This is a genomic window from uncultured Nostoc sp. (genome assembly GCF_964247315.1).
GTDB lineage: Bacteria > Cyanobacteriota > Cyanobacteriia > Cyanobacteriales > Nostocaceae > Nostoc.
The window spans coordinates 1-54,990 of the sequence record NZ_CAXTTT010000027.1 but is presented as its reverse complement, the minus strand read 5'-3'; the positions used below and the strand labels follow the sequence as shown (position 1 = coordinate 54,990).

The window sequence follows — 54,990 nt, the reverse complement described above, 5'->3', positions numbered from 1 at the left end:
GTATAGCTGCACTCAACTTGAGTAATCTTAAACTTCCCGACGGATTTAGTTTGGTTGGAACTCTTCCAACAAGTGTGGCTGTTAATGCTTCCACCACCATATCGGTGGCACTCAATCCCACTGCACCCGGCATCTATAGTGGCAGCCTCAGTTTAAACAACAACGACATTAATGAAAACCCCTTTGACTTTGCCATTAGTGGCACAGTTTATACCCCGGAAATTCAAGTTCTCAATGGCATTGTTAACATTACAGATGGTGACACCACCGCCATTAACTTTGGTGAAACGACTGTTGGTGATACATTGACCAAAACGTTTACTATCAAGAACATCGGTACAGGTGCACTCAAGCTGAGTAATCTTAAACTTCCCGACGGATTTAGTTTGGTCGGAACTCTTCCAACGAGCGTGGCTGTTAATGCTTCTACTACCATATCGGTGGCACTCAACCCCACTACATCCGGTACTTATAGTGGCAACTTCAGTTTAAAAAACAACGATATTGATGAAAGCTCCTTTGACTTTGCCATTAGTGGCACAGTCAGACCCGCTCCTGCCCCGGGAATTCAAGTTCTCAATGGCACTAACTCCAATGACACCTTTATTATCCGACGAGGCGATGGCAATTACAGTATTACCGACTTTGGTGGTGTAGGTACTAGTTCAAACCCTTCGGCTGCGGTAATTGCCAAAGTAGATACCTTGCAATTTATTGGGACTGAATTGACTGCAAGAAATCTGCAATTAACTCAAAATGGCAACAATTTAGAAGTCACCTTTGGAAATGTGGCTAATACCAAAGTCACTCTGCAAAACCTTAAGTTAGAAAACCTAGAGAACCTAGCCGCATCGACAACAAGACCTGCCATTGGCAATATCATCTTTGATGGAGAAACCAGTGTTACCAAAAGCTTTGATGTGATTAGTGCCAACTCCACTCAAACGTATATTTCTACAGCAAACACTGTCACTTTCCTTAATGACTTGAACAATAACATTAGCGGTTTTTACAGTTCCAACGATGTGATTAATGGTCAAGGGGGTAATGATACCATCGATGGTAGCGGTGGTGACGACCTGTTGCGGGGTGGTACTGGCAACGATCTTCTGATTGGTGGACAGGGCAACGATACTCTTGTGGGTGGTACAGGTGCTGACTCTTTCCTTTACAACACTAATTCTATTTTTAATACTGCTGTTGTGGGTATTGATACGATCGCTGACTTCAATCACTCTCAAGGTGATAAGATTATCCTCGATAAGACTACCTTTAGTGCTATTACTTCTGATGTGGGAACGGGTTTTAGTAACGCCAGTGATTTTCAAATCACTAATTTAGGGGCACTTAGCAATGCTGTAATTGTTTACGACCGTATGACTGGGCAGTTATTTTACAATCAAAATGGTAGCGCTGCTGGTTTCGGCAGTGGTGGTCAATTTGCACAACTTACTGGTGCGCCCTCTCTTACTGCCTCTGATTTCATCATTCAAGCATAGCTGGGTCGGGTTAACTGAATGCAAGTCTAATCCAAACATGAATCGAGTTTTAAGGCGGCTTTCAATTAAATAGACCACACCCAAAGGGGCACAACATCTGGTGAAAAAGAATGTAGAGATGTAGCACGACTACATCTCTACAAGAGTTTTGGATAACGTATATTTAATTTATAGAGATGTTGAATAAATGGTAGTCAAGTAAAAGCCATTCCAAAAAACATCTTTCTAATAAAAACGTCGTTGCCCATGAATAATATCACTACTAGCGATCTAACTTTTTGACCAGAAATAGCCGTCATATTTGTAACTTATAGTTTTAATATAACTACTGCTGTGGTTGCGATCGCAAGTCTTGTAATAGCCCCTGCAAAAACTTACCCCATTCTGCTGCCAAAGGGACTTCTGTAAACGGAACCCGCACTGAGTTAGTAGATTCATAAAATAGAAATTCTAATTCTATAGAACGACCTCTTTCAGGTAGATTGTTTACATCTACTGATTTTTCATCTACTAAAACCTGGATTTGTTTGATATCAAGCAAGGAGAATGTTTCTAGTTTAATCGGGCCTTGAGGTGTGGGTTTTCCCCAAGTGATATTGTTGTCTTTTTGACCTAATACAGCATAAATATCATACTTGGCCCGTTCAAATTGCTCTGCCCAAGTGCGATAGGCTTCGACTTTTTGATACTCCTTCGAGCCTTGCCAAGCTAACCAGAAAAACATTACTAACAGAGGCAACCACAAAAGACCACGTTCCATCGTTAAAAAAATCCTGATTCCTGAATAAAACTTGTAACTAAAAGTGCAAAATCTACCAATAAGTGATGTAAATAAGTTATGGTAGTGAGCAAACTGGCAAAAAGCGGTGATGAGTTAATATGAGAAAACTTATATTATTGTGCTTGTTTGTCATTGGGCTGGGAGCTGCCATATTTAGTTTCTTGAATTTTCAGGGATTGGCAGCTAAAGGAGAGTTTGAGACGATTTTGCTTGATTTTCGGGAAGATATTCCATCACTTGTGGTGGAACAAAACCTGCAAGCGATCGCCAAACAATACAACGTTACACCCCAATTAGACAACAAGTTTTCCAAAAAAGATAATGTGTATATTATCAAGGGCGATCGCCAACGGCTCCAAGAACTGAAAAAATCTCAGTTTGCCCAAGCGACAGAATTCATTGAACCAAACTATATCTACAGTAAGATTCCACAACCAGGTAAAGCAGCTTGGCTAGGAGAATTTTTGCGACCCCAAGAAGATGAAGAAGCAAGCCCTTCATTAACTGGCCCCAATGACCAATATTACAGCAAGCAGTGGAACTTGCACAAAATCGGTGTTGAAGGCGCATGGAGTCAAACCAAAGGCAGTGGCATTACAGTCGCAGTGATTGACACTGGAATTACCAAGGTTCGCGACTTGTATGAGACAAAATTCGTCAAAGGCTATGATTTTGTTAACGACCGAGAAGAAGCCACAGACGATAACGGTCACGGAACCCATGTTGCTGGAACTATTGCTCAAGCCACAAATAACAAATATGGCGTCGCTGGAATTGCCTACGAAGCCAATCTGATGCCGCTGAAGGTACTCAGTTCATTTGGTGGCGGTACAGTTGCCGATATTGCTGAAGCGATTAAATTTGCTGCTGATAAAGGCGCAGATGTGATTAATATGAGCTTGGGTGGTGGCGGTGAAAGCAAGTTGATGAAAGATGCGATCGAGTATGCCCATAGAAAAGGTGTAGTTATTGTTGCCGCAGCCGGAAATGAAAACACCAATGGAGCAAGCTATCCAGCCCGCTATCCCTATGTCATCGGCGTTTCGGCAATTGGTCCAGATGGCGAAAGAGCGCCCTATTCTAACTTTGGTGCAGGGGTAGATATATCTGCTCCTGGTGGTAGTGAAGCTGGTAAGATTCTCCAAGAAACTATTGATGAAAATGGCGAAGGCATATTTTTGGGTTTCCAGGGTACAAGTATGGCTTCTCCCCACGTTGCTGGTGTTGTAGCATTAATTAAAGCTGCTGGCATCAAAGAACCAGATGAAGTTTTAAAAGTTCTCAAGCAGTCCGCACGAGTTATTCATGATGATGGTTTGAATTATTATGGCGCTGGACAACTCAATGCAGAAGCAGCAGTCAAACTAGCCTTTAGCGGACAAATCAGTTTTCCAGATTTCTTTCGGTGGTTACGGGATAGCGGCTATCTTAATCCCGGCTTTTGGATTGATGGTGGTGCGATCGCACTATTACCCAAAATTTTAATGGTAGTTGGTTCCTATCTGCTAGCTTGGTTTTTACGCGTTTACTTCCCTTTCGCTTGGAGTTGGTCTTTATCCAGTGGATTAATTGCCGGCAGTTCTGGGTTATTTTTCCTCAAGGGAATCTATATTTTTGATCTTCCTCAATGGCCTTTCCGAGTTTTGGGCAGTTCAATTCCCGAACTAGGCAATACCCTCCAGGGAACTGATACGTTGAATCCCCTGTTTGCTAGCGTACTGATTCCGATTGTGTTAATGGCATTGCTGCTGGGACATCCTAGTTGGAAATGGTTTGCCATTGGTTCAACTTTAGGTGTAGCAGCCTGCTTAACTACAAGTGCGTTTTTCGAGCCGGCAGTTTGGGGATTGGGAAGTGGTAACTTAGCACGTCTCTTCCTCATTGCTAATGCCTTAGTCTGTTATGGACTTGTTCGTTTAGCATTAAAAAACGAAGAGAAAATTGCGTAGACGGGGAGTGGGGAGTGGGAAAGAATTCTTAATAACTCCTTACTCCTAACAGACGCGATTAATCGCGTCTCTACTCCTAACTTCTAACTCCCCCACTCAGCACTCAACACTCAGAACTGTTATGAGCATTACACTTACAGGTACAGTCGAACGTCGTGATATTGGTACAGGCGCATGGGCGCTAGTTACTGAAGAGGGCGTTACTTACGAAATCCTCAAAGGGGCTGACAAAGACTTACTCAAAGCCGGACAAAAGGCAAAAGTTAAAGGACAGGTACGCGAAGATGTCATGACTATTGCCATGATTGGCCCTGTCCTAGAGGTGAAATCTTTTGAGGTAATTAGTTCTGATTAGCTGTGGAATTCAAAACTTCTTGCAGACGGCTTCTAAACTCTCCTTTGGGATGACCTCCTTTTACTTCACCAACAATCTGAAATTCTCCCTCTGGAGAATTGCAGATAATGTAAGTAGGCCATCCCATTTCTGATTTATCGGGATATTGAGTCAATAAAATCTTGCGATACTTGCGGTAAGCAGTCGTATCTTGCATCTTTACATCGATAAACTCTAAACCCAGTTCTTCAGCCACCTTTTTGTCATAAAAAGACATTTTGTGGCAGATGCCGCACTCTTCTGAAGAGAACTTAATTACAGCTAAACTCATGGGTTGGCTACTCTTTGATTCTAAACAAAGTTTTTTAGCATAATGCCATGAAATATTACCATATAGCTGGTCATTAGTGTCAATCTAAGGCTGAAACCCCGATCTAGTATTCTTATCCTTTTTCCTTAATAGTAGTCGTCAAGTTTAAATTAATGGGTTCATCGGTGACAAACCAGTGCGATGTCTACGACGGGCTACGCCTACCCCAAAATATCAAGTAGGATGTGAAGATCAGTCCAAATCTATTCACTGTCTGGATTTAGACTTGTATTTTACAATACCCAAATCTCGATTTGTGAAAAAATAAGGTGCGTTAGCTGTCTTTGTAACGCACCATCTATTAGCAATTGCAGATTAATAAATCCACATTCCTTATTCTTCTGGCTCTAAATCTACTTCTTCCTCTTCATCTTCGTCACTGGCTTTAGCTACAGAGTTAGCAGAAACAACAGCGCCTTTATCTAGCTTTTCACGCACTAATTTCTTAATTTCTTCAGCAAATTCAGGCTTTTCTTCTAGATACTTAATGGCGTTATCTCGTCCTTGAGAGATATTATCGCCATTGTAACTATACCAAGCTCCTTTGCGGACAATAATGCCAGTTTCTTCTGCTAAGTCAACAACACAACCCAAGGTAGAAATACCTTTACCAAAAATAATGTCAAATTCCGCTATTCTGAAAGGCGGCGCTACTTTATTTTTGGCAACTTTAACTTTAACGCGATTACCAAATTCTTCTGTACCTTTTTTCAAGGTTTGAATCCGGCGAATATCCAAGCGCACCGAAGCGTAAAATTTCAATGCGTTACCGCCAGTAGTAGTTTCTGGGCTACCGTAAGTAACACCGATTTTTTGCCGCAACTGGTTGATGAAAATTACTGTACAACCGGATTTACCAATATTGCCAGTAATTTTACGTAGAGCTTGGCTCATTAACCGCGCTTGCAGACCAACGTGAGCATCACCCATATCGCCTTCAATTTCAGCACGGGGAACTAACGCTGCTACTGAGTCTATAACTACAATATCAACCGCAGCAGAACGCACAAGCTGATCGACAATTTCCAAAGCTGATTCGCCTGTGTCAGGTTGGGAAATCAGCAGATTGTCAATATCTACACCCAATGCCGCAGCATAAGTAGGATCGAGGGCGTGTTCAGCATCAACAAAGGCAGCAATACCGCCATTTCTTTGCACTTCGGCGAGCGCGTGTAGCGCTACTGTAGTCTTACCGGAACTTTCCGGGCCATAAATTTCAATTACCCGCCCCTTGGGTAAACCACCACCCAATGCTAAATCTAGGGTGAGCGCTCCACTGGAAATAGTCTCCACCCGCATCCGGGTAGCATCGCCTAGGCGCATGATTGCTCCTTTACCAAAGCTGCGCTCAATCTGGTTGAGCACCATAGTCAGCGCTTTTTGCTTGCCTGAAGTATCGGTGTTGATAGCCATTCCTGCCTCTAATGCCTCTAAATATATGGTTTTTAGGAGTGTTGGTTTTGGAGTTTGAGTAGAACAGATATACTATTTTAACCAGAAAATTCTGGAATAGGACTTCTCAAATCAAAAAAAGGGTGTGACAAGATCGTAACTCGATCGCTACCAAATTAGGGTAGCTCTGCACAATGATACCAACTTGCATTCAGAGATAGCTTCTTTTTGGCTGGGTAAGCAAGGGTTTTCAAAGAAAATTATCTAAACAACTGTCCTTACGCAGTGTATATAGTTAGACTGCTTTATTTTGGAAAGATAAAAGCCTAGTACAACGCGGTGCAATCATTGAACCGTTGAATTTTGCTCACTCACAACATAAACAGCAGTAGTCTCCGGCATCGATAAGTCCGGTATGGATAACTTTAGTAAAGTTAGCGTTCTTGTTAAATCTGGCTATTGGCATGGAGATAATATACTGATAAAATTGTGATATAAATTACATAAATATCTTAGGCAAACGTGAATAAGTCACAGGCTATTAAGCTACTTGAAAGTGAGGCATGGACAAAAGCAGATGCTATGCGTGCTTTGGAAGCAATTGACTTTAATACCAATCCTGATGAAATTACTATTCGCAGAGCTATTTCGCCTTTTGCTGGTTCTGAACTAATTAAGCGTCAACGCCTTCAAGCTGCTCAGAAACGGATGATAACGATGAAAACAAGAGAGCTTGAGTCGAAAGAGCAGGAATATGCTGCAAAAATTGACCAATTTAAGAAATATCCAAAACAGGAAAGAGAAAAATACGAAGTTGAAATTCAAACTTTGTCTCAGAAAAATAACATTTTAGAAGTTGAAATTAAGACAATATATTCTCAAAATAAAAACTTAACAGAAGTAAATGAGCACCTAAAAAAAGACAATAAAGCTCTGAAAAATTTAGTTGATCAAATTAGGCTTCGGCTAGCTATGAATACTAAAAAAATTCTCCAATATGAAGATAGTGAGATTCGCAAAGCAGTAATTACTTTTTTTCAATGGACGCTAGGCTAAAGGACTGACTCTATGACTGACAAAAAGGGGAAAAAAAGAAATTTTAAAGGAATGAGTTATCGTGATGTTCAACGTATTAACTCAAAGAATCGAACTAAGCTTCATAAAGAAGATCAATTTTTATTAAAAGAAAACCATTATAAAAATATTGGATGGAATAATGTTATTAATCTTTATCAAAAAGTAGAGGAAATTTTAAACAGATATCATATTGAGGATTTAACGCTTGAGGAATTATTTTTAGAGGTTGATCGTATTGGAAATAAATACCTCACGATTCAAGAAATAGAAAATTTTAATCAAAACTTATCTAGAGAAGTCAATGAGATTTCAGACGAAATAGATAAGCAGTTTCCTGATACAGAAATAGAATTTATTGATTTCAGTAAACAGACTAGCAAAAGATATCAGAAGAAATCTAATCAAAAGTCATATAAAACTGTCAAATTTTAGTGAGAAAGACAGTGAGCCTTAAAGATAAAGAACTTAAAGAATTATTTGAGCTTGCGGATAAAATTGGTAGCAAGCGATATCACAGACTAACTAATCTAGATTTTGAAAATTATAGAAAATTCGATTACTGGCGGTATGTTAATGGAGATTTTGAGTGTGGAACAACTCAAGAAAGTAAAGATTGGGTGAGAGAAAATTCCAACTGGTACTGTCCAATTTGTGCATCTCACTACTCTGACAAAGGTGGCAAGACAATAGATCACAAGCTACCTCGGTCACAGTATCCTTGGTTATCAATGGAATTAAAGAATTTATGGGTCATTTGCCAGGTTTGCAACAAAGAAAAGGGTGAAATGCATTGGTACAAGTATGAACACTATATATTTGTTAATTATCCGGATCTTTATCTTGCTGTGAAGATGGCACGTCCTACTCAGTTACTCCAGTCTCTAAAGGATTAAACCAAATAGTCTAATCATCTATTGCTTTAACATGTGCTGGAAAATCTAACATTCAATAATGAACACTGTATAGTCTTGAACCAGAATTGAGATAAGAAAAGTTATCTGCTAAGATATAGTCAAAATGTCTAAAATAGTCAAAATTGCTATGCAGACCTATACTCTCACAGATGCTCGTAACAAACACGGTGAGGTTTTTGATAAGGCTGCTACTGAGCCAGTTCTACTAACTAAGCAATCACGGCCTAGCCACGTGATTATCTCAGCAGAGAGCTACCAAAAATTAATTAATCGGCTGGAAGAATTAGAGGATATGGTTTTCGGTCAAGCCGCTGAGGTTGCGCTGAGTCAGTCCAAAATGATTGGTACAGAGGCTTTTACATCTGCACTAGAGCATTTAGCTAATGGCGAAGCTTGATGGTTTAGCAACTGTTCTTGATTTTCTGAACGGTTTACAGCCTAAAATAGCAGCACAGATTGCAAAAAAGGTTTTGGCTTTGAATGTTGAGCCTTTACCTGCTGATAGCGAGCAGCTATCTGGTTATCAGGGTTTATATCGAGTTGATAGTGGTGAATATCGAATTATTTATAGGTATTTTTCTGATCAAGATTTAGTAGAAGTGATTTTAGTTGGTAAGCGCAATGATGATGATGTCTACAAAAGATTGAAGCGTTTACTGGGTTAACCTTTGGTTTTCATTAAAATGCTAGAATCGCTCCAGCACAAATGCTTTCAGGCATCTTTGATGACTCTCGACCTTTCCGACTCTCTGATTCTCGATACAGCGCTTTCAGTATCTGGATTAACTGACTATATCCGCTTGCTGTTAGAGCAAGATAAACAATTACGGCAAGTTTGGGTAACTGGCGAAGTTTCCAGTGCTAACCACCATCGCAGTGGGTTATTTTTCACGCTACAAGATCCCGATCGCACCGCCGGAATTAAGTGTGTAGTATGGAATAGCCAATTGCCAAAACTCACCCAGATACCTGTTCCAGGTGAGCAGATAATTATTTTGGGCAGTATTCGCCTGTATCCGCAACGGGGAGAGTATCAGTTATCAGTTTGGCAGACTCTACCTGCTGGTGTTGGTTTACAGGCTCTGCGCTATCAACAACTCAAAAATCGCTTGCTGGCTGAAGGTTTGTTCGACGCGCAAAGAAAGCGATCGCTTCCCACTCATCCCCAAACGATCGCTGTCGTCACTTCACCAACGGCTGCTGCTTGGGGTGATATTCAAAAAACCCTGAAGCAAAGGTATCCAGGTTTACACGTTTTATTTTCTCCGGCTACAGTACAGGGTGAGCAAGCACCTGAATCTATCGTCAAAGCAATTGAGCGGGTAGAAAACGATGGACGCGCCGAAGTGCTAATTTTATCGCGGGGTGGTGGCGCAGTGGAAGAGTTGGCTTGCTTTAATGATGAACGAGTGGTGCGATCGCTGGCTAGTTGTTCTATTCCTGTAATTACTGGTATCGGCCATCAACGAGATGAATCTTTAGCAGATTTAGTTGCAGATGCTTGTGTGCATACACCCACTGCGGCAGCAGAAATGGTTGTACCAGCACTTTCGGAGTTGTATACTGAGCATCGGCAGCGAGTTGTCGCTTTACATGAGGCGGTACATGACTTTAGAGAAAATGCTGAGGATCAATTGCAAGTATTGCGGAATCGTTTGCGACGTTTGCGGTTAGATCGGCAAGTGCAGCAGGAGGTGGAAAAGCTTGCTTGGAAGCGTCAGCATTTAGTACAAATTACGACGGGGCGATCGCAGCAAGCAACGCAGCATTTAGAATTATTGCGGCAAAAGTTGGCTAGTCTTGACCCGAAAGCGGTGTTACAGCGTGGTTATGCGGTGGTGAGGCAGGAAGATGGGGCGATCGCTCGTTCGGCAACGGAGTTGGCTGTGGGGCAAGAGTTAATGATTCAATTGGGGCAGGGTGGGGTTAAAGTGAAGGTTATGGAAGTGAACGAACCGCCAAGACGCCAAGGACGCCAAGAGTTGAATGGTTAAACGTAAGAGTGCTTCTAGTTCTGAGGAAGGTTGGAATTATGAGGCGAAGGTTGCTGAGATAGAAGGAATTATTACTCGCATTGAGGCGGGTGAGTTGGAATTGGAAGCTGTGTTTGACCAATTTGCAACTGCTGTGGAGTATTTGCGTCAGTGCGAAGGTTTTTTGCAGCAGCGACAACAGCAGGTAGATTTGTTGATTGAAACATTAAATCAAGAATAGAAGCTAGAGCCGCAAGGCGGAAGTTAAAAGTCAAAAGTCAAAAGTCAAAATGAATACAGCATAAGCGTAAGCGTTTTATTGATTTGGAATGGGTAGTTTATTTACGCCGTGTTGTACTAGAGCCTGCCATTAAGGCTGAAATAGTCAAATTTCAACCCGCAGATTCCCGAATTATTGGAAAAATCAGGGGCTTGTTGCTCACGAATTGATTTAGGATTGCTATAGTTAAAGTATCTATTTAAAATCTGTATTTTTTAGAGAAAATTTTATTAGTTAGTTCAATATAATTAACAAGCTAAACAGCTAAAAAGAAATAATTTGACTTAGTAAATCTCTGTTTTCACTACATATTCAACATTTCTGATTTCTGCCAAAGTTCTAATGAGGAGTTTGAGAAACTGAGAATGACTGATGAGATCATTGATTTGACAAACTGCGATCGCGAACCAATCCACATTCCCAATCTGATCCAGCCGCACGGGGTTTTACTGGTTTTGCAAGATCCCACTCTGGAAATCCTTCAGGTGAGCAGCAACACCCAAGAAGTTGTTGGCCGTCAACCTGAAGAGTTATTGGGCAACTCGCTGTCAGATTTACTCGACGCCAAGCAGATTAAGCTGATTCAACAATGTCTGGCAGAGGATTGTGAAAGCGTTAATCCCCTCAACCTATCGATTAAATATCTGAATAAATCAATTTACTTTGATGGCATTATACATCGTTTAAATAATATCATTATTCTGGAATTAGAACCGAAAAAAGCAAAGGGGAAAACAAACTTTTTTGACTTTTCTCAACAAGTAAGAGGAACCATTACCCGCATTCAGAAAGCACCTACACTGCTGGAAATGTGCCAGATTGTGGTTACAGAAGTCCGGCGAATCACTGGTTTTGAACGCGTCATGGTCTATCGATTCGATCGGGAAGGAGCAGGCAAGGTAATCGCTGAAGACACTAATCACGAAACACCCTATTTGGATTTACACTATCCGCCCTCTGACATTCCCAAGCGAGCCAGACACCTATACACCCTCAACTGGCTGCGGCTGATTCCAGATGCCAGCTACCATCCTGTTACCTTAATTCCAGCAAACAATCCCTTGACAAATCAACCGCTCGATTTGAGTTTATCGGTATTACGCAGTGTTTCTCCGTTACATCTAGAATATCTGAAAAATATGGACGTGACTGCCTCCATGTCTATTTCACTGATACAGGATCAAAAGCTTTGGGGATTGATTGCCTGTCATCATTCCTCGCCTAAATATGTTCCTTACAATATCCGCACAATCTGCGAGTTCATTGGACAGGTGATGTCTGTGGAACTGGGAAATAAAGAAGCGAGTGAAGATATTGATTATAAAAGGCAATTGAAATCACTGCAAACTCAATTTGTGGAAGGATTGTCTCAGGCTGAGTATTTCCTAGATGGGATGGTACAACTGAAATCTCAATTACTCAATCTGACCAGCGCCACGGGAGCGGTGATATGCAGTGGCAACCAGTGTATTAGACTGGGTAAAACGCCATCAGAGGAGGAGGTTCACGCCTTACTTGATTGGATTAAACCTCAACTGCATGATAACTTGTTTCAGACGCGATCGCTCACTAAAGATTACCCTGCTGCCGAGTCATATAAAGCGATCGCCAGTGGCGTTTTAGCCCTAGAAATTTCTAGAGTTCATCACAATTACATTCTCTGGTTTCGTCCAGAGGTAATTCAAACTGTGAATTGGGGCGGCAACCCCAACAAGCCTGTGGAAGTTTTGTCAGATGGCAGTTTAAAAATGTCTCCTCGCAAATCCTTTAAATTATGGCAAGAAACGGTGCAAGGATCTGCCTTACCCTGGAAACCCTGTGAAGTTGAAACGGTTATTGAACTGCGAAGCCTGGTTGTGGGCGTGGTGTTGCGGCAAGCGGACAAACTGGCATCAATGAATTTTGAATTACAACGGAGTAACGAAGAACTCGATTCTTTCGCCTATGTTGCCTCTCATGACTTGAAAGAACCGCTCCGGGGCATTCATAACTACGCTAACTTCTTAATGGAGGACTATGCAGAGGTACTGGATAACGATGGAATTGCCAAACTCCAAACCCTGGTGCGGCTGACCCAACGAATGGAAGACCTGATCAATTCCCTCCTCCATTTCTCCCGGTTAGGACGCGCCGAACTGATCCGGCAACTAGTGAATCTGAATGAGTTAGTCCCGCAGGTAATCACCACATTGACCATTGCCCGACCGCAGAGCAAAGTTGAGTTTCGCATTCCTCAAGCTTTTCAGAGCATTCAATGCGATCGCGCTCAGATTAATGAACTCTTCACCAACCTGATTAGCAACGCCATTAAGTACAATGATAAACCTGAGAAGTGGGTCGAAATTGGTTTTATTGAAGGAAATGGAGAAAGAAAAGTTGCTTCTACTTCTGTGACTTTCTATGTTCGTGATAACGGCATTGGCATCCCCCAAGAGCATCTCGACAAAATCTTTCAAATCTTCCGCCGCTTACATGGACGGGATGACTTTGGCGGTGGGACTGGGGTCGGGTTAACCATTGCCCGCAAAATTGTCGAACGTCACGGTGGTAGAATTTGGGTGGAATCTACCCCCACTGAAGGCAGTACCTTTTACTTCACCCTGTCGGCGGAGGCAAATACATGACTCAGATTTCAGCCTCCCACATCCAGGAAATGCCACTACTTTTAATTGTGGAGGATAGCAACGAAGATTTTGAGACACTGCAACGATTTCTAGGACGCTCTGCCATTGCGTTCGCCATTCAGCGATGTGTGAATGGTGAACAAGCCTTGGCATTTCTTTATCGGACTGGCAGTTATGTGGAACCCGAAAGTGCGCCCCGACCCGGCTTGATTGTGCTTGACTTGAACCTGCCCGGAACCGATGGACGAGAAGTATTACGCCGGATTAAACAGGATGACAACTTGAAGATGATTCCGGTGGTAGTGTTTACTACCTCTAACAATCCCAAAGATATTGAAGTATGTTATCAATATGGTGTCAACAGCTACATCGTTAAACCAATTAACTTTGCTCAACTCAAACGAGATATTCAGATGCTCGTAGAATATTGGTTTCAAGTGACGACGCTGCCTGATTATCCAAAGGATTAGTCATGAGTCAGAGATCGCGCAATTGCCTCATCGTTTTTCAGTTAGATATTGAAAACTGAGTTTTTGTCAACAAGGAAATTCGCTGAACTTAGTGGATTGACCGCTTTCGTAGATATATAAAAAAAGCTAATATTTTTTAACCATATCTAACAACGTATTAAGTATTTATTTCTTTTTTCGAGTTTTCTGTATTGATAGCAAAAATACTAAAAATCATGTTATCTATCGTGCGTGTTTATTAATTCTATAGAACTCAATCTTGCTCGGTTAAAAATATTCATAGGTTAGGTTGAGGAATGAAAATCAACCTAGACATTTTTATTTTCTAGCCTTAACTAAGCACTATTGCTATAGGACTAGTATTTTATTTTTTAAATCCACGTAGGGTGTGTTAGTAATAGCGTAACGCACCAAAAGCTTGGAATCTGCCATTAGTCTAATCTCAACTTTATCTAAATTAAGAACTCGGTTTTCTATATCCAGCAAAAACCCTGAATTTTTAGCAAATACTTTTTCCACGTCACAGATTATCAATGAAGTTCAAAAAGTAAAATTAGCTGACCACAGTAATTTTAGCTTATATATTTGCCTAAGGTGTAGCTAATATCATGTTTGGAAAAAGTTATTATTCAGATTGCAAGGTTCAAGAAGCAGAGAGAAAAAGGGTTTTAAGATGTTTAGATAAAGTTAATATATTAATAAATAATAAAGCAAATCTACTCTTAATAAATAATTTGTATTAGTGGATGAATATTTATAACCTGTTCTCTGGCTAAAGTGATATAAGTCTTATAAGTAGGTTAAAAGCAAAATATACATCAAAATGAACGAATTAATGCAAAGCTGATGGAAAGAGCAACCAAATAAAGTCTATCAAGTATGTTAAAATCCTGGCATCAGAAGAGTTTTAGCATTTGTTGAAAAATATCAATTTTTCTCTCCCAACCTGCAAAATGTGGGTTAACTCATACTCGATTAATTAATTCACGATGTCTCAGCAACAGCGCACTCTCTTAATTGTCGATGATTCGCCAGAAGATCGAGAACTCTATCGGCGATATTTGCTGCGCGATCGCGAATATTCCTATACATTTTTAGAAGCAACGCTGGGGCAGCAAGGACTAGAACTTTGGCAGCAACACCAGCCCGATGCTGTGTTGGTTGATTATCGGCTACCTGACTTAGACGGACTGGAATTTTTAGCACAATTGCAACCCTCAATGCAACAACCTTGCCTACCTGTGATTGTTGTCACCGGGCAGGGTAACGAAGCGATTGCAGTTAAGGCAATCAAAGCGGGCGCACAAGATTATCTTGTTAAAGAGGAAATTACCCCAGAAGGACTGCAAATAGCGGTCAATGGGGCAATTGAAACAGTGCGGCTACACACCCAATTACAACAGCGTATTGAACGAGAGCGCGTAGTTTCACATATTACCCAGAAAATTCACCAATCGCTAAATCTGGATGAAATTCTTCAGACAACTGTAACCGAAGTGCGAGAATTTCTGCACACTGATCGCGTCTTGGTTTTTCAGTTAAAACCTAACGGAGATGGGACTGTAGTAGCAGAATCGGTTTGGGCACAGTGGCGATCGCTCCTTTACTCCACTATGTACGATCCCTGCCTCGCAAAGAATTACCTTGCATCGAATCCACAGGAAATTGTCAGCAACGATCCCGCCTTTGTCGAAAATTATATCCAACGCTATCGTCAGGGTTACGTAACAGCAATATTTGATATTCAAGATAGCAGCATTGACCCATGCCACGTTGAATTGTTGGCTCAGTATCAAGTAAAAGCTAATTTGGTTGTGCCGATTATTTACGATAACCACTTCTGGGGATTGCTAATTGCTCACAACTGTGCTATGCCAAAAAGATGGCAACCCTTAGAGATTGACTTGCTTAAAGAACTGGCGATTCAAGTTGGCATTGCAATTCGACAGGCGGAACTCTATCAGCAGGCACACAATGAACTGACCGATCGCAGACGGGTAGAAGCAGAATTGCGGCAGAGTGACGAACGGCTGCGATTCGCACTATCAGCTTCTCGCATGGGAACATGGAACTGGAACATCCAGACGGGAACAATTTCCTGGTCGGATAACCTGGAAGCCTTATTTGGATTAGAGCCAGGAGAGTTTGACGGCTCATTCGAGATGTTTGCCGCGCGGTTGCACCCTGATGATCGCGATCGCGTGTTAGCTGCCGTCGAGCGTGCTGTCGCCACCGGAGAAGACTATGACATTGAATTTCGAGTGGTATATGGCAACGGTAAGATTCGCTGGGCACTGAGCCAGGGCAAGGTATTTTACGACCAACACGGGCAACCGATTCAGATGGCTGGTATCGATTTAGATATCACCGAACGCAAAGGATCGGCTCAAAGTCTGCGGGATAGTGAAGAACGTTTCCGCCAACTCGCAGAAAATATTGATGCGGTGTTCTGGATCAGAGAAGTGCCAGAAAATCGAGTCAGCTATGTCAGTCCTGCATATCAAAAACTGTGGGGATTGAACCCGCAAGAATTGTATCAAGGACAACAAGCATGGCTCGATCGGATTCACCCAGAGGATCGAGAATCGACCCAGAGAGCGTTTCATGAAAAAGCTGTCGCAGGTAAATTTGATCAGGAATATCGGATTATCTTACCCAATGGTAGTATTCGCTGGGTTCACGATCGCTGCTTTCCACTTCGAGATGAAATAGGAGAGATTTATCGGTTTGCAGGTATTGCCGAAGACATCAGCGCTCGCAAGCAGGCAGAGCAAGCGCTGCGAGACAGTGAAGAACGCTTCCGCACCTCGGTTGAAAATATGCTGGACTGCTTTGGGGTATACCGTGCTATACGGAATGAGCAGGGACAGATTGTCAATTTTGTGACTGAATATGTCAATGATGCGGTTTGTCTCAACAATCAAATGACTTATGAGCAGCAGATTGGACGAGGGTTGTGTGAATTACTACCAGGGCATCGTGACAGTGGATTGTTTGATGAATACTGCGAGGTAGTAGAAACAGGAAAGCCGCTCATTAAAGACAGCCTAGTTTATGAAGATGAGTACGGACAACAACGCTTAGTTAGAGCCTTTGATATCCGCGTGGCTAAATTTGGAGATGGATTTGTTGCCACTTGGCGAGATATCACCACTCGCCAACAAACTGAAGAAGCCCTACGCCAGAGTGAAGAATTTAAAAACCGTATTTTAGACAGCAGTTCTGACTCCATCAAGGTATTAAGCCTCGATGGACGGTTGCTGTACATGAATACAGGTGGCCTGTGTTTGATGGAAATTGACGACTTCAATCCTTATCTGAATATTGAATGGCTGTGTTTCTGGAAAGGCAGCAATCGGCAACAGGCAGAGCAGGCACTCGCTGCCACTAAAACAGGCGAAGTCAGTATTTTTCGCGGATACTGCCCAACTGTAAAAGGCACTCCTAAATGGTGGGAAGTGGTCGCTAGCCCGATTTTGGATGCCTCCGGGCAGATGGAACGAATCTTGTTGATTTCGCGAGACATCACCGATCGCAAACAAGCTGAAATCGAACGCGATCGCCTATTGCAACTAGAACAAGCAGCAAGAGCAGAAGCCGAACGCGCTAATCGGATCAAAGATGAGTTTCTAGCCATTCTCTCCCATGAATTGCGATCGCCTCTCAACCCCATTCTCGGCTGGACAAAACTGCTACAAACCCGCAAATTTAGTGAAACTAAAACAGCTGAAGCTTTAGCCACCATTGAACGCAACGCCAAACTGCAAACTCAACTGATTGATGACTTACTCGACGTAGCCAAGATTCTGCGTGGCAAACTCAGTATAGATGCGGCTCCTGTGAATTTGGCATTTGTGATTGAATCTGCGATCGACACGGTAAATACAGCAGCCCTTTCCAAATCAATTGTGTTGCATTCAGTACTGCCGAATATTGGGCAAGTCTCTGGAGATTCCAACCGCCTGCAACAGATCGTTTGGAATTTACTTTCTAACGCGATCAAGTTTACCCCCAAGGGAGGACGGGTAGAAACCAGACTAGAGCGAGTTGACGATCGGGCACAGATTATCGTCAGTGACACTGGCAAAGGCATTAACCCAGACTTTCTCCCATATATTTTTGAATCATTCCGTCAGGAAGATGTCTCAATTACTCGCAAGTATGGGGGGTTAGGATTGGGGTTGGCGATCGTCCGGCAGTTAGTTGAGGCGCACGGCGGCACGATCAAGGCTGATAGTCCTGGTGAAGACTTGGGAGCTACCTTTACAGTCCAGTTGCCACTGCTGAATGTGGAACCGGAAATCAACCAGCCAGATGAGTTGCCACAACAAGCACTCGAACTTACGGGGATTCGAGTTCTCACAGTCGATGACGATCCCGATGCTCGTGAGCTATTAACAGTATTGCTTGCGGAATACGGAGCAAAAGTGCTGACTGTTGCCTCTGCGACAGAAGTATTGGCAAACTTGGAGTCTTTTCAACCCGATGTTTTAATCAGTGATATTGGGATGCCCGAAATTGATGGCTATTCTCTGATCAAACAGATCCGCACTTTAACGCCCGAAAAAGGGGGAGAGATTCCCGCCATCGCTTTGACTGCTTATGCCAGAGTTGAGGATTCCCAGCGAGCGATAAGCAGTGGCTATCAACGGCACGTTACCAAGCCCCTCGATCCAGAAGAGTTAGTTCAAGCTGTGGTGGCACTTACACACGATAAACTAAACCATCCTATTCCTCAAAATGATTATATTTAACCTTCAATTAACACCTGTGTTTGGATTGACCTTCAAAAGTACTTCTCGAATAATGGCGGAGGACTCTTTGGCAGAGTGTGCCTCCTCTTTGAATCTTTGTGCCACCAAGGTTTGATTGCGAGCCTCCATCCTTGAAGCCATACGATGTGATAAAGAAGCTTTCTCTTCCAATGCCCTCAAAGCGATCCATAGTGCATCCTCCACCTTATCAGACTGCGTAGCCAGCAAAGTTTCTGCTGAAAAAGCATGACCCGTGCGGCACCGGAAGCGCAACAAATTTCCCTCTTCAATTTCCCAGAGGATACCGCCGCAGTCAGGACAGCCAAAGGTTGATGGTTTACCAAGTCGATTGCCTTCGTTTTCTACTGTTTCTAAATTCAACTGCGCTATTTCAGTTTCAAACTCCATCTTGCTAGGTACCGGGTTTTCTGGTTGTACTTCCATTGGCGTATTAACTAGAGCTACTAAAGTAGAAGGAATATCTGAAAGTGGCAGAATATGGTCAATATCCTCTACGTTCTTGATCGCATTACGTGGCATATCAGGATACAATGCATCGTCAGGATTTTGGACAATTGCCACACCGCGCCGCATTTTTACAGCCATTAGTCCCGCCGTGCCGTCATCAAGCAGACCTGTTAGTAGCACAGCAATCACTCGTTGCCCATAGGTTCGCGCTGCACTGCGAAACAATGGATCGATAGCGGGACGACAACGATTTTCTTTTGCTCCCCGCGTCAAACGCAAATATCCTTGTTCTACCAGTAAATGGTAGTCAGGCAAAGCAACATAAATGCAACCACGAACAATAGCTTCGCCGTCCTGAGCATGAGACACTGGCAAGTTGCCAGCACGACTTAATATTTTTGGCAGAACACTCGTGCCATGACTTGATACATGAAGGACTATAATTACAGCAGCATTGAGATCGCGCGGCAAATGCTTGACTAGATAAGTCAGCGCCTCAACTCCACCTGCTGATGTTCCAACGACGATAATATTGTGTTTAAGCATTAATGTAACGATTTCACTAGTATAGCAGCGTGGATAACAAAAGCACATTTACTGCCAGTACTGAGAATAACGCAGCCAAAGAATTTGTTCGCGTAGCTTTGAAAAAATTTATTTTTCATTTGAGGAATAAGACTTTAGACGAATAGCACAAAATGCAATTTTGCGTCTCTAAAAGGGTTTTAAAATCACGCAAAATTATTTTCCGCGATTGAAAAAATATAAACTGCGGAAAACCATTTCCACAGAAATATATTTTAAGGGTCGTAGCAGTGCTACGTCTGTATATTGTTTTTCGGTGCTACGCTCTTTAGACATCGCTCTAATTTAAACATTAGTTGTCAAAATTTGAGCGTTTGCAGCTAATGTTCTTCCATATATAAGAAACGCTTAAGCATTTGCTGGAAATATATAATTATTTGTTTCAATGGCTTAATACTTTGCAACAAATCCTCTTTCATATATAAAAAAATATTAAGTATTTATAATAATCGTTATAATGAACTTATAAATTGATTTATTTCCTGAAATATAACAGATATGCTAAAAGCTTGTTTGAAAAGTAGTTAGCTGTGATTTTAGGCACTAACTGATCCCCCCAGCCCCCCTTAAAAAGCTACCGTGTATACACAAGTCAAATTACCCTTCTTAATCCCACGCCACTTGCTACAATGGAGGGAACCTCCGCAACGCAGTGGCTCCCCTTATAACAGCGGGAAACAGAAAAAATATCGCATTAAGAGACCATTTATCGAGCTGTTATACTAGTGCGGCCGAACAAGTGTCTTCATGAGAAACTTCGGATTTATCACTAAAATCCTGGTTTCCTACTAACAACGAAGTAGATTGACTTTGTTGGGCTTGTCCTTGATTTGAGCATTTTTCAATTTTCGGGGCGGAAATTTTTCCTTCATAAGGGATTACCGCCTCAATACCGCAATCTTGGTTTTCTATCAGCAACGAAGCGGATTGGCTCTGTGTATCATCGATATCCGAATCTGTTACCACAGGCGGCTTTTTTTTCTCTGATGCGCTTGGGTTATTAGCCTAAATTTTAACTTTTGAAATTAAAACAAATCATATTGTACAAAAAAATACAAACCATTTTCTTGCCATGTATTACCTGAAGTATTAACAGAAACGAAAGGAATACCCCACTCAACAGCAGCAGTAAAATTATTACCTTGTAACCACCGCAAACCCAAACCAACAGCAGCTAGAGTGTTAGTCTTAGTGTTAATAATATTAATTTCATCTCTATTGGACGAATTACTCCAAGCAGTACCAACATCAACAAAAGGAGTCACTTGTAGAACTCCCTTCCAGGAATGCACATATAAAATTGGTAGTCGTAATTCAGCAGAAGCAAGAGCGCCATTATCTGTCAATAAAAAATCTTGACGGAATCGCCGAACACTATTTACACCACCTAAACCAAATTTTTCTGAATCTAAAAGTGTTGTGGAAGCTAGTTGCACATCGCCACGAATCAAAAGTAGGGTATCAGGAGCTAATAGGCGTACCCATTGTGCTTGGCCTCGCCAAGCAAAAAAACGGCTATCAGGAGCGGTATCATTGATTGTGGCATTGAATGCATCAATTCCCAAACTAAATTGAGAACGAGCGGCAATTACTTCTTGGCTATTACGGGAAATCCATTCTTGGAAGAATCGCAGGGCAGATACTCTGGTGCGTCCTTGTACATCAGCTCCTAGTGAGAGTACAGAAGGGGAAAAACCAAATTCTTCTAGAAAAGAAGAGGAAATTTTACTTTCTCTATGGTAAGCAGTGATTCCAAGAGCGAATTCTTGGTTAGGAGTTTGGAGTAGTGGCTGGCGGAATGTGAGTTCGTAACGTTGGCGGGTTGATTCAATATCTAGGATATTAAAAGGATATTCAATAATATTGGCTGGTCTATTGCCATAGCGGAAGATGAGAGTGCCATTGTGGGGATTGAGGGGTAAGCTGTAACTGGCATCTATAGCATTACTGCCATCAGTATTGCTGTATGCTAACGATATACTATCTCCAATTCCCAGTAAATTGGATTCCTTAACTTGCAGTTGGCGACGAAAGCTACCAGAATCAGGGGGAGGACGATTGTCCAGTACTATTTTTGTATTGAATGTATCTGCCTCAGTTACCTTGATGGCCAGTAAACTAGTATCGGTTCGTGAGCCAGCAAACAGTTCAGCAGACAAGCTTTTAATTAAAGGATTAAGCTGCAATAGTTGCAGGGACTGTAATAGGCGTTTTTGATTCAAAGGGGTGGATGCACCATTAGGTATACGACTGCGAATATAATTTGGGTTAAGTCGCCTAGTACCAGTGACTTGGATATCTTCTAATTTGCCTTCGATTACCTGGATTCGGACAATACCATCTGTGAAAGTTTGTTCAGGAATATAAGCTTCAGAAGTAATGTATCCCTTTTGATTGTACAATTCGGTAATTTTGGAACGAGCTTCTAATAATTGTGCAAAAGTAATCGGCTTGTTGATAAAGTCCTTAAGTACCTGATTCAACTTTTTTTGGCTAAAAACCGTACTACCAACGACTTCAAACTGTTTAACAGTGAAAGTGTAGGGAATTTCAGGGAGTGGTTGCTCTAGTGTAGGTAGCCCTTTATCTGGTTGGAGTAATTGGGATGGAGGGGGTAGTTGCGGTGCTGGAGACGGTGGTGTTGATTGTGTTTTGGTTGGTGGCTGGACATCCTGCACTCGCCCAAGTGACCCAAGCGAGGGAGAATTGTTTTGAGGTAACTGCGCCTTACCAGGTGTAGTTGTGATGCTGTTAAACAACATCAGCGAACAAGACATGGCAAAAGTATGAGTAACTTTAGCTACCATAACACTGCATAGGCTTTTGCCTGGAAGTATAAGGACTAAGAGTGGCTGGATTAGCACTAAAAACTATTTGTCCAAAGGCATTTAGCGTCACTCCTGTGGCCTCAACAATACGTTTAGGAATGTAAATAGTTGGTTTAATCCTGACAGGTAGTAGGGAACGCTTCTTGTTGCTGGGTTTAAGAGATACCCAATCTATTCGTATTGCATCAGGGTTGAGAATATCTTTAGGATTGGATGGTAAACCGCCGCGTCCGAGAATAACAAACTTGCTTTGAGTATAACCTGGACTGTAGCAGCTTGGCCCAAAAATAATTTCATTCGGGTTAAGAAAAAACAAGTTAGGAGAGCCATTGTCTTCAATCAAATCGTTGTCAATCCCGCTAATCGAGGTAAATTGAGATTGAGCAAAAACACGCCCTTGCAAAGAAACAATAAACATACCCGTCAAAATTAGATAACTATACCAAAACCGCCAATTTTGAGTTATTCCTGACATAACACCCCTCAATTAATCAGTAATTTGACCGTGGGTAGTAATGCATAGTAATGATCAACTAAATAAGTGTCGTTTAATCAATACCTTCGCCAAAATAAGAGGATGAAGAAAGAGGGCCGATGTAGTAGAGTTATTGTCTCTGACAACGACAACTCAAAAACTACAAACATCCCATGCCTGACATCTTATCACTGTTGCCTGTTACTGCAAATAAATAGCCATGTAATTCTATTTTCTAGTGACCTAAACTTGTCATTTAAAAAAATTATCGACTATTACAAACTACGCTTTTAAATTGAATTTAATTTTCGAGATGCAAAGCAATTTTGGAGATTAGAATATTTTATGAACCTGAGTCAAACTGCCGTGACTAATGCTGCTAATCTGGCTTTTTTATGGTTAATTTATCCTATCATGTTCTGGCGGATTTTCGCCTCATTAATCCTGATTCTGGCATTATTGATCTGAAGGCTCACTATCATGGCTTTCGATATGTCCATGAAATATTAAAAATGCTTTCAGAAATCCCTAAGCCTATTTTATTAACTCAGATTTTTGCCAAGCTTACATCTTGAGGTCGTATCCATCCCGTTTCTACTGGCTTTGAACCCTCGTAAATTGGCAAAGGTATTGACCTTTTACTGACAATAATTCTAACTATTCTTAATCTCGAATTGAATGTCTGACATATTTTGTTTTTAGCAAACAAATCTCTTGCAAAAGTCCCTTCACGCGGTAGAATAACGAAATTTTGCAAGAGGTCTTAATCATGAAACCATTTCTTTTTGTAACCGATTTAGATGACACGCTCGTGTATCGCACTGTCGGTGATGACAGCGCTTTACCAGAACTAAATCAACTGCTGGAGAGACATCGCCAAGAATACGGTACTAAAATCGTTTATTCTACCGGGCGATCGCCTGTACTTTACAAAGAACTCCAAGCTCAAAAAAATCTTTTGCAACCGGATGCCCTCGTCCTATCTGTGGGTACAGAGATTTACCTTGATGGTACTGATACTCCAGACTCAGATTGGTCAGAAATCCTCTCTTTGGGATGGGAACGGGAAACTGTATTATCTATTACAAGAAAATATCCTGAGTTAGTTCGGCAACCAGATTCAGAACAGCGTCCCTTCAAAGTGAGTTGTTTCCTAGAACAAAAAGTATCTGCGAATGTTCTACCACAACTTGAAGCAGAGTTGCAGAAATCTAAATTAAATGTAAAGTTAATCTACAGTAGCGGTATTGACCTTGACATTGTACCCCATAGCAGCGATAAAGGTCAGGCAATGCAGTTTTTACGCCAGAAGTGGAAATTTGCAGCAGAACAAACAGTTGTCTGTGGTGATTCGGGTAATGATATTGCTTTATTTGCTGTAGGCAACGAACGCGGAATCATTGTGGGGAATGCCCGCAAAGAGTTACTCCAATGGCACAAGGAGTATCCCGCAGACTATCACTACCTGGCTTCATGTTTTTGTGCAGGTGGAATTATCGAAGGCTTAAATTATTTTGGTCTCTTGTAATGATTAGTTATTTAAAAGGTATAGTCGCTGGTATCCAAACAATTGGCGCTAATCGCGTAATTCTGACTCTGGAAGTGAATGGCTTGGGGTATGATTTGCAAGTTCCCCAACGCCTAGCCAACCAATTACCAGAGTCAGGAGGAGTGGCGCAAATTTTTACTCATTTGCAAATTCGCGAAGAAGTGCCCTTTCTATATGGCTTTGCTTCCCCAGCCGAACGCGATTTATTTCGCCACTTGCTGACTGTCACAGGTATTGGTGCAGCCTTAGCGATCGCCCTTTTGGACACTCTGGAACTACCAGATTTAGTCCAAGCAATTATCGCTGGCAATACACAAATCTTAATTCAGGCTCCAGGTGTCGGTAAAAAAATTGCCGAACGCATCTGTTTGGAACTGAAAAGCAAATTAGTTGAGTGGCGCAAATCAGCCGGGTTCTTCGTCGCCACAGGCGGGCCAGCACCGGGAATTCTCGAAGAAGTGCAAATGACTCTCTTCGCCTTGGGATATACTGCCCATGAGGTCAGTCACGCCCTCCATGTGGTCAGCGAAGACATCGGACTACCTAAAGATGCTTATGTCGAAGATTGGATTAAACAAGCGATCGCTCATCTTAGCAGCGAACAAGTTTAATTGTCATTAGTCATTAGTTATTCTCCCCATGCCCTATGCCCACTGATGCTTATGCTTGGTTAGAACAGTCCTTAGCAACAATTCGTCGGGCAGACTGGTATCGTTCAGTACAACCTATCAATGGTCGTCCGGGTGCAACGGTGGTTTTAGCTGGGCAAGAGGTAATTAATTTTGCCAGCAATGACTATTTGGGATTGGCTGGGGATAAGCGGTTAATGGCAGCTGCAACGGCTGCGATCGCCGAATTTGGAACTGGTAGTACTGGTTCGAGATTACTCAGTGGGCATCGAGAATTACACAGGGAGTTAGAGAAGGCGATCGCATCTACTAAACAAACAGAAGATGCCTTGGTATTTAGTTCCGGGTATCTAGCAAATTTGGGTGCAATTACCGCCCTTGTTGGCAAGCGCGATCTAATTTTCTCTGACCAGTACAATCATTCCAGTCTAAAAAATGGAGCGATTCTCAGCGGTGCAGCAGTTGTGGAATATCCGCACTGTGATATGGCAGTATTAAAAACTCAGTTGAACCAGGAGCGGCAAAATTACCGACGCTGTTTGATTCTTACTGATACCGTCTTCAGCATGGATGGCGATTTATGTCCGTTACCTGCACTGTTGGATCTCGCTGATGAATTTAGCTGTATGCTGCTAGTCGATGAAGCTCATGCCACTGGGGTACTAGGAAAAACTGGCGCTGGATGTGTGGAACATTTTGGGTGTACAGGAAAGCAATTAATTCAAATTGGCACCTTGAGTAAAGCTTTAGGTAGTTTAGGCGGGTATGTAGCAGGAAGTAGTGCCCTAATTGACTTTTTGCGGAACCGCGCACCCAGTTGGATTTATACCACTGGGCTTTCACCTGCTGATACCGCCGCGGCCTTAGCAGCGATCGAGATCGTGCAACAAGAACCGCAACATCGTGCCCAATTGTGGGAGAATATACATTACTTGAAAACTTTGCTGCAACAGCTACCTAACCTGAAATTGCTGCCTTCTGAATCACCCATATTATGTTTTCAATTGCCTAATGCCACAGATGCTCTCAAAGCTGGAAAACAGCTAAGAGACGCTGGGATTTTTGCCCCAGCAATTCGTCCCCCTACAGTACCCACAAGTCGAATCAGAATATCTGTGATGGCAACTCATCAAATAGCACATATTGAAAAATTGGTAGCAGAACTAAAGGATGTTAGCTGACGACAGTAGGGCATTGGGCATTGGGCATTTCAGAAAATAAATTATCCAATTATACGAATAATTAAGTGGCAAATGCCAGAGTTTCGAGATTACAGCAGTTTTCATGTATTTGAACCACACCTGTCGTAGGGGCGCAAGGCCTTGCGCCCCTACCGCGTGGTTTATTTACCTGAAAATAGCTGTAACACTTGCTGCGTCTTTTCGTTGAGCTTCTGAATCTTGCCTGCCATCAACTCCACGAGAGTAACTCAAAGGCTTGAGCGATCGCAAATAAGCACAAGAACTGATTATTCACAATGCCTTAGCCCAAAATGGTTTAGAAGGTGATTCTATAGCCCTAGAAATTACCGAGAGTATGTTTATTTAAAATATCAGTCAGACAATTGATGTTATTAACCCAATTAAAGGACAAAAATATTCAAATCAGCATTGATGACTTTAATAGCGGTTATTTATCGCTCAATTATCTCTATCCTTAACTAGATATTATTCCATAGTTTTTGTTATAAATTCGCTGGCCTTTGCATTTAGTATTTTCAATTAGCAAAATAGTGTCATTTATCTTGACGGTTCGAGCTAAATTTTTGCTTTCCATATCAGATAACTAACAAATTAACCTCTAGCAAAAGAGGCTTTCAGAACTCAGCACAAATCTATCTATAGATAAATTACTAAAATTTACAAACTAGCTTAGGGTATGTACAGCCTCTGCAATGAGTATTGGTTTTTTCATAAACTTTTCATGCCCCAGATTCATTATTCTCAGTTATTACGTTATGGCATCGTTGTATCAATTGTAGCACTTGCATTAGTGCTAATGTTAATGCTAGATCCCTGGTTAAGCATGAATGGAACTACTTTCCTGCTATTTTTTAGCGCTGTCATGATGAGCGCTTGGTATGGTGGTTTGAAATCAGGGCTATTAGCAACTTCTTTGTCTGCGTTACTGAGTGATTACTTCTTTCTCCCTCCAGCTTATGAACTGAGTCTTGACTTATCTAATTCTGTGCAAATTGGGTTATTTGGATTACAAGGATTGCTCTTTAGTATCTTATGTGAAACATTAAAAACTGCTAAAATTCGGGCAGATGAAAATCTCCAAAAGCTGAGAGTTAGTGAGGAAAGATTTCGATTAGCGTTAAATAGTTCAGATATCGTCGTCTTTCAGCAGGATCGCGATTTACGATATCAGTGGATTCATAATCCTCAAGGTCTAGAGACTGCTGAGGAAATGTTAGGTAAGTCTGATGATGAATTATTTACCGCCTCAGTAGCAGAGCAATTGCAGGCAATTAAGCTAAAGGTAATAGAGACTGGTGTTGCAACCCGCCAAGAGATTTATCTAACAACTTCTAAAGAAGACCGTTACTATGATTTGCTAGTTGAACCACTAAGGGATTTAGATAATAGTATTCAAGGTATCATTTGTGCAGGTATAAATATTACTGAGCGCAAGCAGGCTGAGGAAAGACTGCGTTATATCGCCCAAATTAGTAGTTTGCTCTCTACTTCGTTAGATTATGAACAAACCTTACAACAAATAGCCAAAATTTCAGTTCCCCAGCTAGCTGATTGGTGTAGCGTAGATATTTTAAATGAAGATGGTTCGATTCGCCGCCTACCTATTGCTCATGCAGACCCATCGAAAGCAGAGTTAGCGCGTAAACTTCAGGAGTATGTCACAGATTATAAGGCTACAAGTGCAATTACTAGAGTGCTGCAAACTGGTCAAAGTGAATTGATCTCAGAAGTATCTGACTCGCTATTAATAGCAACTACTCAGAATCAGGAACACTTGGAACTTGTTCGGCAATTGGGGATGAAGTCTGTAATGATTGTGCCGTTAATCGCAAAAGGGCGGATACTCGGCTGTATTACCTTTATCAACACCCAATCGGAGCGTCGCTACGATCGCACTGACCTAAATTTAGCAATAGATATTACCCATCGTGCTGCCTTAGCAGTGGAAAATGCCCATCTTTATCGAGATATCCACCAGGCTTTAGTCCATTATGCCGAATCTCTATCTCTCCTAGATGCGTTGCTAGGAGCGGCTCCTGTTGCCGTATGCTTTTTCGATCGAGAACTGCAATATATTCGCATTAATCAAGTTTTCGCTGACATTAACGGTTTGACTATAGAAGAACATCTAGGACGCAAATTTAGGGAAGTGTTGCCAGTGATGGCAGCTGAATTAGAGCCACAGTTACAGCACGTGTTAGATACTGGAGAACCCCTGCTGAATATGGAAATCAGCGGTGAGACAAGGGGACAACCAAGACGTTACGGTTACTGGCTGGGCAACTATTACCCAGTTAAAAACACAATGGGTGAAACGGTAGGAATTGGCATTATTTTGGCAGATGTGACAGCAGCAAAGCAAACAGAAGTTGCTTTGCGAGAAAGCGAAGAAAGGTTTCGGGCAATGTTCAATCAAGCAGCTGTTGGTATTACTCTAGTAGGGTTGGATGGGCGATTTCTGCAAGTTAATCCTGCCCTATGCGAAATTACTGGGTATAGCTACGAAGAGTTAATTCAAATGAATTTTCAGGAAATTACCCACCCTGACGACTTAGAAGTTGATTGGGAAAATGCTCAACGAGTTTTAGCAAAAGAAATTAGTGGTTATTCGCTAGAAAAGCGCTACATTCGCAAAGATGGTTCTATAGTTTGGGCAAACCTAACTTCATCAGCAGTTTGGGATGCTAAGGGAGTTCCAAAGTATGCATTAGGGATTATTGAGGATATTAGCCATCGCAAACGAATTGAAGCCACACAAAATTTTTTAGTCGAAGCCAGCACCTTACTAGCTGCCTCATTGGATTATGAAGTCACCTTGGAAAATGTCGCTAATCTAGCAGTTCCAACTTTAGCCGATTTGTGTATTGTAGATGTCTTCCAGGAAGATTGGTCAAGTAAACAAATTGCGATCGCAATTGCCGATCCCACAAAATTAAATATTTTAGACGAAATTCGACGGCGTTATCAACCCCAAACCAGAGCCAAACAGCTTGTACAGCAGCTACGCTTAGGAATATCTATCTTTTATCCGGAATTATCTGACTCACATCTTCTACAGATGTCTGAAGACAACGAACATCGGCAATTGCTGCAAAGTCTGGGTATTCGTTCTCTAATGGTGATTCCAGTTCGTTCTCGCGGGCAATTATTTGGAGCAATCTCTTTTTTTACCGCCGAATCTGGTCGGTACTATCAACAAACAGACTTGGCTTTAGCAGAGGATATTGCTCGGCGGGCGGCGACAGCGATCGACAACGCCAGACTTTACCAGGAAACTCAACGGTCTGTCAATCGCACAGTACTTTTACAAAAAATAACTGCTGCCTTCTCGGAAGCCTTAACTCCCCAACAGGTAGCTGATGTAGTGGTGAACCAAGGCATTGCCGCCTTGGAAGCTACTGGTGGTTCCGTTATCTTACTTGCCGAGGGAGGTACTACCCTAAAAGTTGTGCAAGCAATTGGCTATCCGCAAACGCTTATAAATACTTGGACAAGTTTTCCGATCACAGCACCTAACCAAATAGCAGAAACAGTCAGAACTGGGCAGCCGATTTTTTTAGAAAATTTAGCAGCCATGATTGCTAGATATCCCGACTTAGCAGATATTGTGACTGTTATAGCGAATAATGCCTGGGCTTCCATTCCCTTGATAGTAGAAGGTAAAGTAATTGGGGCTTTGGGATTAAGCTTTACTCCTCTTCAAATATTTAATGAAGAAGACCGGGGATTTATGTTGACACTAGGACAGCAGTGTGCCCAAGCGATCGCCCGCGCTCAACTTTACGAAGCTGAAAAGATTGCCAGGGCTGAAGCCGAGACAGCCAACCGCATTAAAGATGAATTTCTTGCTGTCCTTTCCCACGAACTCCGAACTCCCTTAAATCCAATTTTAGGGTGGGCAAAGTTACTCAGAACCCGCAAGTTCAACGAAGCCACTAGAATCCAGGCACTGGAAACAATCGAGCGCAATGCAAAGTTACAAACCCAATTGATTGGAGATTTACTTGATGTTTCGCGGATTTTGCAAGGTAAAGTTAGCTTAAATCTCCATGCAGTGGATTTGAAAATAGCGATCGCAGCGGCATTAGAAACAGTGCGTTTAGCAGCAGAAGCCAAATCAATTCAAATTCAAACGGTGTTAAATAATGATATCGGCAAAGTTCTCGGCGATGGCGATCGCTTGCAACAAGTGATGTGGAATCTTCTCTCCAATGCCGTTAAATTCACACCCACAGAAGGACTTGTAGAAGTGCGTCTAGAGCAAGTTGGTTTAGATGCCCAAATCCAGGTAATTGATACAGGCAAAGGAATCAACCCGGAATTTTTGCCCTACGTCTTTGATTACTTCCGGCAAGCAGATGCTAAGACAACCAGAGTATTTGGTGGACTGGGATTGGGACTAGCAATTGTGCGTCATCTAGTAGAACTTCACGGTGGCACAGTTCAAGCAGAGAGTTTGGGAGAAGGACAAGGGGCTACCTTCACAGTCAAACTACCTTTGCTCAAAAATTCTGAGTTGCGAGTTAGCAGTGGTGAAGCTTCTCAACCAGAAGTCAGTAATGACGAGACATTACTTGCTGGAGTGCAAATCCTGCTTGTGGACGATCAAGCTGATGTGCGAGAGTTTTTTAGCTTTGCGCTGGAACAATATGGCGCGACGGTAACGGCAGTTGAATCAGCAGATGAAGCGCTGCAAACATTAGTGCAATCAAAGCCAGATATCCTCTTAAGCGATATTGGAATGCCCTTGATGGATGGGTATATGTTGCTACGCGAGGTGAGAAAATTACCGCCAGAGCAAGGCGGACAAATTCCGGCGATCGCTTTAACTGCTTATGCTGGAGAACTTAACTACAACCAAGCAATGGCAGCAGGATTTCAAAAGCACCTACCTAAACCCGTCGATCCAGTGGATTTAGCCGCAGCGATCGTTAGTCTTATTGGGCACACTTAACCTTTAGAGTAAATAAACTCTTTAATTTCTTTTCTTTCCTTTAGAAATTAAATATAGCAATCCGAATTGAAACGCGAGAAAATACGGAGACAAAAAGTACGTATATATAACCATTACAGCTATTTTCTATCTTACGAATGATTTAAGATTGCTATATGTCTTTTTTTTATTTTTCTTCAGAAATTTGCCGTTTGCAAATTGATGTTATAAATTAGTGCTCAGGTTTTAATCAGAGATTTATTTACCAATGAAAACCCAACAGTTCACAACGACACAAGAAAATAGACCTACCAAGACGAAAAAACAGTCTTTTCCTGGTAGGAGTATTGGTATTCCTAAAGTACCATTCCGTAAATGCAATAAAATAGCACAACAGCATGAGTTACTTAGTGACTGGGAACACGCGAGTTAATTTAGTAACGTACTCTTACACTATGGTGTAGGCTTATGTGCCACTCCCAGTATCCGGTCAGACAGTAACTGGAGAACCATGTAAATTAGAGGGTTGATGATTTTTTTGGCTCTATTACCATGAGCCAACAATCTAAGTATTCTCCTTCATGCAGTTCATGTGCGGGCAATAGCTTTACCTTCACAAAATCACATTTCTCATAGCTTTTAAATCAGCGATGCAATGATATTAATACTCATAGCTAAAATGGTGGTATTGAAAAAGAAGGATAATATGCCATGTAACAGAGTCAAGCGCCTCATGTCGGGTGATGTCGTCTGCACATCTGAAACTTGACTAGTCATGCCAACTACAAATGAATAATATAAAAATTCCCAGTAGTCTGGATAGTCGTTATGAGGAAAATCTAAACCTTTAGTAATTTCTTCACTATTACTATGATTAATATATTTGTAATAACTGTGTGCATATTGCACTGCAAACATCGTATGCACTAGTAACCAAGAACCGACAATGGTCATAATTGAAAGTATGACATGTAGGGTAAGCAGAATTCTTGATAACTCTTTTTTATCAGTTAATAAAAACCCAATGGCTAAAACACTAGCACAAGCCGCAGCAATCACCAGTATAAATATAGCCAAATGTCCTTCATATTCATTCTCAGCATAACGGCGGATTTTTTCTGGGTTAGCCTTAATCATTTTCCACCACGTTATAGCTAAGAAAAAGTCAATACCAGAGTTCCAAGCGCAGAGAATGCGAGTAGGTAAGTGCAGAGAATGCGGCAGGATTACTAAAACTAATACAGCAAGTCCGACAGCAATCATCAGTCGGGGTCGGGAGTCAAAGTTTTTAAATAAATTAAGTCTCACAAATATTGCGATCGCAGAGTTTAACTAATTCGTAATTCATAGTTTTCGGTGAAACACCACAGCACATTACCCAATCATCATTCCAGATTTTACTGGGGTCTGAATCCACATAAGTAGATGGACAAAAATATTTACAGCCATTGCAAATCAAGTTAAACAATCCAATACTCTGAGATTGTCTTTCTTTTCTATGATAGGCTACACGAATGTCTCACTCGTAATGACATTGTGTAATTAGTTTTGTTCAACTACTTCTTTATCTTCCCAGTCTTTAATCTCCAGTTCTTAGTTAAATTACAAATTACTTGAACTTGGCTCTAATCGTTTCTATTCGTTTACGATTAACACCCAAATCGCTTTGACCTAAACGTGAAGCTGAACGTACCTGGATAACATTGGCATTCCGGTCTAGGTAGAATTCTACATCATCCACAAATCCTAGTAAAGCACTTTTAAATTCTGCATATAAATAATCTTTACTTTCGGTAATGATTTTGGTTCTTGGTAAAGACTCAATAATCTGTTTAAGATTAGCGATCGCTTCTTCTGGAGTAGATGTAAAAGTCAGTGGTGCAATTTGGTGAGATGCATCTGTACTCTGACTAGAAACGCAATTGGGGGAATTAGGGCAGGATGCTAATTTACCGTTGCTAATACCTAAATTATTTGGTTGTTTGCCAGCAAAAACCATAATTATGTCTCCGGGTAAGTGAATAAATATACTCTCACACATTTGTTTGAGTTACTGTAATACTTTGCCGTAATCGCATCTTCTGGCAAATGACAGATTCACTAAAACATTGGTGATGCGATCGCTCTATGATCCGGTAAGTATCATCTAAGCAAAGACAGATTTATGAGACAAACAATTTCAATCAACGACTCTGGGCGCTTGCAACTCACACCGCTAGAAATTCCACCCCGTCTGCTGTTGGGGCCGGGGCCATCTAATGCCCATCCCACAGTTCTGCAAGCGATGAATACTTCACCCGTTGGGCATCTTGACCCAGCTTTTCTCGCACTCATGGATGAAATTCAGTCGTTGCTACGCTACGTATGGCAAACAGAAAACTCACTTACCATTGCAGTTAGCGGTACGGGAACAGCTGCAATGGAAGCAACCATCGCCAATGCTGTAGAACCCGGTGATGTGGTTTTGATTGGTGTAGCTGGTTATTTTGGTAATCGCCTCGTAGATATGGCTGGACGTTATGGCGCTGATGTCCGAACCATCACCAAACCTTGGGGAAAAATCTTCAATTTGGATGAACTCCAAACTGCATTAAAAACTCATCGTCCAGCTATCTTAGCTCTAGTTCATGCCGAAACATCCACCGGCGCACGTCAACCGTTGGAAGGAGTCGCTGATTTATGTCGTGAATTTGGCACTTTGTTATTAGTGGATACGGTGACAAGTTTGGGCGGCGTCCCATTGTTTTTGGATGCTTGGGGAGTTGACTTAGCCTATAGTTGTAGCCAAAAAGGGTTAGGTTGCCTGCCTGGTGCTTCTCCCTTTACTATGAGTGCGCGTGCAGTTGAAAAATTGCAACAGCGCCAAACGAAAGTTGCAAACTGGTATTTAGATATGTTGTTGCTAGGCAAGTATTGGGGTGCTGAACGCACCTATCACCATACCGCACCGATTAATTTATACTATGCATTGCGCGAAGCACTGCGTTTGCTTGCAGAAGAGGGATTAGCAAATTCCTGGCAACGGCATCAAAAGAACGTAGAATATCTCTGGGAAGGTTTAGAGAATTTAGGACTGAGTATGCACGTTGAGCAAGAGTATAGACTGCCAACGCTTACCACTGTCCGCATTCCAAGCGGCGTAGATGGTAAAGCGATCGCTCGGCAGTTACTCAACGAACATAATATTGAAATTGGCGGTGGTCTTGGCGAACTAGCGGGTCTTGTTTGGCGCGTGGGATTAATGGGCTTTAATAGTCGAAAGGAAAGTGTTGACCAACTTTTAGCAGCACTACGGCAGGTTTTGCCTAAGTAGCTTTTACGCAATCAGGTGCGTTACACTGCTGTTAACGCACCTAATACAAAAGACGTAGGCGTAGCCTGCTGTAGGCATCGCACTAACATTGTTTAAGAATGAAAGAAAACGTTGATACTTTACACTTACTTACTCTTTTTACTAATCTCAACAATTAAAGAAAGAGCAGATTAATTTTTGCAGGTCAATACAATCGCATTGTCAGGCGAAACAATCGCATTGTCAGCCGTTGCATTAACTAATGTAATATACCTAATTCGGTTCTTTCTAGTTCTTGTGTGAGCCATTGTTCTATTTGCTGACTTTGCTATGTTTCCCAGTTCTCGTATACAACATACACATTTTCTGGCTTTTGTCAAAGCTTTTGTTAAGAAAGATGTTTATAATGAATAGCTAGTGTTGGGGAATAAAATTCAAAGCCTCTGACGCCACGCGCTTCAAGTCGGCAGAGCGGCCCAACGCAGTGGCTCCTTCTTTTAGGAGAGAGGAATGGAAGTGAGGTCAAAGTGTATTGCTTCCATTCGAGAACCGCTATATCTATTAAGGCAGGCTGTTCTTGAGCAAGGGAAGCAGGGGAGGCAGGATAGAAGCGCAATGTGAGATTTAATTTATTAATAAAGATATAGCTACGGCAAAACTTGTGTGTACACCGTAGCCTTGTAAGAGAGAAATTTAGAGAGAGGTTTCAAATATATTTAACAGGGCATCAAAGCATCAAATCTCCCTAGTACTGCCATATCTTCTTCATCTAACTCTGTCGGAATCCCACTGCGAATTAGTTCCGAAAAGTCTTCATTGGGAACCATAACAGTCAACGTGTACAAGCGAGTAGAACCAGTATTTTTAATCAAATGAGTACCAGTGGGAGGCACCAATAAACTATCTCCAGCTTTGATCGTGGTAGTCTTGCCGTCACACATGGCGATCGCTTCTCCTTTGAGGACGAAAAACATTTCCACCGCCCACTGATGGCGATTTGGTGGTGTTTGTCCACCAACATCAAAAATTTCTACGCAGCAAGTCAAGGAAGTATTAGCATTTGTCGAATCGAAGATAATTGCTAATCGATTAGAGTCGTTAGGACTGATGCGATATACTTGGTAATCTTTGGGAGATTTGATCACCGGAATTACACAACGAGTAGCGTACATTTATTTATCCCCTCTGAAGTTATCGATGGATATGAAAATTCCTGAAATCTGAGTCCTGAATATTGAGTTGTTAGTTGTATCTCTAAATCACAAAATCACCTGTACAGACGCGATTAATCGTGTCTCTTCTCACTCCTCACCATTTTGCAGCGCTGTTAAAATTCCTTGCGAGTCAGTGACAAAACCGAAGCATTGTTTGACATTATACAATGTTGCCAGCCAACAATATTCAGGAGAAGTGGTAGCGGTGCAATCTTTAACCAATACGCAGTCATATCCTAAGAAATTGGCATCACATAAGGTGGTTAGCACACATTGATCGGCATTAACACCAGCAAAAAATAATGTTGTCCTTCCCAAATTCCGCAAGATACTATCTAAAGGCGTATCCCAAAACCCACTCATGCGGTATTTGTCCACACGAATATCTTCGGGTATCTGTTCTAGTTCGTCTACTACTGCCGCGGCCCAACTACCTGCCATGAGTACTCTAGCACCATTGCTTGGCAGTGGATCGCCCAATCCCACACCGTCCCCTGTGGGATTATAGACATGGCGCGAACTAGCACTAATATTGAGCAAGTCGGGACGATTCCCCCAATTTACCCAAATAACTGGAACACCAACTTCACGCAGTTCGGGAAGTAAGTTGTTCAAAGGTTCAATAGGCTGACGCGCCGGAGTTACGTCTACGCCGATATGCGCTAACCAGCCATCAGGGTGACAGAAGTCGTTTTGCATATCAATGACGAGGATAGCAGTTTTTGCTAAGTCTAGGCGCAGGGTTTTAGTTTCTGTTGATAAGATAACGGGTTGTGGGATCTTTTGAGGACGAGTGATATCTGCGATCGCATCATTCACTGTCCACGCATTTGGTGCAACTCCCAATGTCCGTAATGGTAAATTCATAAAATTGCAATACCCAACACCATTTTCTATTTTGTAACTTGAAATTCAAGTCAAAATACAATTACTTAATCAAGGTTAAATATGGTGAATTTCACTATCCAGAATGTTCTGATTGCCGTCAGTGATGATTACGCAACAGTAGATGTATAGATTGTAGATGGGGCGATCGCAGCCATTTCCCCCAATCTACAAGTAGTCGGCACTGCCATAGATGGCAAAAATAAGCTATTACTACCTGGCTTTTTCAACGCCCACACCCACTCATCAGAGATGTGGCAACGGGAGATGATATTAGTTTTACCTTTAGAATTATGGTTGGCAGAATTGTTTGATTTTGCTCCCCTCGATCCCGAACAGATTTATCTGAGCGCCTTGGGTACTGCGGGTGTATTGAATTAAGCGATCGCAATTTTGGCATTGAGTCTGGTTATGGTGGGATAACTGGCACAGATAACCAAACTTGACACCATACACCAGTGAGCTTTACAAAGTCGCCCAAACTGTTAGCGATAAGTGCAAGGTTCCGGGTTGTGCAGGGGGTGCTGCACACGCGCCAAATGACTTCTACACACTCATTGGCAGCCATCTTAGCTTTGGCTACCCGCGCCAGGAGGGGTAATTTTAAATTGGAATTTGAATCACAAATTCTGTACCCTCTCCCTGTACAGAATTAACTTCCAGAGTGCCGCCATGTTTTTCGACAATAAGTGAGAGGGCGATCGCTAAGTTCTTCTTTACAGGATCAAAACTCTAGTAATTGACTAAAAAGCCAAAAAAAAGGCGAATTTTTGTGTATGCTTTGAGACCATGTGCCTTAGCGATACATTTCCGGGAGTAATCATGGAACGCGCCATTTCTGCGTTGGGAATTTTAATTTTTATCGGTATATCCTACATTTTCTCTGTTAATCGTCGTGCGGTGCGTTGGCGAATAGTAGCGTGGGGTTTGGGATTGGAATTTGTGTTTGCGCTCGTGATTCTTAAAACTTCTTGGGGTTTAACTGTGTTTAAATCTCTGGGAGATATTGTCAGCCAATTTTTAGCATTTTCTGATGTTGGTGCAAAATTTGTCTTTGGAGAAAATTTTAAGGATCATTTCTTTGCCTTCCAAGTGCTGCCGACAATTATCTTTTTTTCTGCCTTCATCAGCGTCTTGTATTACTACAGCATTTTACAGCGAGTCGTAAATGGGGTGGCGTGGGTAATGATGAAAACGATGAAAACATCGGGTTCTGAATCTTTATCTTGTGCAGGTAACATCTTTTTGGGGCCAACAGAGTCGGCGCTGATGGTTAAACCTTATATAGCGAATATGACGCAATCGGAACTTCATGCCTTGATGACGGGTGGTTTTGCCACAATTGCGGCTGGAGTACTAGGAGCATATCTTTCCTTTGGCATCCCAGCAGAACACCTAATAGCTGCTTTCTTTATGACTGCTCCGACATCTTTGGTGGTATCAAAATTACTTTACCCTGAAACAGAAGTATCAGAGACAGCTGGTAAGGCAAAAGCGGATGTAGAAATTAATCATGTAAATGTAATTGATGCTGCTACTACCGGAGCAATTGACGGCGTGAAGCTAGCAGTTAATGTTGGGGTAATGATTATCGCCTTTTTAGGATTATTGGCTGCCCTAAATGCACTTTTGGGATGGTTGGGGTCATTTGTGGGCTTACAGCAACTCTCATTGCAGTGGATTTTATCTTTTATCATGGCTCCCGTGGCGTGGCTAATGGGCGTACCTTGGGCTGATTGTCGGCAAGTTGGGGCTTTATTGGGTACAAAAACAATTTTGAATGAGTTTATTGCTTTTTTAGATTTGAAGGCACTAATTGAAAGTGGAAAAATTTCTCAACGTGCAGTAATTATTACAACTTACGCATTATGTAACTTTGCAAATATAGGTTCAATTGGTATTACCATTGGCGGCATTGCAGGGATAGCACCTAATCGCCAACATGACTTAGCTCGTATGGGTGTAAGGTCAATGATTGGCGGATTGTTAGCAGGTTTTATCACCGCTTGTATTGCTGGGATATTGATTTAAATAATTCTTTAAAATAAATTTTATCAAATGAGCGAACCGACAGTTTGACAAGTCCTTACTCATCTGTAGAGTAGAACTGTTGGGCGTAAAAACGGGCATACCGTCCTTCCTGAGACAGGAGGGAGGTGTGGGTACCAGCTTCAACCACCTGTCCTTGTTCGATTACAAGAATGCAGTCAGCCCGACGAACGCTGCTCAAGCGATGGGCGATAATAAATACGGTACGGTTTTGCATCACTCGTTCCAGTGCTTCTTGAACTAGTGCTTCTGATTCAGAATCTAGGGCAGAGGTGGCCTCATCCAAGATGAGAATTCGAGGATCGTTGGCAACTGCTCTAGCGATCGCTAATCTTTGGCGTTGTCCTCCCGATAGGTTAACTCCACGCTCTCCCACCCAGGTATGATAACCCTGAGAAAACTGGGTGATAAAGGAGTGAGCGTTGGCAATCTTTGCTGCTTCTTGAATCGCTGCTAAATCTAATTTTTCCTGACCGTAACCGATATTTTCAGCGATCGTTCCCGAAAAAAGGGTAACATCTTGGGGAACAATCCCAATTTGATGGCGCAGGCTGGTAAGTGTGACATCACGAATATCAATATCATCAACCAGAATTTGACCCCTCTGAGGGTCATAAAAGCGAAGTAAAAGATTAATTAAGGTCGATTTGCCTGCTCCAGAAGAACCAACCAAGGCAATCACATCACCAGGAGAAGCGTCCAGGCAGAGATCCTTAAGAACTGGCTGGTCGGGATTGTAGGCGAAATCGACATGACGATACTCTACCTTGCCCATAACTCTTGGCATTGCCTGAGCATTCGATTTTTCGCTTAAACTAGGCTCCTTCGCCATCAGTTCAAAAATGCGTTCAACAGAAGCTTCGGTCTGTTTATACTCGTTGTAATTGCTAATCATCATGTCGATTGGCTGAATCAGTAAAGCCACAGCAGCTAAGAAACTGATAAACCCTTGAGCTGTCAGCTGATTCTGAGAAATCTGCCATCCTCCTAATAAAAACAGCAGTATAATACTAACTGCTTCCAAAAAACCGACAACCGGAAACTGAATGGATTGGAGTTGTAGAGCGCGATACTTAGCTTGGCGATTGATTTCTGCTTCATGATTGAATCGCTTCACTTCATATTCTTGGGCTGCAAAAGCCTGAACAACGCGAATCCCGCTAAATACTTCAGTTAGCATCGCCGACAAATTGGAAACCTGATTTTGGCTCTGGCGAGATAGCACGAGTAATCGCTGACCAAATTGCCCGATTAACCAAGCCATTAAAGGAGCCAAAATCAAACCCGCAAGAGTGAGCGGCCAATTCAGGTAGAGCATGTAAATGGGAATCACAATTAACTGCAACAAATTGGAAATAAACTGATGGGATAACTTGTCCACAATCTCGCCCACGCGATCAATATCTTCAGTCAGGCGATAAGTCAGGTCTCCCGTCTGTGTGGTTTCAAAGTAATCTAATCCAAGTTTGTGCAGGTGAGCATAAACGCGCTTACGCAAGTTTAAAACCATGTTCAGAGTAGCAGCGATCATAAAGACATTCTGCCCGTATTGACAAAGCCCTCGAACCAAAAATACTAAAGTGGCTAGTCCGAGCCAGTAAGCAATCTGGTTAACATTTCCCTGGCCAAGATAAAAAGAGACCTGACCTGCTAAATAGGGCACTGCTAGGGTGAATAACACAAATCCTAAAATACAAGCTAATCCCCGAATTAACAGCGGCCATTGGGGCCACAGATAAGGCAACAGTTGCCAGTAACTAGAGCGGACTTTCATGGTTCAATTCTGTAGTGTTATCAAGTCAGGCAGAGGGCAGGAGGCAGGAGGAAGTAGGGTTAAAAAGAATAGTAGGTTGGGTTGAGTGTGAGCGTTACCCAACAAAGCTTTGATAATGTTGGTGTTGGGTTTCGTTCCTCAACCCAACCTACACCTACACCTACACCAGTTTTAGTTTTTAGCCTTAACCCAAGCGTATTGGCAGTTAAGTAAGAATTCAGGGGTCAGAATTGAGAATTTAGAATTAAAGTACATTACGGCGTTAGCCTACCACACCATGTTACCCAACCGTGCCCACTCCTGAATTCTGGCGCAATTTCTACTCAGTTTCTCCTAGAGAGTTTAGTAGAAAGCGGGCAATTCTCTCAGATGCACCGGGTGGGCCAAATCGCTCAGGGCCATTTTTTTTGCACTTAGCAAGGTAGTCTGAATCTTCTAAAGTTTCAACTACTCGTTTAGCTGCTTGCTTGAGAATCTCAGGGGTTGCTGGCTTAGTGCCGATGGTTTGGGCAGAAATGCCCAACAGCCGTGTTTGCGCTTCTGCAAATTGATAGGTAAATTGAGGGCCCTCTCCGGGAATCTGGATGATAGGTTTCCCGATCGCTACAGCTTCCTCCACTGCCAAACCTGCCATACCAATAACGAGAGTAGAGTAACATAGGATGTCACTGAAAGCATCTGAATAACATCTCACTTCTACAAGCGGTGATTCCTCAGCAGAACTTCCTGGAGGAGAATAGGTGAGTATGCCTTGATTCAGTTGCCAACCTTGACTTTTAGCAATGTCGTCTAATTGCGCCATCAAACTCGGTATCAAGGCTGCACGAAACTGGAATCCTGACTCAGGCATCACCTTGGCGATTTCTACTACCAGTTGCAACTGCAAACAAAAATTTCGCGCAGCTTCAGGCATCCGTGACCCTGGTAGGAGAGCGATCGCTCTCTCGTCCGGTTTCAGGTGCAAGTCTTTGCCAGTAGGGACGAGCCAATCTAAAGCCGGAATGCCAGCACACTGAGCTTTAGTTAAACCTTGCCGTTGGAGGTCATAAGCCGTATGGGAATCCTTGGTGAAAACTGCTAGACATCTGGAAGAATTAAGGTCATGCCACAGAAGCGGATTGAGTCGTAACCGCCCTTCGTAGAGGGCAGAAAGACAAGAGATAAACGAAACGAAGGGGCGCTTTGTTAAGTAAGCAAATGTCTGGGAGACAAAATCCCCAGTAGACATAATCAAATCGCAGTTGGGAGCATACTGCAACACTGCTTGTAACTGTCGCCACGTTAACCCAATCAATCCCGATTGAAAATCTTTGAGCAAGTAGAGGCGCTTCATGTAAAAGAATCCCCCAGAGGGCATTGTTTGTGTGGGCCCAATAATGGGAATATCCAAGCTGCGGTAAGCTTTTCCTTCCCCCACAATCGGCATTGCCGCCATCTCAATAGAAGGACACAATTGGCGCAGGGTCTGAATAACATGAGAGGTGTGGTTGTCCTCTCCGTGGCCGTTACTGATAAACAAGATTCGCTTAGAAGGCATCTTGGGTTTGGATAGGTCTAAAATGCTTGTTTGGTGAGATTTTTAACCTACATTGGGTGAGTAGGCTAAGAGATTGATAGTATTTTTACTCTTGAGTGTTTGTAATTTTATAGACAAATCTACAAAGTTACTTTTTCAGGTATAAACCGGAATGGAATTACTGCTAATCCCTGTTTTTGCAGACGCTAATCTATCAGAGAATACAGTATTAGGAGTGCAAGCGCTATGGGTATATGGATCTGAGTTCATAAATTGAACGAGGTATTTTAAGTTTTGATCGCAAGAAGACAAAGGAAGAGAGAAAATGATTTATTGAAAGCCTGTCCCCTTGTCATTAAATTCTTTTGTCCTCTTCAATGACGACAAAGTTATAAAAAAGTTGTATTGCAATCATCATCTGACCCCTTGGGCGTTCGACATAGAATCAATTTAATCTACTGTCGAGCTATTTTTTGCTGGCTTTAGTCTAAACTCCAGAATTGAAACAAGGAGAAATTATTCTTGCTGTAAGTGTTAGCGATCGCTTCTTCGATTCCCGTTGCTGGAATAGCCATTTTGATTGCTTTAAGCAAGTCAGCATTTTGATATCTCAGGAGACACCAACGAAAAATCCCTTAGATGCACGACGCTTAATTTCCATTTTTGGGAGCAATGCCTAATTTACATGACTTTGAGCCTTAACTGAACCGTATTGCCCACTTTGTGAGCCAAATTTGTAATATTTCTTGACCTAAAAACTGCTATAACACAGCTACAATCAATCATATATTTAGATACGTTGCAGCTAAAACGAAATCAAGTAAACATTTCGATTTGCTTTTATAAATCAGAGTATTTGCACTATATTATTGGACTGTTTATCAACCAATAGCAATAGGGTTTAGCCATTTAGAAACACCTTTTTAAAATATTGATGTTAAAAAGAATTTTTCAAGTAATATCAGAGATTATTTATAGAGTAAAGCTTCCTGAATTCTGAATTTTATTTGTTAAAATTCAAACTTTTTGTAGATATTCAGGTGGCACACAATCGACTAACCAAACACCATTAGCAGAACAATAAAAGATGTAACCCGCTTGATGCATTGCCGCAGTATTTACAGCAAAAACCACTGGTTTTCCATGTCTGGCACCAACAGTTTGTGCTGTTTCTATATCCTTTGATAAATGGACATGATGTCGCGACATTTTGCAAAGTCCTGTTTGCAAAATTAACTCTACAGATTTGCGTCCGGTGCCGTGATAAAGCTCATCTGGAGGAACAACAGCTTCTAATTGTAAATCGACTTTTACACTATGTCCTTGGTTCGCACGAATAAAATTACCTGTAGAATCAAAAGAAAAGCGTTGTTTTTCGTTGGATTCAACTACCACCTGTAATTCCTGGCGGGTAATCGGAAACATGTTTTGAGTACAAGCGGTAAGTAAGTCCTCAATAGCAACCCAACCACCAGGAGCAAGTTTAATTCCAATGGCATCCGGTGTATGTCGCAGATATTTGCTGAGATATTTGCTGATTTTGACGAGGCGAGAATCACTCATTTGATTGTAGTTAGTATATTAATACTACATAAAACTTTTATTGATGGTTTTATTTGGTGTAAATTGACATAATTTGTCTTCCTATAATGGCTAATGCCACTCCAACGATCGCAATGAGTGTCACCTTTTTGCCAGGAACAAGTGTTTGATATGTGCCATCTGAGTTTTCTTGTTGTTGACGTTGCTTCCAACTCATTAATGCCGGAATAATTCCACCTAGAACTGAAATACTAAATGTTCCAGTGTAATCTAGGGCAGTAAAAAAGATGCTGGGGTTGAGCGTTCCGAGAGTCATCGGAGGGAAAAGAACCAGCGAATAGAGGGGTAAGCGGCTAGAAAGTCGCCACTGTGTAGGCAGGAAAATATCTTTAAACAAATCTAGCAACCCGTACACAAATCCAATGAATGATGTGACGATCGCAAACTCTGAAAAAATGGATACTAGCACTCCTAACCATTGCCCCGCACTACCTCCTCGCAGAACTTGTAGTGGATCGAAAACACTTGTACCATCAGAAGTGCTATGTAGCATATCGGGGCTGACGCTTCCTAAAATTACGGCATTCCACGCCAAGAACATAATTAGAGGAATCACAGAACCAATAAAGATGGACTGACGAATTTTGCGGGCATCCCCTTCGAGTTGCTTCACAACTAGCGGCACAACGTTTTGGAAAAACAACGCCACAGACATCACTGAAATGGCACTGCCGAGGGCACTCCAGTTTTGAAATAATAGTTGGGTACTCTGAATATGCCTTCCTCCGAGAAATAATAGTCCTAAGAAGGAAACGATGACAATTCCGACAAAGGCGCTGTTTAGTTTCTCAATAAATTTTTCTCGCCCAAGATACATAATCCCACCAAATAAAAGCGTGAAAGCCATTGTGCCTACCCACGTAGGCAATATCTGCATACCCCAGACTTTTGCTGCTGCTGCTCTTAAAATCTCTCCGCCTTCGGTGATGTATGCCACCAACAGAGCATAGTGCATGAATAAATATGCACCACCAGCAATTCGCGCTCCCAGCTTACCAAGGATTTTCTCAACAACTCCCAAAAAACCTATACTCGGATGCCCTTCTGTTCGCATCGTGTTTAAGGTAACTTCTGCAACCAATAACCCTGACACTAAAGCGTAGAGCCAAACAGCAATTAGTCCAGATGTGGATGGCACAATACCAGATGGCAAGGTAACGGCTGGTAGAGCGAGAATCCCAGCCCCAACAGTGGTTCCTGCAATCAATGCAGTACTTCCCAATACACTACCTGGTTGATGATTGAGTTTTTTTCCATCAAATTCGAGATGAGAAAACAACCGAGTGACTTGCTCTGAATCTTGGAGAACAGTCTTTATGGCAACCATAGTGAATATCCACACTTAAACCAAAAAGTTAATATTAACACATGTAAAGAATATGTAAATATTCTTTACGAAAACCCTGATAGGTATCTCGTTTTAAAACCCTTGCTTGTTGATGGCGGCAATGACTGTGAGCCGTTCATGCAGTGGGTGATAGAATAAGTGCCGTTGGATTGTACAGTGGTTCTGCGACCAGAGCAAACCAAAGTATTTGTGTTGCTCAAAAAAACTCCCTTGTAGTCGAGCGCACTGATGAGAAAGCTGATGGGGTGTCGTCGATTCGTCAGAGACTATAAGTTATTGCCCGAAACATCCCCGAAACATCAGAAACCTTTATCTACCTTGCCACGATCCGTCTTATAGTGAGGCGACTGGCATAAAATTTGACTCCTCAAAACTTTTCAAACACCCTCTTATCACCATTTCTCTAATATTTTATGCAACTATAGCAGTCCTAAATCATTTGTGAAAATTATATATCTCTTTGTTCTTTCTTCCCTTTGCGTCCTTGGCGTTCTTCTCTAACGAGACGCTACGCGAAGGCGGTTCGTTTCCTTATCTATATTTTTCACGACTCCTGCAAGGATTGTTATAGATATAAAAATAATTCATTCAATATCAACAAATAAATCATTGAATTCGTAAATAAATAAATTTATACTAATTTTTAAACGTTATTAACAAAGTGTATTAACATAACATTGTATAAAATTTGTTTAATCAATATTTAGAGGCTATTTATCAAGTAAATCTATACTTTCTAACTTGCTCGTAGGGTGGCAATACCCACTATTTCAAGGTTTTCAGGGTATTACCCACCATAAAATACTTATATTTTTTTAAAAGTTAAACCGGATTTTTACATTAGGTAACTTTGTTATTTTAATCAAAAAAGGACAACTATGTTTGGTTTACGTATAGGCTGGCTGATTCCTGCGACCTTAACTATAGTCAGTTTAGGCTCAAATATGCAAAGTGCAAAAGCACAAGATAATTATAATAATTATACGTTTAGTGTTGACTACAATACATTTGTCACTTTTGACCCAACTTTCAGACCAGACTTAGGAATTATTAGAGCAACTATCAAAGGTGAAAGTACCAAACCGGCTCCTTATGGGTTGGATTTATTTGTTAGTGATGACTATGGCAAACTTGAGCCTATTGAAAATCCATCGATTAATAAGTATACCTTTAACTCAAACCCAAGCGTGTTTGGTTTAGAGGACGAACTCGCATTTTCTGACAGGTATTATGGTGGTGCAAATGAATTATTTGGCAAAGCAAGTGACAGCGCTGAAATTAATTTTGCCGAAGGCTTTATCAAAGGTGGTGGTACTATTACCATCTCTGGGGGAACAGGTTTATTCCAAAATGCTACAGGCAAAATCACTTTTACTGAACAAGACCAACTTAATTCCTCTGGAACCCCTTCTCAAGGTTTAGCTAAACTGAATTTCACCTTGCAAACTCCTCAACAGGTTCCAGAACCAACGGCGACTACAAGTTTAATTGGTATCGGTTTAATTGGAGCAAGTTTAGTAATTAGCCGACGCTATAAAAAAAGTTCTTTATCCAGGATAATCAATTAAATATGGGACTATTTAGAAGCCTCGCCGATCAAATTCACGGCAGAACCATACATAATCAACCTGGAAACGATGTTTTTAATTACAATCCTACAGAGAAAATAATTTACAAACTTGCGCCAAATCTACATTTCCACCGCTGATGATGACACCAATTCTCGCCTCTGGTGCTTTCACTACACCTTCGAGTAAAGCGGCGGCGGCGAGTACTCCGGTGGGTTCAACGACAATTTTCAGACGTTCCCACAAAAAAAACATGGTGCGAAGAATCGCTTCTTCAGATACCGTCACCATATCATCGACGTAATCCAGCACTAACGGGAAAGTAATTTGACCAAGGCTAGGAGTCCGCGCACCATCAGCGATGGTATCAGGATTCTTGACTGTTTGCAGCATTTTGGTGTGAAAGGAGCGGGTAGCATCGTCGGCAAGGGCTGGTTCTACCCCGATTACTTTACAATTGGGTAGAAGTGCTTTGGCTGCGATCGCACACCCTGAAAGTAATCCGCCACCGCCACAACAAACTAATAGTAAGTCCAATTCACCAACTTCTTGGATCAGTTCTAAAGCAGTTGTTCCCTGTCCAGCGACTACATGAGGATGATCGTAAGGAGGAATGAGTGTGAGATTGCGATCGCGTGCTAGATTTTGAGCTAATTCTTCCCGGTTTGTTTCTTGGCGATTGTATAAAATTATCTCTGCACCATAACCACGAGTAGCAATTTGTTTGACAACAGGTGCATCATCAGGCATGACAATGGTGGTGGAAATATTGAGTAATTGCCCAGCTAAAGCGATCGCTTGGGCATGATTTCCTGATGAATGGGTGATAACGCCTGTTTGTTTTTCTGCTACCGATAGTTGGGTTAGGGCATTGTACGCACCTCTAAATTTAAATGCCCCCGTGCGTTGAAAGTTTTCGCATTTAAAAAATACCTGGCTATTAGTGCGATCGTTAACGATTCTAGAAGTTAGCACAGGTGTGCAGTGGGCAATTCCCAAAATTCGCTTTTGTGCTGCTTGCACGTCAGTTATAGTAACGGAATGATATTGTGGCATTGATGAGGTTATTAAATATTTTTGCTCTTGTTTATATAGATACAGTTTTTTATATTTGCGTTTACTATGCTTGATTGCAGCATACTCGTTTCAGGTGGATAGCATCATTTCTTGTCTGCATAGAAATAGCTACAGCGAACATTATATATTGCTGTAGCTAAATTTATAAAACTTAAATTAATTAATTCACATTCGCCATTTTTTTAGCATGAATAAAACATCTGAAAGTCGGCAAAAAAAAACTGCTCTAATTACAGGAGCGGCTAGTGGGATAGGTTATCAATTAACCCAGATTTTTGCTCGTCATAGTTATAATCTGGTGTTAGTAGATAAGAATGAACAAAAACTTACTGAAATTATAGATGAATTTCCGCATAAATTTGGCATTTCCGTCAAAATTTTTGTTAAGGATTTATCTATTCCTACATCTCCAGAAGAAATTTTTACAGAACTACAGCAAGCGTCCATCAAGATTGATGTGCTAGTTAACAATGCTGGCTTTGGTACTTATGGAGTATTTAGCGAAACAGACCTGAGCATTGAACTGAAAATGCTTCAGGTAAATATGGTCAGCCTGACTCATTTAACGAAATTGTTTCTTAAAGATATGGTCGAGCAAAACTATGGAAAAATATTAAATGTGGCCTCAGCAGCAGCTTTTCAACCAGGGCCTCTAATGGCAGTTTATTTTGCTACGAAAGCCTATGTTTTATCATTTTCAGAAGCGATCGCTAATGAATTAGAGGGCACAGGTGTCAGCGTGACTGTTCTTTGTCCAGGGCCAACAGCATCGGAATTCCAACAAAATGCTGCAATGGAAAATTCCAAGATTGCTAGCGTTAACAGAATGATGGATACGGAAACCGTCGCTAGGATTGGTTATCGGAGCTTAATGAAAAACAAAACTGTTGTTGTTCCTGGAATGAGAAACAAGATATTGACTGAAAGCGTCAGATTTACGCCCAGAAATTTAGTCACAAAGGTTGTCAGAAGTATGCACGAACTTAAAAAAAATAGGTAGTTCGAGATTTTATACTCTTTTTAAGAAAACCCGACCAACGGATTTTTCAGATGAAAGAATCTGTTGATCGGGTTTAACCATTTGCAAAAAATCGGTTTATAGTCCAATACGCTTGGGTTAAGGGTTATTGGCGTAGATAATTGGTCTTTTAAGAAGCGATAAATCGCGTCTCTACAATCAGAGTTTTGTTGCTCATTCTGAACTGTATTGGTTTATAGTCTATCTACTTTGAAAGTTCTGGTGTGAGGAGAATTTGGCTTTCACCAATGCGATCGAATGCAGGTGTAGGCCAACGATCGACTACTTTGCCCAGAATTGACATTTCTTGAACCAAGCGGTCAAATTTATCAGGGGTGAGAGATTGGGGCCCGTCAGATAAAGCTTTAGCCGGATTGGGGTGAACTTCAATCATCAAAGAATCTGTACCAGCGGCGATCGCAGCCATTGCCATTGATGGCACATATTCAGACCTACCCGTACCATGACTGGGATCGATCATAATCGGTAAATGGGTCAGCGATCGCAACACCGGAAGCACCGATAAATCTAAAGTATTGCGGGCATATTTACCATCAAAGGTTCTGATTCCTCGCTCACAAAGAATTACATTCGGATTTCCAGATGCCAAAATATATTCTGCCGCCATCAACCACTCGTCAATTGTGGCAGACATTCCCCGCTTCAGCAGCACTGGTTTATCTTGAGCGCCTACCTTTTTCAGCAGCGAAAAGTTGTGCATATTCCTAGCTCCGATTTGGATGATGTCAGCTGTTCTCGCTACTGCTGATAAATCGGCAGCATCCATCAGTTCTGTGACGATACCCAAACCAGTAGCTTCCCGCGCTGCTGCTAACAAATCTAAAGCACTTTCACCATAACCTTGAAAGGCATAAGGTGAAGTACGAGGTTTGTAGGCTCCGCCACGCAGAAACTGTGCCCCTGCTGCCTTCACCCGCTTTGCCGTTTCGACAATCATCGCTTCATTTTCAACGGAACAAGGCCCGGCTACCACCACAATCGGATGATGTTCGCCAAAATAGACATCACCGTTAGGTGTTGGTACAACAACCTCGCTAGCTTCTCCATCTCGGAATTCTCGACTTACCCGCTTGAAAGGTTGCTGCACTCGTACTACTTGCTCAATCCAAGGGCTGAACTCTTGGATTTGTAATTTATCGATGCTAGTGGTATCGCCAATTAGCCCCAACACAACTTTATGAGTGCCAACGCTTTTTTCTACCGTAACTTTCCAAGTTTCACTCAGTTCTTGGCTGATGCGAGTAATTTCTTCAACAGGTGTACCGCTCTTAAGTATGATAATCATCTATTTTTCCTTGTGTATAAGTTTGAGTGGGCTAATCTTTACAGGTCGATGCATTAAGATTGCGGGTTGATGCATTGGCATTGCAGGTCGATGCATTAAGATTGCAGGTCGATGCATTAAGATTGCGGGTCGATGCATTAAGATTGCAGGTCGATGCATTAAGATTGCGGGTTAAGGTGTAAGGCATTAGAAGACTTGCGTGTACACCGTAGCTCCTCGTAGGAGAGGTTTGTCTAGCGCAAAAATTCTGCGAGTTGTTCTAGTTTTGTCCAAGCTGCGCCGCTTTGCAGAATTTCCTTGGCAAGGGCAATACCTTTAACACAACCTGCTAAAACATCAGTTTCCCCATGAATGGCTTCACCAACTTGCAAGGCCAAGGCTGTATTCAAAGCGACTACATCCTGCTGCGCTTGCGTGCCTTTACCTTGCAAAACTGCCTTCAAGATTTCGGCATTTTCTTGGACATCTCCACCACACAACGCCGCAGTTGGTGCAAAACTCAAACCCAGTTCTTGAGGATTGAGCGTTAGAGAACGCACTTTTTTATCTTGAAGTACAGCCAAGTCGGTGACATCTGCCAAACCTGCTTCATCTAAACGTTCCCGTCCGTGGAGGGCGATCGCTTGCTGACATCCCAATTGGGATAAAGCTTGAGCAATCTCTTCCAGTAAAAGCGGGTCGTTGACACCAATAATTTGCCCTGTCGGTCGCATCGGATTTACTAGCGGGCCGAGCAAGTTAAAAACAGTCCGCACCTTCAAAGTTTTTCGCAAAGTAGCGATCGCTTTTAGTGCAGGATGCCAGCCGGGAGCAAACAAAAAGGTGATTCCAACTTCGCCAACTGCGGCTTGTACTTTTTCAGGAGTGGCGTTGAGATTTATACCCAAAGCTTCCAGCACATCAGCCGAACCAGTCTTGCTAGATGCGGAACGATTGCCATGTTTGGCAACCTTTACCCCAGCAGCAGCAGCGACAAAGGCAACAGCAGTGGAAATATTAAAGGTTGAAGCACCATCCCCACCAGTTCCACAGGTGTCAATTAGAGTGCTGAGTTCTGTTAGCGGTAGCGGGGCGTTTAGCCCGTGCTGAGTGCTGAGTGTGGAACTTTGGGATTGTAAAACGCTGGCCATGCCGACTAATTCTTCGGCGGATACGCCTTTAGCTTGAATTGCGGCTAAAATCGCTCCTGATAGAACATCGGGAATTGCATCTGTGAGCCAACCTTGCATCAGATCCGCAGCTTGGGAAACCGTCAACGATTGCCGATTTAGCAACTGTTGTAATAAAGCTGGCCAGTTGTAGAGATCGGGAGGGATGGAGATGTTTTCAGGTGGAGTTTGAGTTAAAGCTATCATATTGGTCATTGGTCATTTGTCATTGGTTATCGGTCACTTGTACTGAGAGAATGCGAACAGTCCCTCCAAGAGTTGCTGTTGGCGCAGCCTCTCCAAGAGTTGTATTGGTCATTGGTCATTTACGAAGGACAAATGACAAATGACGATAAGAAGAGAAAATTAAGGAATTAGGAGTTTGGCAACGGTTTGCACGTCTTTGTCACCTCTGCCGGAACAATTGATGACGATGCGGAGATTGCCTGTTAACTGGGGACAAAGAGTATCTAGATAAGCGATCGCATGAGCCGTTTCTAAGGCTGGAATAATCCCTTCTAATTGCGAAAGCCTTTGAAATGCATCTAAAGCCTGTTTATCAGTCACACTGTAATACTCGGCGCGACCAAGATCCATTAAATAACTATGCTCTGGCCCAACACCGGGATAATCCAATCCGGCACTAATTGAATGGGCTTCGATTACTTGACCGTCATCATCTTGCAGTAAATAGCTCATTGCACCGTGCAATACACCTATTTTTCCTTTTGTCAAGGTAGCAGCGTGTTTTTCTGTGTTTACACCTTCACCCGCAGCTTCCACTCCGATTAGACGCACCGAAGGTTCATGCATAAACTCACTGAATAAGCCGATCGCATTGGAACCTCCACCCACGCAAGCCAGTAAAATATCTGGTAGTCCTCCCCATTTTTCTAGGCATTGAGCGCGAGTTTCTACACCAATTATCACATGGAAGTCACGCACAATCATCGGGTAGGGATGAGGCCCAGCAACCGAACCCAGGATGTAATGAGTTGTTTCTACATTCGTCACCCAATCCCGAATTGCTTCAGAAGTCGCATCCTTGAGAGTTCCCGTACCTGCCTCTACTGGTCGAACTTCTGCACCCATTAATTTCATGCGAAACACATTCAGGGCTTGGCGTTCCATATCCTGGACGCCCATGTAAATCACACATTTCAAACCAAATCGCGCACACACAGTTGCAGTTGCTACGCCATGTTGACCTGCACCTGTCTCGGCAATAATCCGTTGCTTACCCATGCGCTTGGCTAGCAAAACCTGAGCCAAAGCATTATTTATTTTGTGAGCGCCTGTATGATTTAAATCTTCGCGCTTTAAATAAATTTGCGCTCCCGTGCCATCTGGTCTAGCGTAATTTGCTGTCAGGCGTTCAGCAAAATATAATGGGCTGGGTCGTCCGACATAATCACGCATTAAGTTTTGCAGTTCTGCTTGGAAACTCGGCTCGTTGCGATATTGTTGATACGCCGCTTCCAATTCACTTAATGCAGGCATTAAGGTTTCCGGGACATATTTACCGCCGAATTTTCCAAACCTGCCCAAAGAATCTGGTTGTACAGTTGCAGTTTTGCTGTTTAGTATGTTTACCACTGTTTAAAATCCTTTCATTTTCAAGTATTTTTTAGTTTCGTTCTAACTTTTTAGAACTTATGCCATTGAAATCATTTTTGCGTTTTCTTTTCCCCGGTTTGGTAGGTATAGCCCAGTTCCCGGTGATTCAAAACGTCTATAGGGCGCACCAAATCGTTAGAGTCAAAATTTGGTAATAGGGATAGTAAATCTCCTAACGTCGTAGCTTTGGGGGTAGACATACCGCCGTCCCAAGGCCACATTAGGTCTTTAAGATTGTGTCCATAAGGCTGACTATGACCATCGGGAGGATAAAAATCGCTACCTTTATGACCGTTTTCTTGCCATTGGGCCCAGAGGCGGTCTACGTTGGCATGATGCAACCAAAACACTGGGTCATAAGGCGAACTTGGTATATTGCTCATCGTACCCAGACCCTTAAACTTTACGGGTCTTGTGCTTGCGTCTATCTGTACACCACCAACTAAACCATGAATGTAGTTGTGGATGAATCCTCCAGGGGTGACTTTACCCTGCTCATCTACAGAGATAAATCCTTCCATAGCGGCGCGAAATAGAGAATAGTCATTAAGACTCAGGGCACGCTCAACATCTTTTTTGGGCACAGGATAATCAATGGCAGGAGGTAGTCTTAGAAAGCGTACAAGTGATGTACCTAATGATGTTCCGGTATCTGGGTCAATATTTAATGCTGGATTCATAACCCAGCCATTTGCAGCCGAAAAAGCCCCAGGCACAACGCCGCCTGTAAAGTTTCCCTGATTTGGAATTTTGATGGTTACTCCTTGACCGTTGGAGCCAAGAAAGTCATCGTTAAAAATTACATCAAGTGCTTTAGCGTCTGTCCAATCCCAGTATGGCAGACTAACAGTTGGATCTACTGCTTGCAGAGCTTGTTCAAATCTGCGGATATATTCTCGATGCCAAGGGAAAAATGCGGCGTTTTCATGAGCAAGTTCTTGGACGGAACCATCGGAATGCCCTTTATGGTTATGAATTAGGCGTGTTGCCCCTAGATGTATGGCAACGAATTGGTCGTAAATACTGAGCTTGCTACCTGCGGGAATTACTGTTTTTAAGGTTTTGATCGCTTTGACTAAAGCTGTTTTCTCTGCTGATGTCAGGTCAGTTACGTTCTTTCTTACAGTTATGTAACCCTGTTGTCCTGGTAAATTGTAATTCCAATGGTATTTGTATTGTCCGTGGTCAGTGCGATCGTGGGCAAAGACTGTAAGCGCACAGGTGCTAACTAGAAGTAAGCTGTAAATTAATATTTTGACAGATTTCAGCAGAAGTTTCATTATCTTAATCAAAGCAGAGGAGCAGGGAGGCAAAGGGGCAGGGGAGCAGAGGGGCAGAAAGAGAAATAATTGATACTAATTCTTTATTCCCTATTCTTCATTTCCTACTCCTTAAATCTGCGGGTAAATTTATCCCACCTTTTGAAGAGATGGACTTTCGCGCCGACTTTCTGTAATGGCTGTTTTAAGTTCTTGACAAAATTCTTCTATAGCTTGCAATCCTTCAGTTGGGCTACCTTCAGCTAAACGTTTGACAAAAGCACTACCAACAATCACTGCGTCTGCACCCCATTCCATTACTTGATGTGCTTGTTCTGGTGCTGAGATGCCAAAACCAACGCCGATGGGTTTATTGGTGACGCTTCGCAACTCGGTAATTAAATGCTCTACGCGGTTTTGGATTTGAGTGCGGATACCTGTAACGCCTGTGACGCTCACTAGGTAGATAAAACCTTGAGATTTACGAGCGATCGCTTCAATCCTATCTTGAGAACTGGTAGGAGCTACGAGTAAAATTACCTCAATTCCGAAAGATGCAGCAGTTTTGATTAATTCTTCTGCTTCTTCTAAGGGTAAGTCTGGTACTACCAACCCTTGCACCCCAGCAGTGGCAATTTGCGCCAAAAACAACTTAATACCCCGGTGCAAAATGGGATTGTAGTAAGTAAATAGAATTATCGGCGCTTTTAGGCTAGGAATCACTAGATGTAACATCTTTAGCACTTGCTCTAATTTCGTGCCTTTTTGCAAAGCGCGGGTTGCTGCTGCTTGAATCACAGGCCCATCTGCAAGAGGATCGGAGTAAGGAATACCCAACTCGATGAAGTCAGCACCGTTGCGATCTAAGATACGTAAGGCTTCGGCGGTGGTTTCTAAGTTAGGATCGCCTGCTGTGATAAAGGGGATTAAAGCACACTGTTGGCGATCGCGTAAAGTTTGAAAGGAATCGGAGATAGAGATCATGCTGAAAAATAGTTAATGATTGGTTAATAGTTTTGGAATAATTAACACTTAGCAATTAGCGATGCCCATGCTAAATTTTTTGTTAAAGAGTCTTTGATACTCGTGAATGAGTCTTTGAACTCCATTAATGAGTCTTTGAACTCCATTAAAGAGTCTTTGATACTCGTGAATGAGTCTTTGAACTCCATTAAAGAGTCTTTGAACTCCATTAATGAGTCTTTGAACTCCATTAATGAGTCTTTGAACT

Annotated in this window: 44 protein-coding genes and 3 pseudogenes; 24 read left to right on the top strand and 23 right to left on the bottom strand. The window is 42.1% G+C overall.

Annotated elements, in window-relative coordinates; all coding sequences use genetic code 11:
* Positions 1-1,499, top strand: a 1,499-nt coding sequence (locus ACFE93_RS10775; RefSeq protein WP_375473282.1) for a choice-of-anchor D domain-containing protein, incomplete at its 5' end; no start/stop codon positions are given.
* A gap of 325 nt (positions 1,500-1,824) precedes the next feature.
* On the opposite strand, the gene ACFE93_RS10770 is transcribed toward ACFE93_RS10775, so the two are convergent.
* Positions 1,825-2,259 (bottom strand): hypothetical protein, encoded by a 435-nt coding sequence (locus ACFE93_RS10770; protein ID WP_375473281.1) that lies wholly within the window; start codon positions 2,257-2,259, stop codon positions 1,825-1,827.
* A 119-nt stretch (positions 2,260-2,378) separates the two neighbouring features.
* Here ACFE93_RS10770 and ACFE93_RS10765 point away from each other — a divergent pair, with 119 nt between their 5' ends.
* Together ACFE93_RS10765 and ACFE93_RS10760 are read left to right on the top strand one after the other, a co-directional pair.
* Positions 2,379-4,229 carry a S8 family peptidase gene (locus ACFE93_RS10765; RefSeq protein ID WP_375473280.1) on the top strand — a complete coding sequence of 617 codons (1,851 nt, stop codon included), beginning with the start codon at positions 2,379-2,381 and terminating at the stop codon, positions 4,227-4,229.
* A gap of 121 nt (positions 4,230-4,350) precedes the next feature.
* Positions 4,351-4,584: a hypothetical protein gene (locus tag ACFE93_RS10760; RefSeq protein WP_375473279.1), complete on the top strand. Its 234-nt coding sequence runs from the start codon at positions 4,351-4,353 to the stop codon at positions 4,582-4,584.
* Here ACFE93_RS10760 and ACFE93_RS10755 read toward each other — a convergent pair.
* Together ACFE93_RS10755 and recA are read right to left on the bottom strand one after the other, a co-directional pair.
* Entirely contained in the window at positions 4,571-4,894 is a 324-nt protein-coding gene (locus ACFE93_RS10755; protein WP_094327275.1) for a thioredoxin family protein, read from the bottom strand. The genes ACFE93_RS10760 and ACFE93_RS10755 overlap by 14 nt on opposite strands.
* Before the next feature lie 372 nt (positions 4,895-5,266).
* Positions 5,267-6,346, bottom strand: a complete 1,080-nt coding sequence (gene recA / locus ACFE93_RS10750; RefSeq protein ID WP_334849947.1) for a recombinase RecA — start codon at positions 6,344-6,346, stop codon at positions 5,267-5,269.
* Positions 6,347-6,847: 501 nt separating this feature from the next.
* Between recA and ACFE93_RS10745 the strand changes: the two genes are divergently transcribed.
* The 10 genes from ACFE93_RS10745 to ACFE93_RS10700 all read left to right on the top strand — a co-directional run bounded on the left by ACFE93_RS10745 (position 6,848) and on the right by ACFE93_RS10700 (position 18,417).
* Positions 6,848-7,381 (top strand): hypothetical protein, encoded by a 534-nt coding sequence (locus ACFE93_RS10745; RefSeq protein WP_375473278.1) that lies wholly within the window; start codon positions 6,848-6,850, stop codon positions 7,379-7,381.
* A 12-nt stretch (positions 7,382-7,393) separates the two neighbouring features.
* Positions 7,394-7,834 (top strand): hypothetical protein, encoded by a 441-nt coding sequence (locus tag ACFE93_RS10740; protein ID WP_375473277.1) that lies wholly within the window; start codon positions 7,394-7,396, stop codon positions 7,832-7,834.
* An 11-nt stretch (positions 7,835-7,845) separates the two neighbouring features.
* Complete coding sequence (locus tag ACFE93_RS10735) at positions 7,846-8,295, top strand: HNH endonuclease (RefSeq protein WP_375473276.1); 450 nt, start codon at positions 7,846-7,848, stop codon at positions 8,293-8,295.
* A 148-nt stretch (positions 8,296-8,443) separates the two neighbouring features.
* Positions 8,444-8,713, top strand: a complete 270-nt coding sequence (locus ACFE93_RS10730; protein WP_181931398.1) for a type II toxin-antitoxin system Phd/YefM family antitoxin — start codon at positions 8,444-8,446, stop codon at positions 8,711-8,713.
* Complete coding sequence (locus tag ACFE93_RS10725) at positions 8,700-8,981, top strand: type II toxin-antitoxin system RelE/ParE family toxin (RefSeq protein ID WP_375473275.1); 282 nt, start codon at positions 8,700-8,702, stop codon at positions 8,979-8,981. Before ACFE93_RS10730 ends, ACFE93_RS10725 begins: the two co-directional genes overlap by 14 nt.
* A gap of 60 nt (positions 8,982-9,041) precedes the next feature.
* On the top strand, positions 9,042-10,310 hold the full coding sequence (xseA, locus tag ACFE93_RS10720) for an exodeoxyribonuclease VII large subunit (RefSeq protein WP_375473290.1): 1,269 nt from the start codon (positions 9,042-9,044) through the stop codon (positions 10,308-10,310).
* Positions 10,303-10,530, top strand: coding sequence for an exodeoxyribonuclease VII small subunit (gene xseB / locus ACFE93_RS10715; protein ID WP_375473274.1), 228 nt, complete (start codon positions 10,303-10,305; stop codon positions 10,528-10,530). Before xseA ends, xseB begins: the two co-directional genes overlap by 8 nt.
* Before the next feature lie 404 nt (positions 10,531-10,934).
* Positions 10,935-13,193: an ATP-binding protein gene (locus ACFE93_RS10710; RefSeq protein WP_375473273.1), complete on the top strand. Its 2,259-nt coding sequence runs from the start codon at positions 10,935-10,937 to the stop codon at positions 13,191-13,193.
* The gene (locus ACFE93_RS10705; protein WP_375473272.1) at positions 13,190-13,663 is read left to right on the top strand and encodes a response regulator; all 474 of its coding nucleotides are present in this window, start codon (positions 13,190-13,192) and stop codon (positions 13,661-13,663) included. Before ACFE93_RS10710 ends, ACFE93_RS10705 begins: the two co-directional genes overlap by 4 nt.
* A gap of 989 nt (positions 13,664-14,652) precedes the next feature.
* Positions 14,653-18,417 carry a response regulator gene (locus tag ACFE93_RS10700; protein ID WP_375473271.1) on the top strand — a complete coding sequence of 1,255 codons (3,765 nt, stop codon included), beginning with the start codon at positions 14,653-14,655 and terminating at the stop codon, positions 18,415-18,417.
* Positions 18,418-18,420: 3 nt separating this feature from the next.
* Here the strand turns inward: ACFE93_RS10700 and ACFE93_RS10695 are convergent, their stop codons facing one another.
* The 4 genes from ACFE93_RS10695 to ACFE93_RS10680 form a co-directional block, all read right to left on the bottom strand.
* Positions 18,421-19,431, bottom strand: coding sequence for a chemotaxis protein CheB (locus tag ACFE93_RS10695; protein WP_375473270.1), 1,011 nt, complete (start codon positions 19,429-19,431; stop codon positions 18,421-18,423).
* Positions 19,432-20,187: 756 nt separating this feature from the next.
* Positions 20,188-20,436: a hypothetical protein gene (locus ACFE93_RS10690; RefSeq protein ID WP_375473269.1), complete on the bottom strand. Its 249-nt coding sequence runs from the start codon at positions 20,434-20,436 to the stop codon at positions 20,188-20,190.
* A 59-nt stretch (positions 20,437-20,495) separates the two neighbouring features.
* The gene (locus ACFE93_RS10685; RefSeq protein WP_375473268.1) at positions 20,496-22,277 is read right to left on the bottom strand and encodes a ShlB/FhaC/HecB family hemolysin secretion/activation protein; all 1,782 of its coding nucleotides are present in this window, start codon (positions 22,275-22,277) and stop codon (positions 20,496-20,498) included.
* A complete protein-coding gene (locus tag ACFE93_RS10680; RefSeq protein ID WP_375473267.1) occupies positions 22,267-22,773 on the bottom strand; it encodes a hypothetical protein in 507 nt (168 codons plus the stop codon). The genes ACFE93_RS10685 and ACFE93_RS10680 overlap by 11 nt, the downstream gene beginning before the upstream one ends.
* Before the next feature lie 216 nt (positions 22,774-22,989).
* Here ACFE93_RS10680 and ACFE93_RS10675 point away from each other — a divergent pair.
* The 5 genes and pseudogenes from ACFE93_RS10675 to ACFE93_RS10655 all read left to right on the top strand — a co-directional run.
* Positions 22,990-23,348: pseudogene (locus ACFE93_RS10675) on the top strand (IS4 family transposase); the annotation flags it as partial.
* A 194-nt stretch (positions 23,349-23,542) separates the two neighbouring features.
* On the top strand, positions 23,543-24,301 hold the full coding sequence (locus ACFE93_RS10670; RefSeq protein WP_375473266.1) for a sucrose-phosphate phosphatase: 759 nt from the start codon (positions 23,543-23,545) through the stop codon (positions 24,299-24,301).
* A complete protein-coding gene (ruvA, locus tag ACFE93_RS10665) occupies positions 24,301-24,933 on the top strand; it encodes a Holliday junction branch migration protein RuvA (RefSeq protein ID WP_109007998.1) in 633 nt (210 codons plus the stop codon). The genes ACFE93_RS10670 and ruvA overlap by 1 nt, the downstream gene beginning before the upstream one ends.
* A gap of 35 nt (positions 24,934-24,968) precedes the next feature.
* Positions 24,969-26,132 carry an 8-amino-7-oxononanoate synthase gene (gene bioF, locus ACFE93_RS10660; protein ID WP_375473265.1) on the top strand — a complete coding sequence of 388 codons (1,164 nt, stop codon included), beginning with the start codon at positions 24,969-24,971 and terminating at the stop codon, positions 26,130-26,132.
* A 742-nt stretch (positions 26,133-26,874) separates the two neighbouring features.
* Positions 26,875-31,107, top strand: coding sequence for a PAS domain S-box protein (locus ACFE93_RS10655; RefSeq protein WP_375473264.1), 4,233 nt, complete (start codon positions 26,875-26,877; stop codon positions 31,105-31,107).
* 497 nt (positions 31,108-31,604) lie between these two features.
* Here ACFE93_RS10655 and ACFE93_RS10650 read toward each other — a convergent pair.
* The 3 genes and pseudogenes from ACFE93_RS10650 to ACFE93_RS10640 all read right to left on the bottom strand — a co-directional run.
* Positions 31,605-31,721: pseudogene (locus ACFE93_RS10650) on the bottom strand (GNAT family N-acetyltransferase); the annotation flags it as partial.
* 4 nt (positions 31,722-31,725) lie between these two features.
* Complete coding sequence (locus tag ACFE93_RS10645) at positions 31,726-32,394, bottom strand: DUF1345 domain-containing protein (RefSeq protein ID WP_375473263.1); 669 nt, start codon at positions 32,392-32,394, stop codon at positions 31,726-31,728.
* Positions 32,395-32,695: 301 nt separating this feature from the next.
* On the bottom strand, positions 32,696-33,085 hold the full coding sequence (locus tag ACFE93_RS10640; RefSeq protein ID WP_375473262.1) for a DUF1499 domain-containing protein: 390 nt from the start codon (positions 33,083-33,085) through the stop codon (positions 32,696-32,698).
* Positions 33,086-33,250: 165 nt separating this feature from the next.
* Between ACFE93_RS10640 and ACFE93_RS10635 the strand changes: the two genes are divergently transcribed.
* A complete protein-coding gene (locus ACFE93_RS10635; protein WP_375473261.1) occupies positions 33,251-34,399 on the top strand; it encodes an alanine--glyoxylate aminotransferase family protein in 1,149 nt (382 codons plus the stop codon).
* Between the two features lie 695 nt (positions 34,400-35,094).
* On the opposite strand, the gene ACFE93_RS10630 is transcribed toward ACFE93_RS10635, so the two are convergent.
* Both ACFE93_RS10630 and ACFE93_RS10625 read right to left on the bottom strand, forming a co-directional pair.
* A complete protein-coding gene (locus ACFE93_RS10630) occupies positions 35,095-35,550 on the bottom strand; it encodes a cupin domain-containing protein (protein WP_375473260.1) in 456 nt (151 codons plus the stop codon).
* 129 nt (positions 35,551-35,679) lie between these two features.
* Positions 35,680-36,459, bottom strand: coding sequence for a cysteine hydrolase family protein (locus ACFE93_RS10625; protein ID WP_375473259.1), 780 nt, complete (start codon positions 36,457-36,459; stop codon positions 35,680-35,682).
* 84 nt (positions 36,460-36,543) lie between these two features.
* On the opposite strand from ACFE93_RS10625, the pseudogene ACFE93_RS10620 reads away from it, so the two are divergent.
* Positions 36,544-36,843, top strand: a pseudogene (locus ACFE93_RS10620) (amidohydrolase); the annotation flags it as partial.
* Positions 36,844-37,299: 456 nt separating this feature from the next.
* Positions 37,300-38,508: a NupC/NupG family nucleoside CNT transporter gene (locus ACFE93_RS10615; protein WP_375473258.1), complete on the top strand. Its 1,209-nt coding sequence runs from the start codon at positions 37,300-37,302 to the stop codon at positions 38,506-38,508.
* A gap of 55 nt (positions 38,509-38,563) precedes the next feature.
* Here ACFE93_RS10615 and ACFE93_RS10610 read toward each other — a convergent pair whose 3' ends face one another.
* Positions 38,564-40,300, bottom strand: coding sequence for an ABC transporter ATP-binding protein (locus ACFE93_RS10610; RefSeq protein ID WP_375473257.1), 1,737 nt, complete (start codon positions 40,298-40,300; stop codon positions 38,564-38,566).
* 87 nt (positions 40,301-40,387) lie between these two features.
* Here ACFE93_RS10610 and ACFE93_RS10605 point away from each other — a divergent pair, with 87 nt between their 5' ends.
* Entirely contained in the window at positions 40,388-40,513 is a 126-nt protein-coding gene (locus ACFE93_RS10605) for a hypothetical protein (RefSeq protein ID WP_375473256.1), read from the top strand.
* A gap of 106 nt (positions 40,514-40,619) precedes the next feature.
* Here ACFE93_RS10605 and ACFE93_RS10600 read toward each other — a convergent pair whose 3' ends face one another.
* The 3 genes from ACFE93_RS10600 to ACFE93_RS10590 form a co-directional block, all read right to left on the bottom strand.
* Positions 40,620-41,837 (bottom strand): lipid-A-disaccharide synthase-related protein, encoded by a 1,218-nt coding sequence (locus ACFE93_RS10600; protein WP_375473255.1) that lies wholly within the window; start codon positions 41,835-41,837, stop codon positions 40,620-40,622.
* 996 nt (positions 41,838-42,833) lie between these two features.
* A complete protein-coding gene (locus ACFE93_RS10595) occupies positions 42,834-43,379 on the bottom strand; it encodes an RNA 2'-phosphotransferase (RefSeq protein ID WP_375473254.1) in 546 nt (181 codons plus the stop codon).
* Between the two features lie 49 nt (positions 43,380-43,428).
* Positions 43,429-44,745, bottom strand: a complete 1,317-nt coding sequence (locus tag ACFE93_RS10590; protein ID WP_375473253.1) for an amino acid permease — start codon at positions 44,743-44,745, stop codon at positions 43,429-43,431.
* 899 nt (positions 44,746-45,644) lie between these two features.
* Here ACFE93_RS10590 and ACFE93_RS10585 point away from each other — a divergent pair.
* Positions 45,645-46,334, top strand: a complete 690-nt coding sequence (locus ACFE93_RS10585) for a hypothetical protein (RefSeq protein WP_375473252.1) — start codon at positions 45,645-45,647, stop codon at positions 46,332-46,334.
* An 87-nt stretch (positions 46,335-46,421) separates the two neighbouring features.
* Here the strand turns inward: ACFE93_RS10585 and ACFE93_RS10580 are convergent, their stop codons facing one another.
* Positions 46,422-47,390, bottom strand: coding sequence for a threo-3-hydroxy-L-aspartate ammonia-lyase (locus ACFE93_RS10580; protein WP_375473251.1), 969 nt, complete (start codon positions 47,388-47,390; stop codon positions 46,422-46,424).
* A gap of 208 nt (positions 47,391-47,598) precedes the next feature.
* Here ACFE93_RS10580 and ACFE93_RS10575 point away from each other — a divergent pair, with 208 nt between their 5' ends.
* Positions 47,599-48,411: an SDR family NAD(P)-dependent oxidoreductase gene (locus ACFE93_RS10575; RefSeq protein ID WP_375473250.1), complete on the top strand. Its 813-nt coding sequence runs from the start codon at positions 47,599-47,601 to the stop codon at positions 48,409-48,411.
* A 223-nt stretch (positions 48,412-48,634) separates the two neighbouring features.
* On the opposite strand, the gene aroF is transcribed toward ACFE93_RS10575, so the two are convergent.
* From aroF to ACFE93_RS10545, 6 genes are all read right to left on the bottom strand, one after another.
* Positions 48,635-49,735: a 3-deoxy-7-phosphoheptulonate synthase gene (gene aroF, locus ACFE93_RS10570; protein WP_375473249.1), complete on the bottom strand. Its 1,101-nt coding sequence runs from the start codon at positions 49,733-49,735 to the stop codon at positions 48,635-48,637.
* A gap of 233 nt (positions 49,736-49,968) precedes the next feature.
* Complete coding sequence (gene trpD, locus ACFE93_RS10565) at positions 49,969-51,090, bottom strand: anthranilate phosphoribosyltransferase (RefSeq protein WP_375473289.1); 1,122 nt, start codon at positions 51,088-51,090, stop codon at positions 49,969-49,971.
* A gap of 159 nt (positions 51,091-51,249) precedes the next feature.
* Entirely contained in the window at positions 51,250-52,479 is a 1,230-nt protein-coding gene (gene trpB / locus ACFE93_RS10560; protein ID WP_375473248.1) for a tryptophan synthase subunit beta, read from the bottom strand.
* A gap of 71 nt (positions 52,480-52,550) precedes the next feature.
* Positions 52,551-53,780, bottom strand: coding sequence for a tyrosinase family protein (locus tag ACFE93_RS10555; RefSeq protein WP_375473247.1), 1,230 nt, complete (start codon positions 53,778-53,780; stop codon positions 52,551-52,553).
* A 129-nt stretch (positions 53,781-53,909) separates the two neighbouring features.
* Positions 53,910-54,743 (bottom strand): tryptophan synthase subunit alpha, encoded by an 834-nt coding sequence (trpA, locus tag ACFE93_RS10550; protein WP_375473246.1) that lies wholly within the window; start codon positions 54,741-54,743, stop codon positions 53,910-53,912.
* Positions 54,744-54,784: 41 nt separating this feature from the next.
* A partial coding sequence (locus tag ACFE93_RS10545) for a hypothetical protein (RefSeq protein ID WP_375473245.1) occupies positions 54,785-54,990 on the bottom strand: 206 nt, incomplete at its 5' end.

Excerpts from the sequence above, each read along its gene's own strand:
- ACFE93_RS10590 (WP_375473253.1), bottom strand. The coding sequence starts at position 44,745 with ATGGTTGCCATAAAGACTGTTCTCCAAGATTCAGAGCAAGTCACTCGG.
- ACFE93_RS10580 (WP_375473251.1), bottom strand. The coding sequence starts at position 47,390 with ATGCCACAATATCATTCCGTTACTATAACTGACGTGCAAGCAGCACAA.
- ACFE93_RS10730 (WP_181931398.1), top strand. The coding sequence starts at position 8,444 with ATGCAGACCTATACTCTCACAGATGCTCGTAACAAACACGGTGAGGTT.
- ACFE93_RS10765 (WP_375473280.1), top strand. The coding sequence starts at position 2,379 with ATGAGAAAACTTATATTATTGTGCTTGTTTGTCATTGGGCTGGGAGCT.
- ACFE93_RS10770 (WP_375473281.1), bottom strand. The coding sequence starts at position 2,259 with ATGGAACGTGGTCTTTTGTGGTTGCCTCTGTTAGTAATGTTTTTCTGG.
- ruvA (WP_109007998.1), top strand. The coding sequence starts at position 24,301 with ATGATTAGTTATTTAAAAGGTATAGTCGCTGGTATCCAAACAATTGGC.
- ACFE93_RS10585 (WP_375473252.1), top strand. The coding sequence starts at position 45,645 with ATGTTTGGTTTACGTATAGGCTGGCTGATTCCTGCGACCTTAACTATA.
- ACFE93_RS10725 (WP_375473275.1), top strand. The coding sequence starts at position 8,700 with ATGGCGAAGCTTGATGGTTTAGCAACTGTTCTTGATTTTCTGAACGGT.
- ACFE93_RS10685 (WP_375473268.1), bottom strand. The coding sequence starts at position 22,277 with ATGGTAGCTAAAGTTACTCATACTTTTGCCATGTCTTGTTCGCTGATG.
- ACFE93_RS10555 (WP_375473247.1), bottom strand. The coding sequence starts at position 53,780 with ATGAAACTTCTGCTGAAATCTGTCAAAATATTAATTTACAGCTTACTT.
- ACFE93_RS10760 (WP_375473279.1), top strand. The coding sequence starts at position 4,351 with ATGAGCATTACACTTACAGGTACAGTCGAACGTCGTGATATTGGTACA.
- recA (WP_334849947.1), bottom strand. The coding sequence starts at position 6,346 with ATGGCTATCAACACCGATACTTCAGGCAAGCAAAAAGCGCTGACTATG.
- ACFE93_RS10680 (WP_375473267.1), bottom strand. The coding sequence starts at position 22,773 with ATGTCAGGAATAACTCAAAATTGGCGGTTTTGGTATAGTTATCTAATT.
- ACFE93_RS10595 (WP_375473254.1), bottom strand. The coding sequence starts at position 43,379 with ATGAGTGATTCTCGCCTCGTCAAAATCAGCAAATATCTCAGCAAATAT.
- ACFE93_RS10700 (WP_375473271.1), top strand. The coding sequence starts at position 14,653 with ATGTCTCAGCAACAGCGCACTCTCTTAATTGTCGATGATTCGCCAGAA.
- ACFE93_RS10695 (WP_375473270.1), bottom strand. The coding sequence starts at position 19,431 with ATGCTTAAACACAATATTATCGTCGTTGGAACATCAGCAGGTGGAGTT.
- ACFE93_RS10625 (WP_375473259.1), bottom strand. The coding sequence starts at position 36,459 with ATGAATTTACCATTACGGACATTGGGAGTTGCACCAAATGCGTGGACA.
- ACFE93_RS10635 (WP_375473261.1), top strand. The coding sequence starts at position 33,251 with ATGAGACAAACAATTTCAATCAACGACTCTGGGCGCTTGCAACTCACA.
- ACFE93_RS10600 (WP_375473255.1), bottom strand. The coding sequence starts at position 41,837 with ATGCCTTCTAAGCGAATCTTGTTTATCAGTAACGGCCACGGAGAGGAC.
- bioF (WP_375473265.1), top strand. The coding sequence starts at position 24,969 with ATGCCCACTGATGCTTATGCTTGGTTAGAACAGTCCTTAGCAACAATT.
- ACFE93_RS10670 (WP_375473266.1), top strand. The coding sequence starts at position 23,543 with ATGAAACCATTTCTTTTTGTAACCGATTTAGATGACACGCTCGTGTAT.
- xseB (WP_375473274.1), top strand. The coding sequence starts at position 10,303 with ATGGTTAAACGTAAGAGTGCTTCTAGTTCTGAGGAAGGTTGGAATTAT.
- ACFE93_RS10655 (WP_375473264.1), top strand. The coding sequence starts at position 26,875 with ATGCCCCAGATTCATTATTCTCAGTTATTACGTTATGGCATCGTTGTA.
- ACFE93_RS10640 (WP_375473262.1), bottom strand. The coding sequence starts at position 33,085 with ATGGTTTTTGCTGGCAAACAACCAAATAATTTAGGTATTAGCAACGGT.
- ACFE93_RS10710 (WP_375473273.1), top strand. The coding sequence starts at position 10,935 with ATGACTGATGAGATCATTGATTTGACAAACTGCGATCGCGAACCAATC.
- ACFE93_RS10740 (WP_375473277.1), top strand. The coding sequence starts at position 7,394 with ATGACTGACAAAAAGGGGAAAAAAAGAAATTTTAAAGGAATGAGTTAT.
- ACFE93_RS10755 (WP_094327275.1), bottom strand. The coding sequence starts at position 4,894 with ATGAGTTTAGCTGTAATTAAGTTCTCTTCAGAAGAGTGCGGCATCTGC.
- ACFE93_RS10615 (WP_375473258.1), top strand. The coding sequence starts at position 37,300 with ATGGAACGCGCCATTTCTGCGTTGGGAATTTTAATTTTTATCGGTATA.
- trpA (WP_375473246.1), bottom strand. The coding sequence starts at position 54,743 with ATGATCTCTATCTCCGATTCCTTTCAAACTTTACGCGATCGCCAACAG.
- ACFE93_RS10575 (WP_375473250.1), top strand. The coding sequence starts at position 47,599 with ATGAATAAAACATCTGAAAGTCGGCAAAAAAAAACTGCTCTAATTACA.
- ACFE93_RS10610 (WP_375473257.1), bottom strand. The coding sequence starts at position 40,300 with ATGAAAGTCCGCTCTAGTTACTGGCAACTGTTGCCTTATCTGTGGCCC.
- aroF (WP_375473249.1), bottom strand. The coding sequence starts at position 49,735 with ATGATTATCATACTTAAGAGCGGTACACCTGTTGAAGAAATTACTCGC.
- trpD (WP_375473289.1), bottom strand. The coding sequence starts at position 51,090 with ATGATAGCTTTAACTCAAACTCCACCTGAAAACATCTCCATCCCTCCC.
- ACFE93_RS10630 (WP_375473260.1), bottom strand. The coding sequence starts at position 35,550 with ATGTACGCTACTCGTTGTGTAATTCCGGTGATCAAATCTCCCAAAGAT.
- ACFE93_RS10705 (WP_375473272.1), top strand. The coding sequence starts at position 13,190 with ATGACTCAGATTTCAGCCTCCCACATCCAGGAAATGCCACTACTTTTA.
- xseA (WP_375473290.1), top strand. The coding sequence starts at position 9,042 with ATGACTCTCGACCTTTCCGACTCTCTGATTCTCGATACAGCGCTTTCA.